At 59.1% G+C, this 51,682-nt stretch carries 48 protein-coding genes, 1 other RNA gene and 1 other annotated feature; of the genes, 16 read left to right on the top strand and 33 right to left on the bottom strand.

The features are described 5' to 3' along the window. The first annotated feature begins 151 nt into the window (after nucleotides 1-151). The 3 genes from HMPREF3138_RS21845 (at nucleotide 152) to HMPREF3138_RS21835 (ending at nucleotide 2,808) form a co-directional block, all read left to right on the top strand. Complete coding sequence (locus tag HMPREF3138_RS21845; protein WP_038870993.1) at nucleotides 152-457, top strand: cupin domain-containing protein; 306 nt, start codon at nucleotides 152-154, stop codon at nucleotides 455-457. A 394-nt stretch (nucleotides 458-851) separates the two neighbouring features. Further along, nucleotides 852-2,264 (top strand): pyruvate kinase PykF, encoded by a 1,413-nt coding sequence (gene pykF / locus HMPREF3138_RS21840; RefSeq protein WP_038870996.1) that lies wholly within the window; start codon nucleotides 852-854, stop codon nucleotides 2,262-2,264. 307 nt (nucleotides 2,265-2,571) lie between these two features. Then, entirely contained in the window at nucleotides 2,572-2,808 is a 237-nt protein-coding gene (locus HMPREF3138_RS21835) for a major outer membrane lipoprotein (protein ID WP_004931354.1), read from the top strand. Between the two features lie 140 nt (nucleotides 2,809-2,948). Here the strand turns inward: HMPREF3138_RS21835 and HMPREF3138_RS21830 are convergent, their stop codons facing one another. The 7 genes from HMPREF3138_RS21830 to sufA form a co-directional block, all read right to left on the bottom strand. Continuing rightward, nucleotides 2,949-3,962 (bottom strand): L,D-transpeptidase family protein, encoded by a 1,014-nt coding sequence (locus tag HMPREF3138_RS21830; RefSeq protein WP_038871000.1) that lies wholly within the window; start codon nucleotides 3,960-3,962, stop codon nucleotides 2,949-2,951. Nucleotides 3,963-4,258: 296 nt separating this feature from the next. Next, nucleotides 4,259-4,675 carry a cysteine desulfuration protein SufE gene (sufE, locus tag HMPREF3138_RS21825; protein WP_038871003.1) on the bottom strand — a complete coding sequence of 139 codons (417 nt, stop codon included), beginning with the start codon at nucleotides 4,673-4,675 and terminating at the stop codon, nucleotides 4,259-4,261. Nucleotides 4,676-4,711: 36 nt separating this feature from the next. Beyond that, complete coding sequence (gene sufS / locus HMPREF3138_RS21820) at nucleotides 4,712-5,938, bottom strand: cysteine desulfurase SufS (RefSeq protein ID WP_038871006.1); 1,227 nt, start codon at nucleotides 5,936-5,938, stop codon at nucleotides 4,712-4,714. Next, entirely contained in the window at nucleotides 5,935-7,221 is a 1,287-nt protein-coding gene (sufD, locus tag HMPREF3138_RS21815; protein ID WP_038871008.1) for a Fe-S cluster assembly protein SufD, read from the bottom strand. The genes sufS and sufD overlap by 4 nt, the downstream gene beginning before the upstream one ends. Further along, nucleotides 7,196-7,942 (bottom strand): Fe-S cluster assembly ATPase SufC, encoded by a 747-nt coding sequence (sufC, locus tag HMPREF3138_RS21810; RefSeq protein WP_004931365.1) that lies wholly within the window; start codon nucleotides 7,940-7,942, stop codon nucleotides 7,196-7,198. The genes sufD and sufC overlap by 26 nt, the downstream gene beginning before the upstream one ends. Before the next feature lie 43 nt (nucleotides 7,943-7,985). Beyond that, complete coding sequence (gene sufB, locus HMPREF3138_RS21805; protein WP_038871010.1) at nucleotides 7,986-9,482, bottom strand: Fe-S cluster assembly protein SufB; 1,497 nt, start codon at nucleotides 9,480-9,482, stop codon at nucleotides 7,986-7,988. 14 nt (nucleotides 9,483-9,496) lie between these two features. Then, on the bottom strand, nucleotides 9,497-9,868 hold the full coding sequence (gene sufA, locus HMPREF3138_RS21800) for a Fe-S cluster assembly scaffold SufA (protein WP_004931368.1): 372 nt from the start codon (nucleotides 9,866-9,868) through the stop codon (nucleotides 9,497-9,499). Between the two features lie 527 nt (nucleotides 9,869-10,395). Between sufA and HMPREF3138_RS21795 the strand changes: the two genes are divergently transcribed. Beyond that, nucleotides 10,396-10,800 (top strand): hypothetical protein, encoded by a 405-nt coding sequence (locus HMPREF3138_RS21795; RefSeq protein ID WP_038871012.1) that lies wholly within the window; start codon nucleotides 10,396-10,398, stop codon nucleotides 10,798-10,800. 45 nt (nucleotides 10,801-10,845) lie between these two features. Here HMPREF3138_RS21795 and menI read toward each other — a convergent pair whose 3' ends face one another. After that, nucleotides 10,846-11,262, bottom strand: a complete 417-nt coding sequence (menI, locus tag HMPREF3138_RS21790; protein ID WP_038871014.1) for a 1,4-dihydroxy-2-naphthoyl-CoA hydrolase — start codon at nucleotides 11,260-11,262, stop codon at nucleotides 10,846-10,848. Continuing rightward, nucleotides 11,259-14,315 (bottom strand): D-2-hydroxyglutarate dehydrogenase YdiJ, encoded by a 3,057-nt coding sequence (locus HMPREF3138_RS21785; RefSeq protein ID WP_038871016.1) that lies wholly within the window; start codon nucleotides 14,313-14,315, stop codon nucleotides 11,259-11,261. Before HMPREF3138_RS21785 ends, menI begins: the two co-directional genes overlap by 4 nt. A 244-nt stretch (nucleotides 14,316-14,559) precedes the next feature. Here HMPREF3138_RS21785 and ydiK point away from each other — a divergent pair, with 244 nt between their 5' ends. Further along, the gene (gene ydiK / locus HMPREF3138_RS21780) at nucleotides 14,560-15,660 is read left to right on the top strand and encodes an AI-2E family transporter YdiK (protein ID WP_038871018.1); all 1,101 of its coding nucleotides are present in this window, start codon (nucleotides 14,560-14,562) and stop codon (nucleotides 15,658-15,660) included. Nucleotides 15,661-15,916: 256 nt separating this feature from the next. Beyond that, nucleotides 15,917-16,026, top strand: an RNA gene (gene rprA, locus HMPREF3138_RS21775) — antisense sRNA RprA. A 109-nt stretch (nucleotides 16,027-16,135) separates the two neighbouring features. On the opposite strand, the gene ppsA is transcribed toward rprA, so the two are convergent. Then, nucleotides 16,136-18,514, bottom strand: coding sequence for a phosphoenolpyruvate synthase (ppsA, locus tag HMPREF3138_RS21770; protein WP_038871020.1), 2,379 nt, complete (start codon nucleotides 18,512-18,514; stop codon nucleotides 16,136-16,138). A 459-nt stretch (nucleotides 18,515-18,973) separates the two neighbouring features. Here ppsA and HMPREF3138_RS21760 point away from each other — a divergent pair, with 459 nt between their 5' ends. From HMPREF3138_RS21760 to HMPREF3138_RS21720, 9 genes are all read left to right on the top strand, one after another. After that, on the top strand, nucleotides 18,974-19,834 hold the full coding sequence (locus HMPREF3138_RS21760) for a posphoenolpyruvate synthetase regulatory kinase/phosphorylase PpsR (protein WP_162215433.1): 861 nt from the start codon (nucleotides 18,974-18,976) through the stop codon (nucleotides 19,832-19,834). A gap of 197 nt (nucleotides 19,835-20,031) precedes the next feature. Beyond that, the gene (locus HMPREF3138_RS21755; RefSeq protein WP_038871025.1) at nucleotides 20,032-21,078 is read left to right on the top strand and encodes a 3-deoxy-7-phosphoheptulonate synthase; all 1,047 of its coding nucleotides are present in this window, start codon (nucleotides 20,032-20,034) and stop codon (nucleotides 21,076-21,078) included. Between the two features lie 105 nt (nucleotides 21,079-21,183). Further along, nucleotides 21,184-21,669 carry a glutathione peroxidase gene (locus HMPREF3138_RS21750; protein ID WP_038871031.1) on the top strand — a complete coding sequence of 162 codons (486 nt, stop codon included), beginning with the start codon at nucleotides 21,184-21,186 and terminating at the stop codon, nucleotides 21,667-21,669. Nucleotides 21,670-21,840: 171 nt separating this feature from the next. Then, complete coding sequence (gene hemP, locus HMPREF3138_RS21745; RefSeq protein ID WP_016927944.1) at nucleotides 21,841-22,023, top strand: hemin uptake protein HemP; 183 nt, start codon at nucleotides 21,841-21,843, stop codon at nucleotides 22,021-22,023. A 94-nt stretch (nucleotides 22,024-22,117) separates the two neighbouring features. Further along, nucleotides 22,118-24,199, top strand: a complete 2,082-nt coding sequence (locus tag HMPREF3138_RS21740; RefSeq protein WP_070559330.1) for a TonB-dependent hemoglobin/transferrin/lactoferrin family receptor — start codon at nucleotides 22,118-22,120, stop codon at nucleotides 24,197-24,199. Nucleotides 24,200-24,265: 66 nt separating this feature from the next. Next, nucleotides 24,266-25,303 carry a hemin-degrading factor gene (locus HMPREF3138_RS21735; RefSeq protein WP_038871037.1) on the top strand — a complete coding sequence of 346 codons (1,038 nt, stop codon included), beginning with the start codon at nucleotides 24,266-24,268 and terminating at the stop codon, nucleotides 25,301-25,303. Then, a complete protein-coding gene (locus tag HMPREF3138_RS21730; RefSeq protein WP_038871039.1) occupies nucleotides 25,300-26,130 on the top strand; it encodes a heme/hemin ABC transporter substrate-binding protein in 831 nt (276 codons plus the stop codon). Before HMPREF3138_RS21735 ends, HMPREF3138_RS21730 begins: the two co-directional genes overlap by 4 nt. Continuing rightward, nucleotides 26,130-27,134, top strand: a complete 1,005-nt coding sequence (locus HMPREF3138_RS21725; RefSeq protein ID WP_016927948.1) for a FecCD family ABC transporter permease — start codon at nucleotides 26,130-26,132, stop codon at nucleotides 27,132-27,134. Before HMPREF3138_RS21730 ends, HMPREF3138_RS21725 begins: the two co-directional genes overlap by 1 nt. After that, nucleotides 27,127-27,912 (top strand): heme ABC transporter ATP-binding protein, encoded by a 786-nt coding sequence (locus HMPREF3138_RS21720; RefSeq protein ID WP_038871042.1) that lies wholly within the window; start codon nucleotides 27,127-27,129, stop codon nucleotides 27,910-27,912. The genes HMPREF3138_RS21725 and HMPREF3138_RS21720 overlap by 8 nt, the downstream gene beginning before the upstream one ends. Nucleotides 27,913-27,945: 33 nt before the next feature. Here the strand turns inward: HMPREF3138_RS21720 and HMPREF3138_RS21715 are convergent, their stop codons facing one another. The 15 genes from HMPREF3138_RS21715 to HMPREF3138_RS21645 form a co-directional block, all read right to left on the bottom strand. Next, nucleotides 27,946-29,388: a protein adenylyltransferase SelO gene (locus tag HMPREF3138_RS21715; RefSeq protein WP_038871043.1), complete on the bottom strand. Its 1,443-nt coding sequence runs from the start codon at nucleotides 29,386-29,388 to the stop codon at nucleotides 27,946-27,948. A gap of 260 nt (nucleotides 29,389-29,648) precedes the next feature. Next, nucleotides 29,649-30,380 (bottom strand): EAL domain-containing protein, encoded by a 732-nt coding sequence (locus HMPREF3138_RS21710; protein WP_038871047.1) that lies wholly within the window; start codon nucleotides 30,378-30,380, stop codon nucleotides 29,649-29,651. Nucleotides 30,381-30,892: 512 nt separating this feature from the next. Further along, nucleotides 30,893-31,906 (bottom strand): lipoate--protein ligase, encoded by a 1,014-nt coding sequence (locus HMPREF3138_RS21705; RefSeq protein ID WP_038871051.1) that lies wholly within the window; start codon nucleotides 31,904-31,906, stop codon nucleotides 30,893-30,895. Nucleotides 31,907-31,965: 59 nt separating this feature from the next. Then, nucleotides 31,966-32,430, bottom strand: coding sequence for an NlpC/P60 family protein (locus tag HMPREF3138_RS21700; RefSeq protein ID WP_016927954.1), 465 nt, complete (start codon nucleotides 32,428-32,430; stop codon nucleotides 31,966-31,968). A gap of 174 nt (nucleotides 32,431-32,604) precedes the next feature. Next, the gene (gene arnF / locus HMPREF3138_RS21695) at nucleotides 32,605-32,997 is read right to left on the bottom strand and encodes a 4-amino-4-deoxy-L-arabinose-phosphoundecaprenol flippase subunit ArnF (RefSeq protein ID WP_038871054.1); all 393 of its coding nucleotides are present in this window, start codon (nucleotides 32,995-32,997) and stop codon (nucleotides 32,605-32,607) included. Further along, nucleotides 32,994-33,338 carry a 4-amino-4-deoxy-L-arabinose-phosphoundecaprenol flippase subunit ArnE gene (gene arnE / locus HMPREF3138_RS21690; RefSeq protein WP_033642887.1) on the bottom strand — a complete coding sequence of 115 codons (345 nt, stop codon included), beginning with the start codon at nucleotides 33,336-33,338 and terminating at the stop codon, nucleotides 32,994-32,996. Before arnE ends, arnF begins: the two co-directional genes overlap by 4 nt. After that, the gene (arnT, locus tag HMPREF3138_RS21685; RefSeq protein ID WP_038871058.1) at nucleotides 33,335-34,999 is read right to left on the bottom strand and encodes a lipid IV(A) 4-amino-4-deoxy-L-arabinosyltransferase; all 1,665 of its coding nucleotides are present in this window, start codon (nucleotides 34,997-34,999) and stop codon (nucleotides 33,335-33,337) included. The genes arnE and arnT overlap by 4 nt, the downstream gene beginning before the upstream one ends. Next, a complete protein-coding gene (gene arnD / locus HMPREF3138_RS21680) occupies nucleotides 34,996-35,901 on the bottom strand; it encodes a 4-deoxy-4-formamido-L-arabinose-phosphoundecaprenol deformylase (RefSeq protein WP_038871060.1) in 906 nt (301 codons plus the stop codon). Before arnD ends, arnT begins: the two co-directional genes overlap by 4 nt. Then, nucleotides 35,898-37,880, bottom strand: a complete 1,983-nt coding sequence (gene arnA / locus HMPREF3138_RS21675; protein ID WP_038871092.1) for a bifunctional UDP-4-amino-4-deoxy-L-arabinose formyltransferase/UDP-glucuronic acid oxidase ArnA — start codon at nucleotides 37,878-37,880, stop codon at nucleotides 35,898-35,900. Before arnA ends, arnD begins: the two co-directional genes overlap by 4 nt. Continuing rightward, entirely contained in the window at nucleotides 37,880-38,860 is a 981-nt protein-coding gene (arnC, locus tag HMPREF3138_RS21670; protein WP_038871063.1) for an undecaprenyl-phosphate 4-deoxy-4-formamido-L-arabinose transferase, read from the bottom strand. The genes arnA and arnC overlap by 1 nt, the downstream gene beginning before the upstream one ends. After that, nucleotides 38,847-40,001: a UDP-4-amino-4-deoxy-L-arabinose aminotransferase gene (arnB, locus tag HMPREF3138_RS21665; protein WP_070559328.1), complete on the bottom strand. Its 1,155-nt coding sequence runs from the start codon at nucleotides 39,999-40,001 to the stop codon at nucleotides 38,847-38,849. The genes arnC and arnB overlap by 14 nt, the downstream gene beginning before the upstream one ends. A gap of 401 nt (nucleotides 40,002-40,402) precedes the next feature. Beyond that, the gene (gene btuD, locus HMPREF3138_RS21660) at nucleotides 40,403-41,158 is read right to left on the bottom strand and encodes a vitamin B12 ABC transporter ATP-binding protein BtuD (protein ID WP_038871070.1); all 756 of its coding nucleotides are present in this window, start codon (nucleotides 41,156-41,158) and stop codon (nucleotides 40,403-40,405) included. A 5-nt stretch (nucleotides 41,159-41,163) separates the two neighbouring features. After that, the gene (locus HMPREF3138_RS21655; RefSeq protein WP_038871073.1) at nucleotides 41,164-41,715 is read right to left on the bottom strand and encodes a glutathione peroxidase; all 552 of its coding nucleotides are present in this window, start codon (nucleotides 41,713-41,715) and stop codon (nucleotides 41,164-41,166) included. Between the two features lie 45 nt (nucleotides 41,716-41,760). Next, complete coding sequence (gene btuC / locus HMPREF3138_RS21650) at nucleotides 41,761-42,768, bottom strand: vitamin B12 ABC transporter permease BtuC (RefSeq protein ID WP_038871076.1); 1,008 nt, start codon at nucleotides 42,766-42,768, stop codon at nucleotides 41,761-41,763. Nucleotides 42,769-42,947: 179 nt separating this feature from the next. Continuing rightward, nucleotides 42,948-43,358, bottom strand: coding sequence for a DUF2502 domain-containing protein (locus tag HMPREF3138_RS21645; RefSeq protein WP_038871079.1), 411 nt, complete (start codon nucleotides 43,356-43,358; stop codon nucleotides 42,948-42,950). 232 nt (nucleotides 43,359-43,590) lie between these two features. On the opposite strand from HMPREF3138_RS21645, the gene HMPREF3138_RS27420 reads away from it, so the two are divergent. Further along, entirely contained in the window at nucleotides 43,591-43,722 is a 132-nt protein-coding gene (locus HMPREF3138_RS27420; RefSeq protein ID WP_038871082.1) for a hypothetical protein, read from the top strand. A 188-nt stretch (nucleotides 43,723-43,910) separates the two neighbouring features. On the opposite strand, the gene ihfA is transcribed toward HMPREF3138_RS27420, so the two are convergent. The 8 genes from ihfA to thrS form a co-directional block, all read right to left on the bottom strand. Next, a complete protein-coding gene (gene ihfA / locus HMPREF3138_RS21640; RefSeq protein WP_004931414.1) occupies nucleotides 43,911-44,207 on the bottom strand; it encodes an integration host factor subunit alpha in 297 nt (98 codons plus the stop codon). 4 nt (nucleotides 44,208-44,211) lie between these two features. Continuing rightward, nucleotides 44,212-46,599 carry a phenylalanine--tRNA ligase subunit beta gene (pheT, locus tag HMPREF3138_RS21635; protein ID WP_038871085.1) on the bottom strand — a complete coding sequence of 796 codons (2,388 nt, stop codon included), beginning with the start codon at nucleotides 46,597-46,599 and terminating at the stop codon, nucleotides 44,212-44,214. A gap of 14 nt (nucleotides 46,600-46,613) precedes the next feature. Further along, the gene (gene pheS / locus HMPREF3138_RS21630; RefSeq protein WP_004931416.1) at nucleotides 46,614-47,597 is read right to left on the bottom strand and encodes a phenylalanine--tRNA ligase subunit alpha; all 984 of its coding nucleotides are present in this window, start codon (nucleotides 47,595-47,597) and stop codon (nucleotides 46,614-46,616) included. A 187-nt stretch (nucleotides 47,598-47,784) separates the two neighbouring features. Continuing rightward, nucleotides 47,785-47,907 (bottom strand) — a sequence feature (Phe leader region). Then, nucleotides 47,859-47,903: a pheST operon leader peptide PheM gene (pheM, locus tag HMPREF3138_RS26515; RefSeq protein WP_121626058.1), complete on the bottom strand. Its 45-nt coding sequence runs from the start codon at nucleotides 47,901-47,903 to the stop codon at nucleotides 47,859-47,861. Its footprint overlaps the feature before it by 45 nt. Nucleotides 47,908-48,020: 113 nt before the next feature. After that, nucleotides 48,021-48,377 carry a 50S ribosomal protein L20 gene (gene rplT / locus HMPREF3138_RS21625; protein ID WP_004931417.1) on the bottom strand — a complete coding sequence of 119 codons (357 nt, stop codon included), beginning with the start codon at nucleotides 48,375-48,377 and terminating at the stop codon, nucleotides 48,021-48,023. Nucleotides 48,378-48,420: 43 nt separating this feature from the next. After that, a complete protein-coding gene (gene rpmI / locus HMPREF3138_RS21620; protein ID WP_004931418.1) occupies nucleotides 48,421-48,618 on the bottom strand; it encodes a 50S ribosomal protein L35 in 198 nt (65 codons plus the stop codon). Nucleotides 48,619-48,716: 98 nt separating this feature from the next. Beyond that, the gene (gene infC / locus HMPREF3138_RS25870) at nucleotides 48,717-49,268 is read right to left on the bottom strand and encodes a translation initiation factor IF-3 (protein ID WP_048233542.1); all 552 of its coding nucleotides are present in this window, start codon (nucleotides 49,266-49,268) and stop codon (nucleotides 48,717-48,719) included. A 3-nt stretch (nucleotides 49,269-49,271) separates the two neighbouring features. Further along, a complete protein-coding gene (gene thrS, locus HMPREF3138_RS21610; RefSeq protein WP_025159696.1) occupies nucleotides 49,272-51,200 on the bottom strand; it encodes a threonine--tRNA ligase in 1,929 nt (642 codons plus the stop codon). Nucleotides 51,201-51,682: the final 482 nt, after the last annotated feature.

The following is a 51,682-nucleotide window of genomic DNA, read 5'->3' as shown; positions in this document are numbered from 1 at the left end:
GGTCGGTGGTTCGAGTCCACTCGGACGCACCATATTGCTGATTCATCTCTTCCCCTATCGCGTTATACTCCCGTTGTTTCGTCTCTGCCCGACCGCCTGACTTTTATGTCGATCGCGCCGTGCTACCGCCATCAGCCACCAGGAACACCACATGACCACCTTTACCGCCAAAACCGCCTTTTTACCGCTCGACAATGGCCTTGCCCGCCGTGAAGGCGTGATGAGCGACGGTTCACCGGCGGCAGAAGTGCGTTTCGAGGCCGGCGCCTTCGGCCAGCTGCAAAAGCCCCCGCACGCGCGGCAAACCCAGGTGATCTCCGGTGAATTCGAATTTACCCTCGGCGGCGACACCCGGGTGGTACGGGCCGGCGAGAGCCTGATATTGCCGGCCAACGTCGCCAGCGGCTGCTTCTGCCTGAGCGCCGGCGTGCTGCTGGAAATTCCCCCAACGCGTTAAACCTGTATTTACAGCATGGTTATTTGCGCAACAAGCGACCCGCAACGCGTTGCATTTGCGCCACATTTGCCCCCGTTTTGACATATCCGCCGCGCCGCCGCGGTTTTTTATTTTGTTTCCCACCGCTTAGCCTTTATAATGCGCAACGTCTATCAGTTGAATGGTTTCAGCCCTTGATCTGCGAAAACGCTATAACAACACGATCTGATCTTACCCCGTTGCGCAGCATCCCCGCGCCCCCGCGCGGGCTGAATTTTTCCGCCCCGCTTCAACTGTCGTCACCTATCCTTAACTATGTTTTTCACCACCAGGCACGGCCCAAATTCCCTACCGGCGTAAACCGCGCCGGTCAAATTCGTTTTTTTATCCATCACAACTTGTAGAAAACTCCGCCATGAAAAAGACCAAAATTGTTTGTACCATCGGTCCAAAAACCGAATCGGAAGAAATGCTGACCAACCTGCTCAATGCGGGCATGAACGTGATGCGTCTCAACTTCTCTCACGGCGACTATGAAGAGCACGGCAACCGCATCAAGAACATGCGCGCCGTGATGGCGAAAACCGGTATCAACGCCGGCATCCTGCTGGATACCAAAGGCCCGGAAATTCGCACCATGAAACTGGAAGGCGGCAAAGACGCCTCGCTGGTCGCCGGCCAAACCTTCACTTTCACCACCGACCAGAGCGTAATCGGCAACAGCGATCGCGTAGCGGTCACCTACGCCGGCTTCGCCGCCGACCTGAAGATCGGCAACACCGTGCTGGTTGACGACGGCCTGATCGGCATGGAAGTCACCAACGTGACCGAAAACGAAGTCATTTGTAAGGTGCTGAACAACGGCGATCTGGGCGAGAACAAGGGCGTCAACCTGCCGGGCGTTTCGATCCAGCTGCCTGCGCTGGCCGAAAAAGACAAGCGCGACCTGATCTTCGGCTGCGAACAAGGCGTCGACTTCGTGGCGGCATCCTTCATCCGCAAGCGCTCCGACGTGCTGGAGATCCGCGAACACCTGAAAGCCCACGGCGGCGAGCAGATCCAGATCATCTCCAAGATCGAAAACCAGGAAGGCCTGAACAACTTCGACGAGATCCTCGAAGCGTCCGACGGCATCATGGTTGCCCGTGGCGACTTGGGCGTCGAGATCCCGGTAGAAGAAGTGATCTTCGCCCAGAAGATGATGATCGAAAAATGCAACCGTGCGCGTAAAGTGGTGATCACCGCCACCCAGATGCTCGACTCCATGATCAAGAATCCGCGCCCTACCCGTGCGGAAGCCGGTGACGTCGCCAACGCCATTCTGGACGGCACCGATGCCGTCATGCTGTCCGGCGAAAGCGCCAAGGGCAAATACCCGCTGGAAGCGGTCAACATCATGGCGACCATCTGCGAACGCACCGATCGCGTGATGCCAAGCCGCATCGATACCCTGAACGATCGCCGCAAGCTGCGCATCACCGAAGCGGTATGCCGCGGTGCGGTTGAAACCGCCGAAAAACTGGACGCGCCGCTGATCGTCGTCGCCACCAGCGGCGGCAAGTCAGCGAAATCCGTGCGTAAATACTTCCCGAACGCCGTGATCCTGGCGCTGACCACCAACCAGACCACCGCGCATCAGCTGGTGCTGAGCAAGGGCGTTATCCCGCAGATGGTCAAAGAAATCGCCTCCACCGACGACTTCTACCGCATCGGTAAAGAAGCCGCGCTGGCCAGCGGCCTGGCGCAAAAAGGCGACGTCGTGGTGATGGTTTCCGGCGCGCTGGTGCCGAGCGGCACCACCAACACCGCCTCGGTACACGTGCTGTAATATAAAACGTGACATAATTATCTTGATCAAAACGCCGCTTTGCGGCGTTTTTTTATCGGCAGTAAACTATTTTTCTCAAAACGCAACCGCGAACTGCTCATTATTTAGCTAATAACAAATCGGAGTAGTCCCATGGAAGCCGGCTGTTTTCCCTCGTTTTTTTAACTAATTTGTAAAACCAGATGCAAGTTTGAGCGAACGATCAAAATAAAGCACCTCAACACTAAAAAATTATTCTCTTTCGAAAAAAGTTTGTGTAATACTTGTAACGCTACATGGAGATTAACTCAATCTAGAGGGTGTTATAATGAATCGTACTAAACTGGTACTGGGCGCGGTAATCCTGGGTTCCACTCTGCTGGCTGGCTGCTCAAGCAACGCTAAAATCGATCAACTGTCTTCTGACGTTCAGACTCTGAACGCTAAAGTTGATCAGCTGAGCAACGACGTGAACGCAATGCGTTCTGACGTTCAAGCGGCTAAAGACGACGCAGCACGCGCTAACCAGCGTCTGGACAACCAAGCTCACGCTTACAAAAAGTAAGATAGCTTTGGTTATTGAAAACGGCGCACATTGTGCGCCGTTTTTTTTTGCCTGTTTGTCGCCTGGGCTTTCCAGCTCGGCAGGCAAAAAAAAGAGGTTCAGCACGCTGAACCCCTCTTCGACCGCTCAGTCCTGCAAACTTAGTTCACTGAACTGATTGGTGCTGCCTTAAATGGGCTCTTATTCGCCGCTGGCGCCGCTACAGGCGTTAAACGCACCTCAGACGGGTTCTCCCCCACGTTGACCAGCACCGGCATGCCAGAGCGGCGTACAACCGCGCTATCGAACACGGCGCGATCGGTTTGCCCATCTGCAGCGAAGGCTTTCTCCGCTTTAGACAACGCAATCGGCATGGTCTGCGGATCGTCGCTTTCTACCCGCGACAGCGGCTGGTGCACTTCCACATAGCGTTTGCCGTCCGGCTCAACCGAAATCTTCACCGGATCGTTGATCACCTGCACCCGTGTACCGCGTGGCACCTGGTTGAACAGCGCTTCGATGTCCGTCGGACGCAGACGAATACAGCCGGAGCTGACGCGCATGCCGATCCCGAAGTTGGCATTGGTGCCGTGAATCAGGTATTCACCGCGCCCCATCGCCAGACGCAGGGCGAACAGCCCCATCGGGTTCTCAGGCCCGGCCGGCACCACCGCAGGCAGCGTCACGCCCTGGGACTGATAGCGTTTGCGGATGTTGGCGGTAGGCGTCCAGGTCGGGTTGGGGATCTTCTGGCTGACGGAGGTCACTTCCAGCGGCGTGTGCATCCCGGTCTGGCCGATACCGATCGGATAGACGATCACTTTGTTCTCGCCTTTCGGATAGTAGTAAAGGCGCAGCTCGGCCAGGTTGACGATGATCCCTTCACGCTTGGTATCAGGCAGCAGCATTTGGGTCGGAATGGTCAGCACCGTACCCGGCTTAGGCAGGAACGGGTCGGTGCCGGGGTTGGCTTCCAGCATGCCCAGCAGGCCAATCTTGTAGTCGGCGGCGATCGCCTCCAGCGGACGGCCGTCGTTTGGCACGGTATAAGTGGTGTTTTCACCGATCAGACGGCTGTCCGGCGGCGGCAGCGGGTACTCGGTCGCACTGGCAGCCTGCGTGCCGGCCAATACGGTGGCGAAGACCATGCCCATTAAACTCAACGCACGTTTCATTATCATCCCTATATTTTTTATGACGGTTCGTCCCCAAGGCTAACGAGCGCCTGGCGGCGGGTAAATCAGACAATACCTGATTAATACTAGCAATGCTGGCATCAAAGGCAATAAGTTCTCTAAAAATCAACACGTTATAACGTAATCACCGCCGCTGATTGTCAACGAAACGTCAACGGATAAGCTGCTGAAATATCACTGAATTGGGGATGTTATCTGGGGGGAAAGCGTGGATTGTAAAGGCTCATTGACAAAGCGAATGTATCAATGAGCCCTCAAGGACGGGGCGTTCAGGCTCAGGCCAGCTGCGTGGCTTTACTGCGAATGGCGCGGATCATCGCCTCCAGCCCCTGTGAACGCGAAGGCGTCAGGTGTTGGCTGAGCGCCAGCTCGGCGAAAAACGGCCGCACGTCAAGCTCGACAATCTGCTGCGGCGTCAATTGGCGATACAGAATAAACACCACCGCCAGCAGGCCTTTGACGATCGCCGCGTCGCTGTCGCCGTAAAATTCGACCTGCCCCTGCTCATCGAGGCGCATCACAATCCACACCTGGCTCTGACAACCGGAGATCAGGTTGCCGGCCTGCCGCTCGGCCTCGTCCAGCGGCGGCAATTTGGCGCCGAGTTCAATCACGTACAGGTATTTCTCCTCCCAGTTCAAACAGCGGGAGAAATTTCGCACCAATTTATCTTTGTCCGGCAAATTCGCCATGGGGATCCTTTTGTACCGCCGGGGACGTGCCCCGGCCTAGCCTAATAGCTGATGAATACGTTGCAGCCCGGCCACCAGCCGGTCCACCTCTTCGCGGGTATTATATAACGCCAGCGAAGCGCGGCACATGCTCGGCACCTGATAAAACGCCATCAGTGGCATTGCGCAGTGATGGCCGGTGCGGATGGCGATGCCGTACTGATCGAGGAAGCTGCCGACGTCATAGGCATGGTGTTCACCCAGATTGAAGGCGATCACCCCGGCGCGATGGGCCGGGCCATAGACTTTCAGCGTCGGCACCTGGCTGAGCGCCTTCAGCGCGTAGTGCATCAGCGACTGTTCATAATCGTGTATCGCATTCAGGCCCAGGGCTTCGACGTAATCGAACGCCGCCCCCAGCCCCATGATGCCGGCGGTGTTCGGCGAACCGGCCTCGAAGCGCCACGGCGGATCGGCGAAGGTGGTGCCCGCCGTCAGGCTGACCTGGCGGATCATCGAGCCGCCCCCTTCCCACGGCGGCATCTGCTGCAGCAGCGCCTGGCGGCCATACAGCATGCCGATGCCGGAAGGACCGTACAGCTTGTGGCCGGAAAACACGTAAAAATCGCAGTCCAGCGCCTGAACATCGACGCACTGGTGCATCACCGCCTGCGCGCCGTCCACCAGCACCGTCAAATTCGGCGCCAGGGCTCTGGCGCCGGCGATGATGTCGCGCACCGGGTTGACGGTGCCCAGCACGTTGGAGACCTCGGTCAGCGCCAGCAGTTTACAGGACGCATCGACCAGCTCCGGCAACCGCGCCAAATCCAGCGTACCGTCCGGCTGTAGCGGCCACACCCGCAGCTGCAGCCCGCGCTCTTGCGCCAGCATCTGCCACGGCACGATGTTGGCGTGGTGCTCCATCTCGGTGATGAGAATCGCATCGCCCGGCTGCAGCAGGTGGCGGCCAAAGCTGTTGGCCACCAGATTGATGCCTTCGGTGGTGCCCTTGACGAACACCATCTCTTCCGCCGAGGCGGCGTTGATAAAGCGTGCCGCCTGCTCCCGCACCGCTTCCATCTGCTGAGTCGCCTCGGCGCTCAGGGTGTGGATGCCGCGATGCACCGCCGCATAACCGTGGCGGTAGAACTCCAGCTCGCGGTCGATCACCGCCTGCGGTTTCTGCGCGCTGGCGGCGCTGTCGAGATAGGCCAGCGGTTGGCCGTTCACCTCACGCGCCAGCAGCGGAAAATCGCCGCGCACGCGTTCAATCGGATAACTCATGCAGCCTCCCCCGGCAGGCGCTGGGCGATGCGCGCCAGCACCCGTTCCCGGATGGTGTCGTTGGCGATGCCTTCGGTCAGCTCGGCGGCGAAGGCAAAGATGATCATCTGCTGCGCCGCGTGTTTGTCGATGCCGCGCGACTGCAGATAGAACAGCTGCTCTTCATCGATACGCCCCACGGTGGCGCCGTGGCTGCATTTGACGTCGTCGGCGTAGATCTCCAACTGCGGCTTGGTATCCACTTCCGCCACCTTACCCAACAGCAGGTTATGGTTGGTCATCTGGCCGTCGGTTTTGATCGCATGCTTGGCCACTTTGATCATGCCGTTGAACACCGCCTTGCCGCGATCGCTGACCACGGTTTTATGCAGCTGGCGGCTTTCGCAATAGCCTTTGTTGTGCTCCAGATAGGTGCGGGTATCGCAGATCTCTTTGCCCACCGGCAGCACCAGGCTGTTGATCACCAGGTTTGCGCCTTCGCCGTTCAGCTGTGCGCTGGTGTTGTGCCGCGTCAGGCCGGCGCCCAGCAGGAAGCTGTCGCTTTTCACCCGCGCGTCGCGGCCGATAACCAGATCGTTATGGGCAAAGTGGTAGCTCGGCTGGCTCTCAAACGCCAGCTTGCAGTGCAACAGCCCGGCGTTGTCCGCCACGTTGGCGGTCAAGCGCGCGCCGGTGAAGTGCGCGGCCTCGCCCAGGCTGACATAGTGTTCAATCACTTCCGCCTCGGCCCCGCGCCCGATCTCCAGATGGTGACGATGATGCACGGTGTTCACTTCCCCGGTGGCGCCGCGTCCGCTGCTGATGTGCAGCAGGTACAGCGGGCGGGCCGGGGCCTTGCCGGCCGGCAAACGAATCAGGCTGGTTTCCTGCGCCAGGCTTTCGGTCAGGTGCAGGAAAATCTCCGGCTGGATCGGCTCCGGCAGCGCCTGCGGCGTGCCGTAGGCGGTCAATTCGAACTGGTAGTCGCCCAGATCGCCATCGCTGAGCTCGGCGCTGTAGCGGCCGTCAATAAACACCAGCCGACAGGCATCGATGCCGAGCGCCAGCGCCTCAAGCTGCTCTGCGCTCACCGGCGCGGGCTGCGGATCGAGGAACTGCTGCTCCAGCAGGCTCTCCAGCGGCGTGTATTTCCAGTTTTCATGTTTGCGCGTCGGCCAGCCGAGGCGCAGCGCCTGCTGCCAGTGCGCCAGCGCATGCGGCGAACGCTCGCCGCCGCGGCCTTCGAACAGGCGATACAGCTGCTGCAGCGCGTTTGAATTACTGTTGGTCGGTAAGCCAGCCATAGCCCTGCTCCTCCAACTGTTTCACCAGCGAGAAATCGCCGGATTTAACGATGCGCCCCTGGGAAAGCACGTGTACGTAATCCGGTTTGATGTAGTCCAGAATGCGCTGATAGTGGGTCACGATGATAAAGGCGCGCTTGCCGTCCCGCAGCGAGTTGACGCCGTTGGCGACGATCTTCAGCGCGTCGATGTCCAGGCCCGAGTCGGTTTCATCGAGAATGCACAGATCCGGCTCCAGCGCCGCCATCTGCAGAATATCGTTGCGTTTTTTCTCACCGCCGGAGAAGCCGACGTTGACCGAACGGGTCAACAGATCGGCCGGCATATCCAGCAGCGCGATTTTCTCTTCGATGAAATCGGCGAAGTCAAAGCGATCCAGCGGCTCCTGCTCGCGGTATTTGCGCACCGCGTTGACCGACGTCTGCAGGAAGAAGTGGTTGCTGACGCCGGGGATCTCCACCGGGTACTGGAAGGCCAGGAACACGCCTTCGCCGGCGCGATCTTCCGGATCCAGCTCCAGCAGATCCTTGCCCTTGAAGGTGACTTCCCCTTCGGTCACTTCGTACTCTTCACGCCCGGCCAGCGTGGCGGACAGCGTGCTCTTGCCCGAGCCGTTCGGCCCCATGATGGCGTGCACTTCGCCCGGTTTGATCTCCAGATCCAATCCCTTGAGGATCTCGTTGCCTTCCACGCTGACTTTCAAATTCTTGATGCTTAACATGCTGTGTCCTCAGATAGCGCCGACGGCGCTAAAAATGCGGCGATTAACCCACGCTGTGTTCCAGGCTGATGGCCAGAAGTTTCTGCGCCTCGACGGCGAACTCCAGCGGCAGCTCGGAGAAAACGTCCTTGCAGAAACCGTTGACGATCATCGAAATGGCGTCATCCTCGCTGATGCCGCGCTGCAGGCAGTAGAACAGCTGGTCGTCGCCGATCTTCGAGGTGGTGGCTTCGTGCTCCAGCTGAGCGCTGTTGTTGCGCGCTTCAACGTAAGGGAACGTGTGGGCACCGCTGTCCGGCCCGATCAGCATCGAGTCGCACTGGGTAAAGTTACGGGCGTTTTCCGCCCCCGGCAGGATTTTCACCAGGCCGCGATAGGTGTTCTCGCTGTGACCTGCAGAGATACCTTTGGCGATGATGGTCGACTTGGTGTTTTTGCCGATGTGGATCATCTTGGTGCCGGTGTCCGCCTGCTGATGGCCGCTGGTCAGCGCCACCGAGAAGAATTCGCCGATCGAATTGTCGCCCTGCAGGATCACGCTCGGGTATTTCCAGGTGATGGCCGAGCCGGTTTCAGACTGGGTCCAGGACATTTTCGAGCCGGCACCTTCGCACAGCGCGCGCTTGGTGACGAAGTTGAGGATGCCGCCCTTGCTCTCGCCGCCGGAGAACCAGTTCTGCACCGTCGAGTATTTCACTTCGGCGTCTTTATGCAGGATCACTTCCACCACCGCCGCGTGCAGCTGGTAGCTGTCGCGCACCGGGGCGGAACAGCCTTCGATGTAGCTGACGTAGCTGCCTTCGTCGGCGATCAGGATGGTGCGCTCGAACTGGCCGGTTTTGGCGGCGTTGATACGGAAATAGGTCGACAGCTCCATCGGGCAGCGCACGCCTTTCGGCACATAGACGAAGGTGCCGTCGGAGGCCACCGCGGCGTTCAGCGCAGCGAAGAAGTTATCGTTGGACGGCACCACGCGGCCCAGGTACTGACGCACCAGGTCCGGGTATTCCTGGATAGCTTCGCCGAACGAGCAGAAGATCACCCCGCTCTCCGCCAGTTTTTCACGGTAAGTGGTAGCGACCGAGACCGAGTCAAAGATGGCGTCCACCGCCACCTCACTGCCCTCGCGCACCGGCACGCCGAGCTGATTGAACGCCAGCTCCACTTCGCTGGTCAGGTAATCTTTTTCCGTCGCCGCGCCCGGTTGCTGCTCGGCGCCGGGTTGCGAACCGCAGGCATCGTCGCAGCTGCCGCAGGACGGCGCCGAATAGTAACTGTAGTCCTGGTAGTTCAGGCGATCGTAATTGGCCTTCAGCCAGTGCGGCTCTTCCATCTGCAGCCAGGCACGGTAGGCCTCGAGGCGGAATTCCAGCATCCACTCGGGTTCGCTGCGCTTGGCCGAGATGGCGCGCACCACCTCTTCGTTGATGCCTTTGGCCAACTCATCGGTTGCCAGCTGGGTGAAGAAACCTTCTTTGTAGCGACCTTCGCTGACCCAAGCCTGCACTTCATTAGGCATTTCTACATTGCTTCGTGTCATGTTGATTGCATCGCTCAAACGCCAAAGCTCTCGCCGCACCCGCAGGCATGCTGAGCTTTAGGGTTGTTGAATTTGAATATCTGATTCAGCCCTTCGCGGACATAATCTACCGTGGTGCCGTCGATGAACGGCATAGCCTTCAGCGGCACATAGAGTTTGGCGCCGTCGCGCTCAAACAGCAGATCGTCATCAGCGGGTTCGCGGGTCAGATCCAGCACATAGGCAAAGCCGGCGCAGCCGGATTGTTTCACCCCTAGCTGCAGCCCTTTCACCTGCGGATCCTGCTGCATCAGTTTCGTTATTTGTCGTACGGCGCTGTCGCTGAGCGAAATGCCTTGCCAGACGTTTTCATCCAGAGAAAAAGTGCCGACATTTTCCGTTTGCATAGGGTCTACCTCACACTCGTGTTTGGCCACAGCCAATCTGGGTTGCTTATATGTTAGTGATAACGATTATCACTTCAACCGTTTGTTTTGCGGGGGTATCCGCCGCGAGCGCGGTTTTTCGCTGCGGCGTGCGGCAAGCCAACGGGACACCCGTGGCGGCTTGCGGCGTCAGGCGGCAAGGTGTGCATGCTATCCCTATGAATTCGTTATCTATCCTGCATCACCGTACCGCGTTCCCCGGTGGCCCGTCAGCGTTACAGCGCTGCGGTGCGTTGCCGTTCTAAACATTCATAGAAAATACCTATTTCTGCATTCTGTCTGTCGTAAATGTGCGTTTATCGGCATTTCGTGGCGCGGCGCAAGCGCGTGGCCCTCAGGTTAAAGTTTAGTCGCTCAGGATTAAGTTGGGTCGGCGGCGGTCTTTTACTCTCCTGAGCAATAAAAAAACGCCGCGCCGGGATTGATCGGCAACGCGGCAGTTTATATGATAATGATTATCATTCAATTTGAATTTGAGCGCGAAGCCAATGACTCTTTCGATCAACGCATGGTTGCTGGGCAAGATTGATGAATACAAATTCAGCGTGCGCGACGCCACGGTGGACTTTTATATGGCCGAAGCGGCGCTGCGGCGCCCGGAATGCAATATCGACCATCTGAAGCGGTACAACAGCATCAGCCTCACCATGGCCAATCTTTGTCTGGAGAACGGCGACGACGACAGCTACCTGCACGCACTCAGCAAGCTGCACAACCGGCTGATCGTCGAGATCAACAACCCACAGCGCTGCCAGCTGTTTCGGGTGCAAAGCTACCACTTCGCCCGCCACACGCTGACGCTGATCTGCCAAAAATATGCAATGGAAGGCACCTGGGAGAAGGCGAACGCGTTTCAGAAGGACTTCGTCAAACGCGTGCCGTTTCAGCTGTAAGGCGAAAGGCTCCGCAGGCCGATCGCCTGCGGAAACCGGCGGGAATCAGTCGATGACCGCCGTGGTCAGACGCGAGGTGCAGCACAGCCGATCGCGCGCGTCGAAGATCTCGATTTGCCACACCTGATGACGACGGCCGACGTGCAGTGCGCGACACATCCCGCGCACCTGGCCATCGAACACCGCGCGCAGGTGGTTGGCGTTGATCTCCAGCCCCACCACTTTCTGCTCGCCTTCGCTGCACAGGTAGCCGGCCATCGATCCCATCGACTCCGCCAACACCACCGATGCCCCGCCGTGCAACAGCCCGAACGGCTGCCGGGTGCGGCCATCGACCGGCATGGTGGCCTCGAGGAAATCTTCGCCCAGCTGGGTAAACTCGATGCCCACATGGCTGACCATGCAGCCGTCGCCGGCGCGGTTCAGCTGCTCCAGCGATGTTTCACGTTTCCACAATTTCACTCAATCATCTCCAGAAGTGCCTGTAATGGGTGGCGCACGCCATTGCCCTCGATGCGTTTCACCTGGCTGCGGCAGGAATAGCCGGTCGCCAGGCAGCGCTGCCGCGGCAAACGTTGCAGCGTCGGATGCCATGATAGCTCATAAATGCCGAGCGAGTTTTGCAGGTTCTTGGCTTCATGGCCGTAAGTGCCCGCCATGCCGCAACAGCCGACGCTGACGTTCTCCAGTTTGGCGCCGAAGCGGGCGAAGATCGCCGCCCACTGTTGGCCGCTGGCCGGCAGCGCGGTAGTTTCGGTGCAGTGGCCGAACAGATACCACGGCTCGCCGGTCGCCGGCTGTTCGGCGCGATCCGCGATCCGCTGCTGCAGCCATTCATGCACCAGCTGCACCTGGAAATCGCCGCGTTCGGCGCCGAGGATCTCGCGGTATTCGTCGCGGTAGCACAGCACCAGCGCCGGATCAACGCCCACCAGCGGCATGCCGAGCTGCGCCACACGGTTGAGGAAATCGGCGGTTTTGCGCGCGGTGCGGGCAAAGCGCGTCAGGAAACCTTTCACATGCTGCGCCTTGCCGTTCGGCGAGAACGGCAGCAGCACCGGTTTATAGCCGAGCTTCTCCACCAGCCGGACAAAGTCCGCCACCACTTTGGCGTCGTAATAGCTGGTGAACGGATCTTGGACGATCAGCACGTGATCTGCGCGCTGCTCGGCGCTCAACCCTTCCAGCTGCTCCAGCGTCAGCGTGGTCGCGCGGTGGCCGGACAGCTGCTGACGCAGCGTCGGGCTGGACAGCAGCGGCAGATCGACCATGCCGATGGCGTTGCGGCTCATCTCCCGCAGCCACGGCTGGCGGAAGAAGAAGTTGAACACCTTCGGCGCGCGGGCCATCAACGGGGTATAGCTCTCCACGCCGGCGACCATGTAGTCGCTTACCGGGCGCAGATAGCGGGTGTGGTAGAGCTGCAGGAAGCGCGAACGGAATCCCGGCACGTCAATCTTGATCGGGCACTGGGTGGAGCAGGCCTTGCAGGCCAGGCAGCCGGACATCGCCTCTTTCACTTCGTGCGAGAAATCATACTCGCCCTTGCCCGCGTGCCAGCTGTTGCGGGTCTTTTCGATCAAACCGCGCAGGCTGACTCTCTGCTGCGGCAACTGTTTTTCCAGCGCCAAAGGATCGACGCCCTGCTCGGCCAACAGACGCAGCCACTCGCGCACCAGCGTCGCCCGCCCTTTCGGTGAATGAATGCGGTTGCCGCTGATCTTCATCGACGGGCACATCGGGCTGCGCACGTCGAAGTTGAAGCACAGGCCGTTGCCGTTACACTCCAGCGCGCCGCGGAATGAGGTGCGCACCTCGACCGGGATCTGGCGATCGAAGGTGCCGCGTTTGACCGCGCCCACCTGCATCATCGGCGCATCCACCGCCAGCGGCGAACAGATCTTGCCCGGGTTCAGGCGGTTATCCGGATCGAATGCCGCCTTGATGCGGCGCAGCTCTTCATACAACGTTTCGCCGAAGAACTCAGGGCTGTATTCCGCGCGGAACCCCTTGCCGTGCTCCCCCCACAGCAGGCCGCCGTATTTGGCGGTCAGCGCCACCACCCGATCGGAGATCTGCTTCATCAGCACCTCCTGCTGCGGATCGCACATGTCCAGCGCCGGGCGCACGTGCAGCACCCCGGCGTCGACGTGGCCGAACATGCCGTAGCTCAGGTTGTGGTCGTCGAGCAGTTGACGGAATTCGACGATATAGTCCGCCAGGTGCTGCGGCGGCACGCAGGTGTCCTCGGCGAACGGAATCGGCTTGGCGCGCCCTTTGGCGTTGCCCAGCAGCCCGACCGCCTTCTTGCGCATGTTGTAAATGCGCTCGATGCCCGCCAGATCGCCGCAGATCTGGTAACCGATCACGCCCCCTTGCCGCTGTGCGATCAATTCGTCCAGCCGTTGACACAGATTTTCCATCTGGCCGTCGATCAGCGCCCGATCGTCGCCGGCGAACTCGACGATGTTTAACCCGAGCATCTCTTTATCCGGCACGTCGGCGATAAGTTCGTTCACCGAGTGCCAAACGATGTCTTCACGCGCCAGGTTCAGCACCTTGGAATCGATGGTTTCCACCGACAGCGCCTTGGCTTCGACCATAAAGGGCGCATTGCGCAGCGCCGAGTCGAAGGAGTCGTATTTTACGTTAACCAAACGGCGCACTTTCGGCAGCGGCGTGATGTCCAGCCGCGCCTCGGTGATAAACGCCAGCGTGCCCTCGGCGCCGGTCAGGATGCGCGTCAGATCGAAGGTTTGCAGATCGTCGCTCAGCACATGGCGCAGATCGTAACCGGTGAGGAAGCGGTTGAGCTTGGGGAATTTCTCCAGGATCAGCGCACGCTGCTCGCGGCAGCGGCTCAGCACCGTGCGGTAGATGCGTCCTTCAGCGGTCTCTTCCAGAGCAATCGTTTCCGCCAGCGCCGTCGGCATGGCGCGGGTATCGATCATCTCACCGCCCAGCAGCACCGCCCGCAGGCCCAATACGTGGTCGGAGGTTTTGCCGTACACCAGCGAGCCCTGGCCGGAGGCGTCGGTGTTGATCATGCCGCCCAGCGTGGCGCGGTTGCTGGTGGACAGTTCCGGCGAGAAGAAGTAGCCGAACGGCCGCAGATATTGATTCAGCTGATCCTTGATCACCCCGGCTTCGACTTTTACCCAGCCTTGTTCGACGTTGATCTCCAGAATGCGGTTCATATGGCGCGACATATCGACCACGATGCCGGTATTGAGCGACTGGCCGTTGGTGCCGGTGCCGCCGCCGCGCGGGCTGAAGGTCAGCGTCTTGAATCGCTCTTCCCCGGCCAGGCGGGCGATCAGCGCCACGTCGGCGGTGGAACGGGGGAACACCACCGCATCGGGCAACAGCTGATAGATGCTGTTGTCGGTGGCCATCGTCAGCCGGTCAGCGTAGCTGGTGGCGGTGTCGCCGTTGAATCCGTTTTGCTTCAGTGCTTCCAAAAAGTCGAGCACCCGTTGAACGAGGCCGGGCGCCTGAGAAATCTGTGGGATCATTCGCTTTTTGACCCTGTCCGTCTATTTTTTATGCGCTGATGTACGCTGAATCGGGCCTTTAATTCAGACCCACCCTATTTTTTAGTGACACTAAAAACTAACATACTCGTTTAGTGAAGGCATTCACATTATTACCGCCCTGCGAGCGCCGCCACAGGCGGCCGCCCGGCGGTGAGAAACCGACCGACAGGCACCCCGATTCGCCGGTGCCAGGGATTTAATTGACCAGGATGAGAAGCCACTGATGCCACTCCCGCAATCGCGTTACGACTTACCGCGAATTATTTTCGGCGTGCTGTTTATCGCCATCATGATCGTCGCCTGTTTTTGGGTGATCCAACCGTTTATTCTCGGCTTCGCCTGGGCGGGCATGGTGGTGATCGCCACCTGGCCGCTGCTGCTCAAACTGCAAAAACTGCTGTGGGGCCGCCGTTCGCTGGCGGTGTTGGTCATGACCCTGCTGCTGATCCTGCTGTTCATTCTGCCAATCTCCCTGCTGATCAGCAGCGTGGTGGATAACAGCGCGCCGCTGATCGCCTGGGCCAGCTCACCGGGCAAGCTGCACATTCCCGACCTCGCCTGGCTGCAGTCCGTGCCGATGATCGGCGACAGGCTCTACACCAGCTACCACACGCTGGTTAACGCCGGCGGCGCCGCGCTGCTGGCGAAGGTGCAGCCGTACTTCGGCCAGACCGCCACCTGGTTCGTGGCACAGGCGGCGCATATCGGCCGTCTGCTGCTGCACTGCGCGCTGATGTTGCTGTTCAGCGCATTGCTGTATGCGCGCGGCGAGCAGGTGGCACTGGGTATCCGCCACTTTGCGGTGCGCCTCGGTTCTGCGCGCGGCGATGCGGCGGTGCTGTTGGGCGGCCAGGCGATCCGCGCCGTTGCGCTGGGCGTGGTGGTGACGGCGCTGGTGCAGTCGGTGCTGGGTGGTATCGGTCTGGCGGTGAGCGGCATTCCGGCCGCCACCCTGTTGACGATGCTGATCTTTATCTGCTGCGTGGCGCAATTGGGGCCGCTGTTGGTGCTGGTGCCGGCCATCATCTGGCTGTACTGGCATGGCGATACCACCTGGGGCACCGTGCTGCTGGTCTGGAGCTGCGTGGTAGCCACGCTGGATAACGTGCTGCGCCCGGTGCTGATCCGCATGGGCGCCGATCTGCCGCTGCTGCTGATCCTGTCCGGCGTTATCGGCGGTTTGCTGGCCTTCGGTATGATTGGCCTGTTCATCGGCCCGGTGGTGTTGGCGGTATCTTATCGCCTGCTGACCGCCTGGATGAATGAAGCGCCGGAGCCGACCACCGCGCCGGGGCAAGTCATCGAAGATCTGGAAAAACGCTAATCCCCCCTTCCGCCCGCATCGTCGGGCGGAATATTTCGCCCCGTCATTATTCCTACCTCATTCGAGTAATATCTACGCCAAATATAATGCCGCCATATATTGATTGGGGCTCGGCGAATGAAAGGTGCAATGTAAATCCCTGTGTATTGCAAGCGGTAAAAAGAGATAACGCCCGCAAATAAAATGTGATGCCGCTATCGATTAGGATGATTCTTAATGACTAGTCGCGTTCAAAAATCTAGTATTATGGCCATCTATTGCTTCAAATCACTGATTTTAAAGCAACCTTTCTGAACTATGTAATGCCATACATGTGAATTGCTGTGTGTAGTCTTTGCCCATCTCCTACGGTGGGCTTTTTTTTATTCTTTTTTCGCCAAATTGATTATTTTACGCGCCGTTATTTACATTCAGAAATAAAAAGGCCGCAGCGTAAACTGCGGCCTGGCGTTAATGCCTTAGCGATGCCGAGACATTATTTCTTTTTCGACAAATTGATCCAGGTCTGCACCACGGTGTCCGGATTGAGCGACAGGCTGTCGATGCCCTGCTCCATCAGCCACTCGGCGAAGTCTTCGTGGTCGGACGGGCCCTGGCCGCAGATGCCGACGTATTTGCCGTGGCGCTTGGCCGCCTGAATCGCCATCGACAGCAGCGCTTTCACCGCCTCGTTGCGTTCGTCGAACAGCTCCGACACCACGCCGGAATCGCGATCCAGCCCCAGCGCCAGCTGGGTCATGTCGTTGGAACCGATAGAGAAGCCGTCGAAGTGCTCGAGGAACTGATCCGCCAACAGCGCATTGGACGGGATCTCGCACATCATGATCACTTTCAGCCCGTTTTCGCCGCGCTTCAGCCCCTGACGCGCCAGCTCGGCCACCACCGCTTCCGCCTGCGCCACGGTGCGCACGAACGGCACCATGATTTCGACGTTGGTCAGCCCCATTTCGTTACGCACGCGTTTCACCGCCTCGCACTCCAGCGCGAAGCAATCGCGGAAGCTGTCGGCCACGTAACGGCCGGCGCCACGGAAGCCCAGCATCGGGTTCTCTTCGTGCGGTTCATACTTGTCACCGCCCACCAGGTTGGCGTACTCGTTGGATTTGAAGTCGGACAGACGCACGATCACGCGCTTCGGCCAGAACGCGGCGCCCAGCGTCGCGATGCCTTCGGTCAGGCGGCCGATGTAGAACTCGACCGGATGATCGTAACCCTGCATCAGCGCGCGAATTTCGTTTTGCAGCGCCGGCGTCTGCTGGTCAAACTCCAGCAGCGCGCGTGGGTGCACGCCGATCATGCGGTTGATGATAAATTCCAGCCGCGCCAGGCCCACGCCTTCATTCGGCAAACGCGCGAAGTCGAAGGCGCGATCCGGGTTGCCGACGTTCATCATGATCTTCAGCGGCAGATCCGGCAGCTCGGTCACTTCGGAGCTCTGCACGCTAAAGTCCAGCATATCGCTGTAAACGAAGCCGGTGTCGCCTTCCGCGCAGGAGACGGTGACTTTCTGGCCGTCTTTCAGCACGTCGGTGGCGTGGCCACAGCCCACCACCGCCGGAATGCCCAGCTCACGGGCGATGATCGCCGCGTGACAGGTGCGCCCGCCGCGGTTGGTGACGATCGCGGCGGCTTTCTTCATGATCGGTTCCCAATCCGGGTCGGTCATGTCGGTGACCAACACGTCGCCCGGCTGGATGCGATCCATTTCGCTGATGTCGTGGATCACTTTCACCGGGCCGGCGCCGATGCGGTGGCCGATGGCGCGGCCTTCCACCAGCACCGGGCTGGAACCGTTCAGCTGGTAGCGCTCCATGGTCTGCTCGTTGGAGCGCACGGTCTCCGGGCGCGCCTGCACGATCAGCAGCTTGCCGGTATGGCCGTCTTTCGCCCACTCGATATCCATCGGGCGGCCGTAATGTTTTTCGATCAGGATCGCCTGCTGCGCCAGCGCCTGCACTTCTTCATCCGTCAGCGAGAAACGGCTGCGCTGCGCCTCCGGCACGTCTTCGATACGCACCTGCTTGCCGTGATCCTGCGACGGTGCGTACACCATGCGGATCTTTTTCGAGCCCAGGTTGCGGCGCACGATCGCCGGCTTGCCGTTTTGCAGCGTCGGTTTGTGCACGTAGAACTCATCCGGGTTCACCGCGCCCTGCACCACCATTTCGCCCAAACCGAAGGCGGAGGTGATGAACACCACCTGATCAAAGCCGGACTCGGTGTCGATGGTGAACATCACGCCCGAGGAGGCCAGATCGGAGCGCACCATGCGCTGTACGCCCGCCGACAGCGCCACGCCGCGGTGGTCATAGCCCTGATGCACGCGATACGAGATGGCGCGGTCGTTGAACAGCGACGCGAACACGTGCTTGATCGCCACCATCACGGCGTCGATGCCCTGCACGTTGAGGAAGGTTTCCTGCTGGCCGGCAAAGGACGCGTCCGGCATGTCTTCCGCCGTGGCGGAGGAGCGCACCGCAAAGGAGGCTTCCGGCTCGCCGTCGGCGAGCTGTTGGTAAGCCTGATGAATTTCACATTCGAACTCAGCGTGGAACGGCGTGTCGATCACCCATTGGCGGATCTGGGCGCCGGCCTTGGCCAGTTGTACAACGTCGTCAACGTCGGTCTGATCCAGTAGCTGATAGATGCGCTGGTTAACACCGCTTTGTTCGAGGAAATCGTTAAACGCCTGTGCGGTGGTGGCAAAACCGTTTGGCACGGCCACGCCCAAATCGGAAAGATTGGTGATCATTTCACCGAGGGAGGCGTTTTTGCCGCCGACACGGTCAACGTCGTGCATGCCAAGCTGGTTGTACCAAAGCACATTACGCAAGTCTGGGCCATTGTTGGACATCGAGACAATCCTTATTGCTATCAGTAGGGTAAAGACGGATTTAATTCGCTTGCTTTACGGCGCCGCTAACACGGAACCGAATCAGACTAGCACACTGATCTGGGGAAAATGGAAAGGTGAATCGATCAACCCACTGAAGAAAGTGGTTTTTAAGAGAATGTCCTAACCGGCTGATTTGCCTGGGAACCGTTCCCAATCGCACGAAAAGCTTAGTTCTCAACAAATTACGTTCTTTTTAAACTTCTGTTTTAATGACCACGCAAACGCTACCGTTTTTGGTGAAAATAGCGGCAAACTTGCGTTTCGGATCGAAAAGCGTCGCTGCGCCACGATTTTTACCGTCGTCAAAGTGCGCTTTTCTTCACGCGCCGCCGCAAGGCGGTTTACCGCCCCGCCGTCACAATTTTTTCCCTCGCCCCTTTACCGGCGAATCGTCTGCGGCTCATGATATTGGCAGTGATGACAGCAGGAACACCGTTCTCAGGTAAGGAGCCTCGGGTGGAAAGAAGCGTTTTTTATATTTCGGATGGTACGGCGATCACCGCCGAAGTGCTGGGGCACGCGGTGCTGTCGCAGTTCCCGGTCACGGCAACCACGTACACCTTGCCGTTTGTCGAAACCGAGGCCCGCGCACGCGCAGTTCGCCAACAAATCGATGATATCTATAATGAAACTGGCGTGCGGCCGCTGGTGTTTTACTCCATCATCTCGCCGGAAGTGCGCGATGTGATCGTCCAGAGCCAGGGCTTCTGCCAGGATATCGTGCAGGCGCTGGTCGGCCCGCTGCAGGGCGAGCTGGACGTGGAACCGACGCCGGTGCCGAACCGCACCCATGGCCTGACCGCCAGCAACCTCGGCAAGTACGATGCCCGCATCGCCGCCATCGACTATACCCTGGCGCACGATGACGGCATTTCGCTGCGCAACCTCGATCAGGCGCAGGTGATCCTGCTCGGCGTGTCTCGCTGCGGCAAAACCCCCACCAGCCTTTATCTGGCGATGCAGTTCGGCATCCGCGCCGCCAACTATCCGTTTATCGCCGACGATATGGACAATTTGCACCTGCCGGCTTCGCTGAAACCGTTTCAGCATAAATTATTCGGCCTGACCATCGATCCGGAGCGCCTGGCGGCGATCCGCGAAGAGCGGCGCGAAAACAGCCGCTACGCCTCATTGCGCCAGTGCCGCATGGAGATCGCCGAGGTCGAGGCGCTGTTCCGCAAAAACCAGATCCGCTATCTCAATACCACCAACTATTCGGTCGAAGAGATCTCCACCAAAATCCTCGATATCCTCGGCATGAGCCGCCGCATGTTCTGATCTTTTCCTCGCGGGGCCGTCGCGCCCCGCCGCCTGCCGTTTATTTCAGCAGCAGCTGATTTTTTTGTGCTTTTTTTCGCGGCTTTGATCAACAGAACGCAATCTCTACGGTTGAATTCAGCGCTTTTTGCGTTATTGTGATCGCCATCACTTCCCGGCACTCCTGCCGCAGAGAAGAACAGTTTCCAGGGAACAACATGTACAAAACAGATGAACTGCGGACCGCGCGCATCGACAGCCTCGTCACGCCGCAAGCGTTGGCAGACAAGCTGCCGATCTCGGCGGCCGTCGCCGATAACGTGACAGCGTCACGAAAACGCATTGAAAAAATCCTCACCGGTGAAGACCGCCGCCTGTTGGTGGTGATCGGCCCCTGCTCCATCCACGATCTCGACGCCGCCGTCGATTATGCCGGCCGGCTGAACGCCCTGCGCGAACGCTACCAGGATCGTCTGGAAATCGTGATGCGCACCTACTTCGAAAAACCGCGTACCGTCGTCGGCTGGAAAGGCCTGATTTCCGATCCGGCGCTGGACGGCACCTTCCAGGTCAACCGCGGCATCGAAATGGCGCGCCGCCTGCTGCTGGAAGTGAACCAGCTCGGCCTGCCGACCGCCACCGAATTCCTGGACATGGTGGTCGGCCAATACATCGCCGATCTGATCAGCTGGGGTGCCATCGGCGCACGCACCACCGAAAGCCAGATCCACCGTGAAATGGCCTCGGCGCTCTCTTGCCCGGTCGGCTTCAAAAACGGCACCGACGGCAACACCCGCATCGCCATCGACGCCATTCGTGCGGCGCGCGCCGGGCACATGTTCCTGTCCCCGGACAAACATGGCCAGATGACCATCTACCAGACCAGCGGCAACCCGTATGGCCACATCATCATGCGCGGCGGTAAAACGCCGAACTACCACGCCAGCGACATCGCCACCGCCTGCGATAGCCTGCGCGAGTTCGATCTGCCGGAGCACCTAGTGATCGACTTCAGCCACGGCAACTGCCAGAAGATGCACCGCCGCCAGCTGGAAGTGGCCGACAACGTCTGCCAACAGATCCGCGCCGGCTCCGCCGCCATCACCGGCGTGATGGCGGAAAGCTTCCTGGTGGAAGGCACGCAGAAAATCGTCGCCGGCCAGCCGCTGACCTATGGCCAGTCGATCACCGATCCTTGCCTGAGCTGGTCCGACAGCGAGCAGCTGCTGGCGATGCTGGCGGATGCGGTCGATAGCCGTTTCTGACGCAACCTAGGCCGGGGCTTCGCCCCGGCTTTATCCCTCCCGCCCCGCTCATCTATACTGATTGCAACCTCTTTGCACCCGCCGAAACGCACCTGGAGCCCCGGCATGATTCACTCTCTGTTATCCATCCCCTGCGTCACGCTGCAGGGCGAGCAAAAAACGCTGGGCGATTTCCCGGCGCGCGCTTACCTGGTGGTCAACACCGCCAGCAAGTGCGGTTTTACCCCGCAATACCGCGGTCTGGAAAATTTGTGGCAATACTATCGCGAACGCGGCCTGGTGGTGCTCGGCTTCCCCTGCAACCAGTTTGGTTCTCAGGAGCCGGGCAGCCCGCTGGAGATCGCCAACTTTTGCAGCCTCAACTACGGCGTCAGTTTCCCGCTGTTCAGCAAGATAGACGTTAACGGCCCCGGCGCGCACCCGCTGTTCAATGAGCTGAAACGCCTGGCGCCCGGCATTTTGGGTAGCCGCCGCATCAAGTGGAATTTCACCAAGTTTCTGCTCACCGCCGACGGCCAGCGCGTCACGCGCTTTGCGCCGATCACCAAGCCCGAACGTCTGTTTGACCGCATCGAAACCCTGCTGAAATAACGCCCCTTTTTTACGGGCCGAGTGCGCTCGGCCCGCCTCCGGATGTCCGTTCGACAAAAAGGTTCCATCGGTAAGAAAATTTTCCTTGATGTAACCTTTCCTTCACATGATAATGATTCTCAGTTTGATATTAATTACCATTTAATGGTCTGTTTTATAAGCACAATGATGATGGATACTGCCAACACGCCTACCCCCGCCGCCGCGGCCCCGACCGAGCACAGCGCAAACGCGCCGCCCAGCTATGACAGCGCACAGCTGCTCGGCGCCGACGGCATCGCGTTCATTACCCATCAGGGCCAGCGCTATCAGCTACGGCAGACCAAAGCCGGGAAATTGATCCTGACCAAATAACCACAGCATCCTCAAACGCCAGCCACCCCGATCTTTTGATCCAGGCAGCCAGCAAATCTATTGATATGTTTTATTACATACGGAGAGTTGCACCATGCCTCTGACATTTTCCACCCGGCTGCGTTTTTCTGCTTTGAGTCTGGCGATTGCCTGCGCTCTGCCTACGGTGGCCTTGGCACAAAACACCAGCACAACATCCCATTCCAACGCGGCACCGGCTAAAAAAGCCAAAGCCGCCGACGAGACCATGACCGTGGTCGCCACCGGTAACCAACGCAGCAGCTTTGAAGCACCGATGATGGTCACTGTCATCGAAGGCAACTCGCCGGAAAGCCAGACCGCCCCCTCGGCCGCCGATATGCTGCGCCGCGTGCCGGGCATCACCGTGAACGGCACCGGGCGCAGCAACGGTCAGGACGTAACGATGCGCGGCTACGGCAAAAACGGCGTGCTGACGCTGGTCGACGGCATCCGCCAGGGTACCGATACCGGCCACATCGGCGGCACCTTCCTCGATCCGGCGCTGGTCAAGCGCATTGAAATCGTGCGCGGCCCCTCTGCGTTGCTGTACGGCAGCGGCGCACTGGGCGGCGTCATCGCCTACGAGACCGTCGATGCCGCCGATCTGCTGCTGCCGGGCCACGATACCGGGTTCCGCGTCTACGGCACCGCCGGCACCGGCGATCACAGCCTGGGCATGGGCGCCAGCGCTTACGGCAAGACCGATAGCCTCGACGGCCTGCTGTCGTTCGGCACCCGCGACGTCGGCAATCTGCGTCAGGGCAACGGCTTCGATGCGCCAAACGACGAAACCATCAGCAACGTGCTGGCCAAAGGCACCTGGAAAATCGACGACAATCAGTCATTGAGCGGCGATCTGCGTTACTACAACAACAGCGCCCAGGAGCCGAAAAACCCGCAGACGCCGGGCATCTCGAGCAGCAACCCGGTGACCAACCGCTCCACCATTCAGCGCGATGCCGCTCTGAGCTATAAGCTCAAGCCGGTCGGCCAGGATTGGCTGGACGCCACCTTGAAACTGTATACCTCGGAAGTCAAAATCAATGCGCACAACGCCGGTACGACCGACGAATTCCGCAAGCAGACCACCAACGGCGGCAAGTTGGAAAACCGCACGCGTCTGTTCGCCGACAGCTTTGCGTCACACCTGCTGACCTACGGCTCCGAGGTCTATGAACAGAAACAGCAGCCGGGCGGCGCCACCACCAGCTTCCCGCAGGCCAAGATCAACTTCGCCTCCGGCTGGCTGCAGGATGAAATTACGCTGCGCGATCTGCCCATCACGCTGCTCGCCGGCACCCGCTATGACAATTACAAAGGTTCAAGCGACGGTTATGCCGATGTCAATGCTGACAAGTGGTCGTCACGCGGCGCAGTCAGCATTACCCCCACCGATTGGTTGATGCTGTTCGGCTCCTACTCTCAGGCGTTCCGCGCGCCGACGATGGGTGAGATGTACAACGACTCCAAACACTTTTCGATACCCATGGGGCCTACCACCCTCACCAACTATTGGGTGCCTAACCCAAATTTGAAACCAGAAACCAACGAAACCCAAGAGTACGGATTTGGTCTGCGTTTCGATGATTTGATGCTGGCCGATGATAGCCTGCAGTTCAAAGCCAGCTACTTCGATACCAAGGCTAAGGATTACATCACTCCCGATTACACCATGGAGATAGGGCGTGGGCCACGCGGGCCTTACTGCATCAGCTGCACCACATTTTCAACCAACGTCGATCGCGCCAAGATCTGGGGATGGGACACGGCACTCAGTTATAAAACACCGTGGTTTGGCTGGGACTTGGCCTATAACCGCACCCGTGGCAAAAATGAAGCGACCGGTGAATGGCTGGCCGACATCAACCCGGATACCGTCACCAGCTCGCTGGACGTGCCACTGGGCGCAACCGGTCTGTCCGTCGGCTGGGTCGCCACCTTCGCCGAGCGCGCCAAGCGAGTGCCCGCCACCTACTCGGAACAAGGCGGATACGGCGTCAACGACTTCTATCTGAGCTATAAGGGCCGCGATCGTCTGCAGGGCGTGACCACCACCGTAGTGCTGGGCAACGCCTTCGACAAAGAATATTACTCGCCGCCGGGCATCCCGCAGGATGGCCGCAACGCCAAACTGCTGGTCAGCTACCAGTGGTAATCATTTGACTATCTGGCGGACAACCCGGTTGTCCGCCGTTCGCATCACAGCGCAGGAGAATCCCGCATGAGCAACACCCTATACGAACGCTACCAACAGGCTAAAATCGATCACCCCGGCAAGTACGCCCGCGATCTGGCGGCGATCCTTGGCGTCAGCGAAGCGGAGCTGACGCACGCCCGCGTCGGCCACGACACTCGCCGCCTGCAGGCCGATGCGCGCACCCTGCTGACCGAGCTTGAGCAGGTCGGCGTCACCAAGTCCATCACCCGCAACAGCTATGCGGTGCATGAGCAGATGGGCCGCTACCGCAACCAGCACCTCAACGGCCACGCCGGGCTGATCCTCAACCCGCGCGAGCTGGATCTGCGCCTGTTCCTCAACCACTGGACCAGCGTTTTCGCCATGAGCGAAACCAACAAGCGCGGCGTGCGCCACAGCATCCAGTTCTTCGACCAACAGGGCGATGCACTGCACAAGGTCTACACCACCGAAGAGACCGATCTGCCGGCCTGGATGGCACTGGTGGAACGCCATCTGAGCGAAGCAAACCCAGCACTGGCGCTGCAGCCCACCGAGGCGAGCACCGCGGATGAAACGACGCAGGATCATGCCAAAATCGACGGTGAATGGCGCGCGATGACCGACGTTCACCAGTTCTTCCAGCTGCTGAGCCGCAACAAACTGACGCGCCAGCAGGCGTTCCGCGCCGTCGGCGACGATCTGGCCTATCAGGTGGACAACAGCGCGCTGTCGCAGCTGCTGGAAGCGGCGCAGCAGCAGCAAAACGAGATCATGATCTTCGTCGGCAACCGCGGCTGCGTGCAGATCTTCACCGGCCAGATCGAACGTTTGATGCCGCAGGAAGGTTGGATCAACGTGTTCAACCGCCGCTTCACGCTGCATCTGATCGAAGACGCCATCGCCGAAAGCTGGATCACCCGCAAACCGACCAAGGACGGCATCGTCACCAGCCTGGAGCTGTTCGCCGCCGACGGCACGCAGATTGCGCAGCTGTATGGCCAGCGTACCGAAGGGCAGCCGGAACAAACCCAGTGGCGCGAGCAGGTTGCCGCGCTCGCCGCCAAGGACATCGCCGCATGAAATCTTCCTTGATCCGCCGCCTGGCGTTGATGATGGCGCTGGCGCTGCCGCTCACCGCTGCGGCGGCGCAGCGCATCGTCTCGATCGGCGGCGACGTGACGGAAATCGCCTTCGCACTGGGCGCCGGCGACGAGGTGATCGCCCGCGACAGCACCAGTCTGCACCCGGAAGCGGTGAAAAAGCTGCCGGACGTCGGCTATATGCGCCAGCTGAATGCCGAAGGCATTTTGGCGCTGAAGCCGACGCTGGTGCTGACGACCGAGCTGGCACAGCCGGCGCTGGTGCTCAAACAGCTGGCGGACAGCGGCGTCAACGTGGTCAGCGTACCGGGTGACACCACCCTGCAGGCGGTGCCGCAGAAAATCGCTACGATTGCCGCCGCGCTGCAGCGCGTTGAGCAAGGCAAACAGCTGAGCGAGCGCTATCAACAACAGCTGGCGGCGGTCGACACCTCTCCGCTGCCGGTCAAGGTGCTGTTCGTGATGAGCCACGGCGGCATCACGCCGATGGCCGCCGGGCAACACACCGCCGCCGACGCGGTGATTGCCGCCGCCGGATTGAAAAACGCCATGCAGGGTTTTGACCGCTACCGTCCGCTGTCGCAGGAAGGCGTCATCGCCAGCGCGCCGGATCTGTTGCTGGTCACCACCGACGGCGTGCGCACCCTCGGCGGCGAACAGCAGCTGTGGACGCTGCCGGGCCTGGCGTTGACGCCGGCAGGCAAGCAGCGCCGCGTACTGATCGTCGATGACATGGCGCTGCTGGGCTTCGGTCTGGAAACGCCGGCGGCGCTGGCCAAACTGCGCCACGCGGCGGAGCAAAAGTAATGCGCTGTCGCACCTCGCCTCAGTTGGCCATCATCGGTCTGCTGGTGTTGCTGACGCTGCTGGCGCTGGTCGCCGCCAACCTGGGCGCGCTGACGCTGTCGTTTCGCACCCTGTGGCGCGAACCTTTCAGCGACGCCGCCTGGCACATCTGGTTGAACATCCGCCTGCCGCGCGTGCTGCTGGCGGTGGTGATCGGCTGCGCGCTGGCGGTATCCGGCGCGGTGATGCAGGGGCTGTTCCGCAACCCGCTGGCGGATCCGAGCCTGCTGGGCATCAGCAGCGGGGGCGCGCTGTTTGTCGCCCTGTTCATCGTGATGCCGCTGGCGTTGCCGGTGACGATCGCGCTGTACGGCCATATGCTGGCGGCGTTCCTCGGCAGCCTGCTGGTGTCGCTATTGATCTACGGCATCAGCCGCAGCGGGCACGGCAATCTGTCGCGGCTGCTGCTGGCGGGCATCGCCATCAACGCCCTGTGCATGGCGGCCATCGGCGTGCTCTCTTACGTCAGCAGCGATCAACAGCTGCGCCAGTTCTCGCTGTGGATGATGGGCAGCCTCAGCCAGTCGCAGTGGCCGACGCTGGCCGTTTCCGCCTCGCTGATCCTGCCAACGGCGCTGTTGACGCTGCTGCAGGCGCGCCGGCTGAACCTGTTGCAGCTGGGGGACGAAGAGGCCCACTACCTCGGGGTGAACGTCCAGCGCGCCAAGCTGCAGCTGCTGTTGCTGAGCGCCTTGTTGATCGGCGCGGCGGTAGCGATGAGCGGCGTGATCGGCTTTGTCGGTTTGGTGGTGCCGCATCTGGTGCGCATGCGCCTCGGCGGCGATCACCGCTGGCTGCTGCCCTGCTCCGCGCTGGGCGGCGCCTGCCTGCTGCTGGTCAGCGATACGCTGGCGCGCACGCTGGTGGCGCCGGCCGAAATGCCGGTAGGGTTGATGACCAGCCTGATCGGCGGTCCTTACTTCTTGTGGCTGGTGATGCGCCAGCGGGAGCGAACCGGTGGATAACGCCGCCTGCCTGACGGCCCGAGAGCTGCGCTACAGCCTCGGTGCGCGCCGCCTGATCAACGACGTATCGCTCAGCCTTGCCGGCGGTGAAATGGTAGCGATTATCGGCCCTAACGGCGCCGGAAAATCGACGCTGCTGCGCTTGCTGACCGGCTATTTGACGCCGGACTGCGGCGAATGTCGCCTGCTTGATCGCCCGCTGGAACAGTGGGCGCCGCAGCAGTTGGCCAAAGTCCGAGCCGTGATGCGCCAGTACAGCGATCTGGCGTTTCCGTTCAGCGTGGAGGAAGTAGTCAGCATGGGGCGGGCGCCGCACGGCAAACGCGACGAGCATCAGGCGATCCAACAGGTGATGGCGCAGACCGATTGCCTGGCGCTGGCGCAGCGCGACTACCGCCAACTGTCCGGTGGCGAACAACAGCGGGTGCAGCTGGCTCGGGTGTTGGCGCAGCTGTGGCAACCGCAGCCGTCTCCCGCCTGGCTATTTCTCGACGAGCCGACCTCGGCGCTGGATCTGTACCACCAGCAGCACAGCCTGCGCCTGCTGCGCTCGCTGACGCGCCAACAGCCGCTGGGCGTCTGCTGTGTGCTGCACGACCTCAACCTGGCCGCGCTGTACGCCGATAGGATCCTGCTGCTGCATCAGGGGCGTCTGGTGGCGAGCGGCACGCCGCAGGAGGTGTTGCAGACGGAGATCCTCACCCGCTGGTATCAGGCCGATCTCGGCGTGGTGCATCATCCCGAAGTGTCGCTGCCGCAGGTCTACCTGCGTCAATAACGTCAAGGGCGCCATTAAGCGCCCTTTTTCATCTCAGCTGGAGCAGGAAATCTCCAGATGTTTGCCCCAGTCCGGTGGCAGCACGGCGAGATCGTCGTATTCCGGCGCATCGTCGAACGGCCGCAGCAGGGCCTGATGCAACCGCTGCAAACGGCCCACGTTGTCTTGCTCCGCGTCTTCAATGGCCTGCTGCGCCAGATAGTTGCGCAGGATCAGGCGCGGGTTCACCGCCTTCATCGCCCGTTGCCGCTCCGCATCGCTCACCTGCTCCTGCTGCAAACGCTGACGATACTGCTGATACCAGGAATCGAACGCCGCGCGGTCGATAAACTCGTCGCGCAGTGGCGACTGCGCCTGTTGCTGTTCAGTGTCGCTCAACAGGCGGAACGTGCGGGTATAGTCCCGCCCTTCCTGCGCCATCAGGCTCAACAAACCGGTGAGCACGTCATTGTCCTGCGCCGTCGGCGTGAAGAAGCCGAGTTTGGCGCGCATCTGTTCGCCGTAGGCGCGCATCAGCGCCGGTTCATACGCCGCCAGCGCCTGCTGCAGCTGTTCAGTGGTCATCAGCTCCGACAGGGTCTGCGCCAGGCGATGCAGGTTCCACAGCGCCACCGCCGGCTGATTGTCGAAGGCGTAACGCCCCTGATGGTCGGAGTGATTGCAGATATAACCGGGCTGATAGTCATCGAGGAAGCCGTAAGGGCCGTAGTCAATGGTGATGCCGAGAATCGACATGTTGTCGGTGTTCATCACGCCGTGAGCGAAACCGACGGTTTGCCAATGGGCGATCAGGCGCGCCGTCCGTTCCACCACGTCGGTAAACCACAGCAGGTAACGCTCAGCCTGATCCTGCAGCTGCGGCCAGTGACGGGCAATGACGAAATCCGCCAGCTGCCGCACCTGCTCCGGCTGTTTGCGGTAGTAAAAGTGCTCGAAGTGGCCAAAGCGCACGTGGCTTTCCGCCACCCGCATCAGCATGGCGCCGCGTTCCGGCTGCTCGCGGAACACCGGCTGCCGGCTGGTCACGATGGTCAACGCCCGGGTGGTCGGGATCCCCAGATGATGCAGCGCCTCGGAGGCCAGAAACTCGCGGATCACCGAGCGCAGCACCGCGCGGCCGTCCCCCATACGCGAATAGGGCGTCAGCCCGGCGCCCTTCAGGTGCCAGTCGCGGTGGCTGCCGTCCGCCAGGACCTGTTCGCCCAGTAAAATGCCGCGGCCATCCCCCAGCTGCCCGGCCCATACGCCAAACTGGTGGCCACTGTATACCTGTGCCAACGGCTGCATGCCGGGCAGCAGCGTTTCTCCCGCCCAAATGGGGGTTTTATCCGGGGTAAACCAGCTTTCATCCAGCCCCAACTCGCGCGCCAGCGGCTCGCTGTGGTACAGCAGGCGCGCATCCTTGAGCGGCGTCGGGTGCAGGGCGGTGTAGAAACCGGGTAACTGTTGGTAGTAAGCGTTATCGAACTGCGGCATAGGCCCTCCGTTTCAGCGTAGTGTAGAGCCTGGACGGGCGGATTAACACCGAAGGAATGCAGGGAGAACGCATCCGCCTGTCGCCAGGACGGATGCGGGGAGTTTGGCGTTTCCACCTGACGGAGGAAACGCGGTTTAACGCGGGCTGACAAAACGGTGTCATCAGCCAAAAAACGATGGCGAATAACGGCGACGGAATCACGGCAAACATCACCCCGCGCATTATTTACCTCATTGTGTGTAGTTTTTTATATCACTTCTTAATTATTGAACTCGCTGGGCTTCGCCAGCAAAGTTTGCAGATTATCCACACCAACGCTGGGCCATAAAAAACCTTGCAGGCCTAAAACACCGGCGTATCTGAGTTTATTAAAGTACTCTTTTTTCTCTATTCCTCCGACGATCACGCCTTTACACAACAGGTTGATATTCTTTAACAACGAGTCGATGACCACGTCATACCCCTGGTGGGTAAACAGCTGCCAGTAAAAACGCTTGTCTATCTTTACATAGTCAAACAAACCATCATACAGCGCGGTCAAGGTGGCTTTACCGGAACCGAAATCATCGAGCCACAGCGTAAACATTTCGCTTAATCGCTGCACGTACGGGTTGTTCTTCCCGGCCGAAAGATTCGAAAAACTCTCACTCATTTCGAATGCAATAAAAGGATATTGCCTGATCCATTGGCACAATGCCGGATCGGAAAGAATAAGTTCGACGATGGTTTCTTCGATATTGATGGTCAACTGCACGCTGTTACCGGTAAACCAGTCCGCGTGCCGCTCCGCAAGTTTCAATTGCTCATTAAATAACTCAATCCTTTGTTCAGGCGCCAATAAATTAATCCCAATTTCGGCCGGCATGGCTAAATCACCGTCGAGACTGTTGAAACGGCTCAACATTTCCACCGCCAACAGCCTGCCCTCCATTGAGTAAACAGGTTGAAAAACATAGCTACTAATAAAGTCAGCTTCGAGTTGGATGTTCATTTTAATGCCACAGGATGAATGGCTAGCGTATCATCGTATATCAATATATTTTATCGATCAATCCTTCTGGGATTAATCGGAAATATCAATGCAAATACCCATGAAATATCATTTAATTGATAGATTAAAGCTATACGACAATCGCGAAAGGCGCAAAAGAAAAGCAGCTGAACTTATGCCACCTTTCTCGCCCAATGCGTGATATGAAAAGGTATTTGGCTTAAGGGGATTGGATGACGGGCTAAATTTGACTTATCTCCGTTGTTTTATTTAAGAAAAATCTTAAATAAAGTAAAATAATCTTTCTGCTGTAACGCCGATTTTTCCTGCCGTTAACGATGACTGATTAAATTTAATAACGCATCAATTCCGCCCGTTATTCTCAGCATTGAAAACGTAAAAAAATGCCCACCTTGATTTTCAGAAAATCTGCGCTACGCCCCTGCGAAGCGTCGATTTCAGCGATAAAAAAAGGGATGAGCACGCTCATCCCCTTCACCATCCCATACCGGCTAACGGATCGTTTCGCTCAGCCATTGCCGCAGTTCGGTCAATTCGGCCGCCTGTTGCGGATAATCCGCCATCAGCCGATCGCAGCAGGCGGCAACGGGCTCGCTGCGATACGCGCAGCCCACCAGCGCTTCCGCCAGCCGCTGCAGCGGGGCGGGATTCAGGCTGTCGGTGAACACCTGCGCGCGAGCAATCGTTCCCTTCTCCACGTCGAAGAACAGATCCACGCCGCCCCAGACGAAGCGCTCATTAAGCAGATGGCTGAACGCCGGCGCCTTGCCGAAATTCCATTCCCAACTGCTCTGTTTGGCGAACTGCGCGGCAAAATCGGGCAAATCGGGGAATACGTCCGGCGAAATGATCTCCGGCTCGGCCGTCTCGCCATAGTGGGCAAAAAAGGCCTGCACGATGGCTTCGCACACCTGCTCATGGCTGATACCCGGCAAAAACTCCGCCAAATTGGCGACGCGCGAACGCACCGAGGTGATGCCCTTGGCCTGCAGCTTTTTGGGATCCGGATTGAGGTAGTCCGCCAACCGCTCCAGATCGGCGTTCAGCAGCAGCGTGCCGTGGTGGAAACCACGGTCCTGGGTTTCTCGATAGGCCGAGCCGGATATTTTGCGCGGCCCGTCGGCGGTTTCCATCACCAGATCGTTGCGCCCCGACGCGCCGGCCGTGACGCCCAGCTGCCGCAGCGCTTGCAGAATGATGTCGGTCGAGACGCTTTTGTCGTAACCCGGTTTGCCGGCCATAAAGGTGAAACAGGTGTTGCCCAGGTCGTGAAATACCGCCCCGCCGCCGCTGCTGCGCCGCGCCAGCCGAATGCCGTCCTGCTCCATGCGCCGGGTGTTGCACTCTTTCCAGGGGTTCTGCGACTGGCCGATCACGACCGTTTCGGCATTGCGCCACAGAAAGAGAATTTTTTGCGTGGTCATCTCGCGGAAGATGCATTCTTCCACCGCCAGGTTAAACCAGGGATCGTAGGAATCGGAGATCAGTAAACGCAGACTGTTCATGGCAGGCACCGTTCAAAACACGTGATGCCGCCATGATACACCAAATCAATAGGTTAAGGCTAAATGCGTCGCGCCTGCCAGTACACCCGCTTCCAGTAGACGTTATCGAGCGAGGAGCGGATCACTCCGCGGCTGGTCGAAGCGTGGATAAATTGGTCGTTGGTATCGTAAATGCCGACGTGCAGGCCGTTCTCACCGCCGCCGGTTTTGAAGAACACCAGGTCGCCCGGCATCAGCTCATCACGCGAAACCTTGGTGCCCAGCGAAGTTTGCTCTTCGGTCGAACGCGGCAGCTGCATGTCGAAACGATCGCGGAACGTGCGGTAAACAAAGCCGGAACAATCTACGCCGCCGCGATCCAGGCCGCCGTAACGGTACGGCGTGCCGTACCACTGACGCAGTTGCTCGTTGAGCTGGGCCACCACCACGATAGAGTCCGCCAGGCGGCCGCTCGGCGGCGGCGCATGGCTGCTGCAGCCGGCGAGGATCAAACTGGCTAATAAAAACCACACACGCATCCGCATAATATTCCTTCATTGAACACGCTGCCGCATTATGCCAATCGGCACACCACCACCGCCTGCGAGGCGAAGCCGGCACCACGTAAGGAGAGCGCTATTTGGCGTTAATTTATCTCCCGCACGGGGAAAAAGGCAAGCGCCATGAGGGAGATAATAGCAGGATCGCCGGTTTTGACCCTATTCTGGCGATTTTGTCTTGGGTTTGCTGTTAATCAGCCCGACGCCGAACAGAATAAACAGCGTGCCCAACGTTTTCAGCAGCGTAGCGGATTCGTTAAACCACGGCAGGATCACCGCCGCCAGATAGACCAGCGCGTAGCTGACGCTCAGCAGAGGATAAGCGCGGTTTAACGGCAGGTGGCGCAGCGCAAAGAACCAACACAGCATCGACAGCGCATAACCGAAGATGCCGCCGCCCACCGCCAGAAGCGGCAGCCAGTAGTCGCCGATCAACGCCAACGAGACGTCGGCGAACGACATCAGCGGGATCTGCACCATGCCCCACTTCATCAGCAACTGCGCCAGCGTCACCAGCAGTACGCTGGCAGCGCCCCAGGCATAGCCCTTCATGAATGCACGCTCATCAGCAGGATCCCCAGCATAATCGACGCCACGCCGCACCAGTGGCGAGCGGTCGTCGGCTCATGAAACAGCCAGCGCGCCGCCAGCGTCACCATCACGAAGTTCAGGCTGAGCATCGGGTAAGCCAGGCTGAGCGGCAGGCGTTGCAGCACATTGAGCCACACCGCCATGCCCAGCCCCAGCAGCAGCACCGCCAGCGCCAGCCAACGCAGCGTCTGCTTCAGCCGCGCTTCGTCCGCCCGCTCCCAACAGTGCGCCGCCTGCTTCTGGCACAGCTGCCCACCGCAGGTGAGCAGGCTGACCACTATCACTAACAGAAAACCGATCATGGTTGCTGTTTATACCACATCAGCACCAGGCGATTCATGCGATCCACCTTGTCTGCGGCAGGCAGTTCCTGCGGCAGCGCTTCGCCACGGGACAGCTGCAGCACCAGCGACACGTTCCCCTGCTTGCGCGCCTGCGCCAGCCACTGCGGGAAGTCGGCGTCGCTGATCAGGTGGCCTTTGGCGTCCGGATACTCCAGACCATAAGCTACCTCGCCTTTCTGGCTGTACATCAGCACGTCGCTACGCTTCAGTTCCCAGGCCAAACCGGCCGCTACCCCGACGCTGTCGGTCAGCACGTAACGGCTGTCGCCCAGCTCGGCCATGGTGGCGCGCGCAAAGTTCTGCGGCAGCTTGGAATCGGTCACCTGTTGCGGGATGGCGTAGCCGATCACCAGGCACAGCAATACCGGGCAGGCCGCCGCCCAGCGCCATTGACGGCCGTTATCGCGTGCGGAAACCAGCGCGAACAGCAGCCAACCGCCGAAGGCGATCAGGCCGAGCACCACCTTCGGCCACTCTTGCGCGGTAAACAGATGGGCTTTCGGCAGCAGGCCGGAACTCAACACTACCAGCGCCACGATGCCGATCAGCCCGAACAGGCCGTTCAGCCAGGCATTGGCCTTGAACAGTCTGGCGCGCAGGGTGGCGGCGTAGTCTTCCGCATAGGCGGTCATCAGCAGCGCCAGCGGCGCCATGCACGGCAGAATGTAGGTCGGCAGCTTGCCTTTGGCGATGCTGAAGAAGATCAGCGGCATCATCGCCCAGCTCAGCAGGAAGAACAGCTCCGGGCGCTGTACGCGTTCGCGCCAGCCCTTGAGCAGCGCACCGGGCAGCAGCGCCAGCCAAGGCAGCACCGCACCCAGCAGGATCGGCAGGTAATACCAGAACGGCGCCTTGTGCTGGGCGTTATCTTCGGCGAAACGCTGAATATGTTCGACCCAGAAGAAGTAATTCCAGAAATCGGGTTCGCGTTGCGCGATCGCCAGCGCCCACGGCAGGCTGAGCAACGTAGCGGTCACGATCGCCACCGGACCGTAGCACAGCAGATCCTTGATGCGGCGTTGCTGGATGACGATCGGGATCACCGCGAGCACTGGCACCGCCAGCGCCAGGAAGCCCTTGGTCATAAAGCCCATGCCGCAGGCCAAGCCCAGCAGCGCATAAGCGCCCAGCTTGCCTTTAACCGAAGTGGCTTTCAGCGTCAGGTAATAGCTGACCATCGCTGCCGCCAGCCACAGCGAGATCATCGGATCGAGCACGCTGTAGGTGCCGATGCTGAACACCAGCACCATCGACAGGAACATCAGCATCGCCAGGCTGGCGCGGCGCGCATTGCGCCACATCAGCATCGCCAGCGCGAACACCAACAGTGCGGTCATGCCGGTGCTGAACACCGAACCGAAGCGCACCGCAAAGTTGTTTTCGCCGAACAGCCACTGGCTGATGTTATTGAACCAGTAACCCGCCACCGGCTTTTCGAAGTAGCGCAGCCCCAACAGGTGCGGCACAACCCAATCGCCGCGCTGCAGCATTTCACGGCTGATCTCGGCATAACGCGTCTCGTCCGGCTGCCACAGCAGGCGGCCGTTAAGTGGGATCAGGTAAACCAGAGCAAAAAAAACGGCCAGCAGAATGGCCCAGGATCCTTTTAGCGCCTTCATGTAACGTCCTTCACATCGGTTTGACAGCCCAGCCAACCTTCGCGGCCGGGGAAAGGAGCACGCTTGATGCGGCCCAACGGCAGTGACGCCAAATCTTGTGGTAACAGCGCGCTAAGCGGACAGAATTCGATGCCCTGCTGCCGTGCGCGTTGCAATAACTGTTCGAACATCGCCGCTTGCGACATGCCTTCCACTTCGGTGTGAATGGTGTACACCGGCACGCCGCGATCGTTCTCGATGGCGCGCAGAATGTAGTCGTTGAAGTCGGCCATGCTGACTTCGCTGCCGATCACTTCGTCGAAGGTCGGCAACGTCACCGGGATCTGCACCGTGCCGTGACGCCCGTCGCTCAGCACCGGACGGAACGGATGGGTGCCGCGGCAATCGCTGTTGTAATGGAAGCCGAAGCGTTGCTTGACCTCCAGCACGCGCGTATCGGCACGCCATCCCGCCACGGCGGAGCATTTCACCGGCTGGCCGGTGCAGGCGCTCAGGGCGTCGACGCCCAGCTGCACCTGCTCGGTCAGCTGCGCCTCGCTCCACTTGCCGACCTTGGCCTGCCACCCCTGGTGATCCCAGGCGTGCAGCCCCACCTCATGGCCGGCTTCGGCGGTACGCTTCATCAGCGGCCCCAACGCGCGTGAAATGTTGCGCCCCGGCCAGGCGGTGCCGGCCAGCAGAATGTCCAGCCCGTACAGCGAAGCGGCGTTCGAACGCAGCATTTTCCACAGAAATTTCGGACGCAAAAGGCGCCAAAGATGGCGCCCCATGTTGTCCGGTCCCACGCTGAAGAAGAAGCTGGCCTGAATATCGTACTTGTCGAACAGGTCCAGCAACTGCGGCACCCCTTCACGGGTGCCGCTGAAGGTATCTACATCAACCCGCAGACCGACTTTCTTCATGCACCGTTCCCTTCCTGAACGGTAGTGCGCAGGAAGTAGTCCAGCGTATCGGCGACGGTTTGCTTCATCTCGATGGTCGGCTGCCAGCCCAGCAGGCGATGAGCGTTCTTGATGCTCGGCGTGCGGTGCTCGACGTCCTGGTAACCTTTACCGTAGTAGCTGCTGCTCTCAACGTCCTTGAAGCCTGCAAACGGCGGGAAGCGGTCGCGCAGTGGGTGGTTGTTGAAGCTTTCCAGCAGCATTTCCGCCAGCTCGCGGATGCTCGCTTCGTTGGTCGGGTTACCGATGTTGACGATCTGGCCGTCGCACAGGCCGTCGCGGTTCTCGATGATGCGGAACAGCGCTTCGATGCCGTCGTTGATGTCGGTGAAGCAACGTTTCTGCGCGCCACCGTCCATCAGTTTGATCGGCGAACCTTCCACCAGGTTGAGGATCAGCTGGGTGATGGCACGGGAAGAGCCGATACGCGCAGCATCCAGGTTATCCAGGCGCGGCCCCATCCAGTTGAATGGACGGAACAGCGTGAACTTCAGGCCTTCTTTAGCGCCGTAAGCCCAGATCACCCGATCCAGCAGCTGTTTGGAGACCGAGTAGATCCAGCGCTGTTTGTTGATTGGCCCGACGATCAGGCGCGAATGGTCTTCGTCGAACTCTTTGTCGTCGCACATGCCGTACACTTCTGAGGTGGACGGGAAGATGATGCGCTTGTTGTATTTCACGCAGTCGCGAACGATCTTCAGGTTCTCTTCGAAGTCCAGCTCGAACACGCGCAGCGGGTTACGGGTGTATTCGATCGGCGTCGCGATCGCCACCAGCGGCAGCACCACGTCGCATTTCTTGATGTGATACTCGATCCACTCGGAGTGGATGCTGATGTCGCCTTCCACGAAGTGGAAACGCGGGTTGTCGAGGAAACGGCTGATGGCGTCAGAACCGATATCCAGGCCGTAGATGTCGTAGCGATCGTCACGCAGCAGGCGCTCGGTCAGGTGGTTACCGATGAAGCCGTTGACGCCGAGGATCAGCACGCGGGTGCGACGCTTCATTACGGCGTTCGGCTTGGCGGCCAGGCGCACGTCGGTGACGATGCCCATTTCCTGCGCCAGGCGGCTGCCCTGCACGTACAGGCCGCTGTCGTTCTGACCGGCAACGATCTCCAGCGCGCCTTCGCCACAGGCGATGACCAGCGGCGAGGTGCTCAGTACGGTGCCCGGTTGCTTGTCGTGTTGGGTATCCAGCACGCGAGAGCGCCAGACGATCAGCTTGCGCTGGCCGAGGTAGCTGAAGGCACCCGGGTACGGTTCCGTGACGGCGCGTACCAGGTTGTTGATCTCTTTGGCGGACTTGTGCCACAGGATCTCGCCGTCCGCCGCGGTGCGACGGCCGAAGTAGCTGGCCTGAGACTCATCCTGCTTGGTGAAGGTGGCCGTACCGTTCTTCAGCTTCGGCAACTGCTCTTTCAATACGGCCTGCGCGGCTTCCAGCACTTTTTTGTGCAGCGTCAGCGCAGTGTCGTTGTCGGCGATGGTCACTTTCTGCTGACCGACGATGTCGCCGGCGTCTGGGCGTTTCACCATCTTGTGCAGCGTGGCGCCGGTTTCGGTTTCGCCGTTCACCAGCGCCCAGTTCACCGGGGCGCGGCCACGGTAATGCGGCAGCAGCGAACCGTGCAGGTTGAAGCCGCCCTGCGGTGCCAGCGAGAGGATCTCGTCGCTCAGCATGTGGCGGTAGTAGAACGAAAAGATCACGTCCGGCTGCAGGTCGCGAATGCGGTCAACCCACAGCGGGTGGTTCACGTCTTCCGGCGCATAGACCGGCAGATCCAATTCGGCGCCCAAACGGGCCACGGAGGAGAAGAAGTTGTTCTCACCAGGGTCGTCGGTGTGCGTGAATACGGCCTGCACGTCATAACCCGCCTCAGTCAGCGCTTTCAGACCTGCGCAGCCAATATCATGGTAAGCAAATACAATAGCTTTCATCATTCTTCTTCCTGAGTATTGTGGTCCTGCTGTACGCCGACCACTTTCTGAACAAAATAGCGAGGACGTGCGCGCACGTCGGTATAGATGCGGCCGATGTATTCACCCAGTAGCCCCATGCCAACAAACTGGGCGCCGATAAAGGTGAACAGCACGGCGAAGAGGGTGAACACGCCGCCGGCGGCCCATTCAGGGCCGAGCAGCAGACGCAGCGCAATCAGCACCAGCGCCAACACAAACCCGGACAGCGCCACGATGCTGCCGACCACGCTGAGCAAACGCAGCGGGGTGGTGGTCAGACAGGTGATCAGGTCGTACATCAGGTTGATCAGCTTCATCAGGCTGTACTTGGAATCGCCAAACTCGCGCTCGGCGTGACGCACGTCGATCTCGGTCGTGCGGCGGGCGAAGGTGTTCGCCAGAATCGGGATAAAGGTGCTGCGCTCGTGGCAGTGCAGCATCGCCTCAACGATATGACGACGGTAGGCGCGCAGCATGCAGCCGTAGTCTCCCATCGACTTGCCGGTGGCGCGTTGAATCATCATGTTGATCAGGCGCGAAGCGCTTTTGCGGAACCAGGAGTCTTGACGGTTGGCGCGCACGGTGCCCACCACGTCATAGCCCTCTTCCGCCACGCTGACCAGACGAGGGATCTCCTCCGGCGGGTTCTGCAGATCGGCATCCAGCGTAATCACCAGATCGCCGGTCACCTGGTTGAAACCGGCCATGATCGCCGAGTGCTGGCCATAGTTGCGGTTCAGCAAAACGGCGATGATGTGGCTGTCCGGCTTTTCCGCCGCCGCGGTCAGCATGTCCGCGGAGCTGTCGCTGCTGCCATCGTCGACGAGGATGATTTCATAAGGTTGAGATAACTGCTTGCAAGCGGCGGTAGTACGCTCCAGCAACGCCGGCAGACTTTCCTGCTCGTTGTATACCGGAATGACTATCGACACTTTTTTAATCGGTTCAACGCGAGACACGTAAAGACTCCACAACAGAAGACAAGGCATTGACCACGCGATCCACGTCTGCGTCGGTCATATCAGGGAATAGCGGTAAAGTGCACAGCCGCGCCGAGCTCCATTCGGTATTCGGCAAGGAAAGCTGCGGATAACGCTCACGGTAGAATTTCTGGGTATGCGCGGCGCGGAAATGCAACCCGGTGCCGACGCCAACCTCTTTCAGACGCTCCATCAACCGATCGCGATCGATGCCGCAACGCTCAGGATCGACACGGACCATAAACAGATGCCAGGCGTGATCATGCGGGTAATCCGGCACGCCCAACGGTTGGAACGGTGAGCCTTCCAGCGCACTCAGGTAGCGCTGTGCCAGCGCCTTACGGCGCGCGTTCAGCTCAGCGAAGCGCGACAGTTGCACCACGGCGATCGCCGCGTGAATGTCGGACAGGTTGTATTTGTAACCCGGCTCCACCACTTCGGCCTGCGGTTTGCGGCCAAGCTGCTGACGATCGAAGGCATCGACGGCCAGACCGTGGAACTTCAGGCAACGCAGGCGATCCGCCAGCGCATCGTCGTCGGTGGCGATCAGGCCGCCTTCGGCGCAGGTCACGTTTTTAATGGCGTGGAACGAGAAAATCGCCGTGCCGCGCGCACCGACCCATTCGCCGTTGTAGCGCGTGCCGACCGCATGGGCGGCGTCTTCGATCAAAGGCAGACCGTGGCGTTCGGCCACAGCGCGCAGCGCGTCCATCTGCAAAGGAGCGCCGGCGTAGTGCACCGGAACAATCGCTTTGGTTTTCGGGGTGATGGCAGCCTCAACATCGGCGGCGCTGACCATCAACGTATCACGGTCAACGTCGATCATGACCGGCATGGCGCCCAGCAGCTCGATCATGTTGAGGGTGGAAACCCAGGTTTGCGAAGGGGTGATGACTTCGTCGCCGGGGCCGATGCCCAGCGCCATCAGCGTGATGTGCATGCCCGCTGTGGCGGAGCTGACGGCGATCGCATGCTTACAGCCGAAGGTGGAACAGAAGTCGCTTTCCAGCTGCTGGTTTTGCGGCCCGGTGGTGATCCAACCGGAACGCAACACTTTCTCTACCGCGGCGATTTCTTCATCGCCGATGGCCGGACGAGAGAAAGGCAAAAATTGATCCATAGTTAACCCCAAACGTATCGAACTGCTTTTGATGACACTGTAAATCCCTTTCGTTTAACGGATATTAAACGCCAGAGAAGAATCGTTTCCGTGGATTAACTGCCAATGTAAGGCCGCAAGCTTAACTAAACCTTAAGACGAGACTTGTCATCAGTGGGTCAACTGATTGGTGGGTGTCGCCATCATCTATTTAAAATTATTATTAAAATCAGTTTCTTATATTTATTAATAATTATTTACGTATTTCATTTTTGCCGAATCAAGCGTAGCACGTCATCGACGTTTTTCAAGAAAATCGATAAGAAAATGAGAGGCAGCCCAATATTAACCGATGATTACCCGGCTATTTATATTCACTGCGTTTAGTTTTCGTTTACGTTACGCCCCGCCGCCGCCGCGACTCAAGCCGTGCGGGTCATGATCCAACGCTGGTCCCCCACCCATTGCAGGTGGAAGTCCACTTCATAGATCTGCGACAGCAGCGTTGGCGCCATCACCTCACGCGTGGCCCCCTGTGCCACCAGCCGCCCGGCGTGCAGCAACCAAACCCGATCGGCCTGCTGTAAGGTATGATTCAGATCGTGCGCGCACACCAGCGCGCTGCGCCCGCTCTGGCAAAATTCCCGCAGCAGGCGATCCAGCGCGACTTTCTGCGCCACGTCCAGGCTGTTGGTCGGCTCATCCAGCAACAACAGCCGGCTGTGCGGATTGACGCTGGGCCACACCTGCAGCAACACCGCCGCCAGCCGCACCCGCTGCCATTCGCCACCGGAGAGCTGCGTCAGCATGCGTGACAGCTTATCCACCAGCCTCAGCCGCTGGCACAAATAGAGAATGGCGTGTTCCACATCGGTTTGCGCCGCTGCCGCTGGCCGGTGCAAGGCCAAATACTGGAACATCGGCATCAGCGACACCGGCGGCTGTTGCTGGCTAAGATAGCCGCGCCGGCATGCCAGCGCGTTACCCGGATAATCGGCCAGCGCGCGCCCGTCCAGGCGAACCTCGCCCAGCCCCGGCAGCATGCCGGCCACCCGTGCCAGCAGGGTGCTCTTCCCGGCGCCGTTTGGGCCGATCAGATGAACCTGCAACCCGCCTTCAATCTGTGCCGAAAAAGGCGCCAGGCGCCCCGCCACCCCAACCTCGACGAGTTGCAGCATCCGTCTTATCCTGCCAGCGCTTGTTTTACCGCCGCCACCAGCGCCGGATCTTCCGGCGTGGTGTCAGGCGAGAAGCGTTGGATCACCGTGCCGTCGCGCGCGACGAGGAATTTCTCGAAGTTCCACAGAATATCGCCGGCGTGCTTCGGCGCCCGCCCTTTGCTGGTCATCCGCGCCAGGAACTCGCTGCCCTCCGGTGCGACAGCATCCGGCTGCGCGGCAATCAGCGCCTGGTATAGCGGATGCCGATGTTCGCCGTTCACCTCAATCTTGGCGAACATCGGGAATTGCACACCGAAGGTGCCGCGGCAAAACGCCAGGATCTCTTCGTTGCTGCCCGGCTCCTGGCCCAGGAATTCATTGGACGGGAACCCCAAAACTTCCAGCCCCCGATCGCGATAGGTTTCGTACAGCGCTTCCAGCCCTTCATATTGCTTGGTCAGGCCGCACTCCGAAGCCACGTTGACCACCAGCAGCACCTTGCCCTGGTAGGCGCCCAGCGTGGTCGCCTGATTTTCGATGGTGTGTAACGGCAGGTTGTAGATTGGCTTGCTCATCGGTTGTCATCCTTTGGTTTTTTAATGGCAGGTGAATGAAGAAAACTACCTTACGCCCTTTGTCCGGGTCAGTAACCAGATAAATAGCGGCGCCCCCAGCGTGGCGGTCACCACGCCGATCGGCAGCTCGGCCGCCAGCAGCGCAACGCGGGCGATCACATCGGCCACCAGCAACACCCCGGCTCCCGCCAGCGCGCAGGCCGGCAGCAGATAGCGCTGGTCGGTCAGGCCGGTGAGCCGCAAAATATGCGGGATCACCAACCCAACAAAACCAATCACTCCGGCGAGCGCCACGCTGACGCCGACCAGCCAGCCGATCGCCAGCACCAGCAAATTACGCCACAGATGCAGCGACAGCCCAAGTTGCCGCGCCTGTACCTCGCCCAGCGCCATCAGGTTGAGCGCTCTGCCCTGGCCGCAAAGCCACAGCAGCACCGGCAGCAGCGCCAGCACCAGCCACTTTTGCCGCCAGTCTACGCCGCCAAAACCGCCCATCATCCAGTACATCAGCTGCCGCAGATCGAGGCTGGTGCTGAAATAGACCGCCCAGGTCATCAGCGCGCTGCACACGATGCCCAGCGCCACGCCAACCAGCAACAGCCGCGCATTGGTCAGGCGCCGACGCCGAGCGAAGCCCAGCAGCAAAAAGGTCATCGCCAGCGCACCGGCTATCGCGGCGGCGCTCATCAGCGCCACCGGCAACAAACCGTGCCCTAACAGCACCGTCAACACCAGCGCGACGCCGGCGCCGTTAGCCACCCCCAGCAGACCGGGCTCCGCCAGCGGGTTTTCAAACAGCGCCTGCATCACCGCGCCCGCCACCGCCAGGGCGGCGCCGACCAGCATCACCGCCAGCGCGCGCGGTAAACGCAGTTGCCAAACGAACAGCTGCGCCCGATCGCTGAACCACTCTGACGGCCATATCCATTGATCACCGGCGCAAAGGCTGAACAGCAACGCCACCGTCACGCCCAGCGCCAGCAGAGTGACCTGGCGTTTATCGCGGTAGCGCTGATGTTGCAACAGTAAGGTGAAAGTACGGCTGGTTGGCATGGCGCGGCGGTTCCCTGCCGGCCGCTGTCGTGGCCGGATAATTGACGTCTGAGTCGAATATTAGGGGGTTAACGCCGCAAGGGGAAGCCTTGCGTAGGCGATGGCGCAGGAAAGCAGCGGCTGGCCCTGCCCGTCATCACCATGATGATGGCAAAACCAGCCGCCGGTAAACTCAGGGATTAACGATGTGGGCCGGCGTTGCCCGGCGGATAAGGCTGACCGCGGCCGTCATCGCGGCGATCATGGTCACCCCGATCGTCATGACGGCGGTCGCGATTATCGCGATCGCCGTGGAACGGATTGCCGCTGCGTTCCGGCTCGCGATGCTCATAGCCACGCGGCGGCGAAGGTTGCCAGCGTCCGCCGTCCCAATACAAACCGCGCGCATTGCGCTCACCCAGACCGCGGCCCTGGTGCGCATGCCACCACTGCGGTGGACGCCAGTCGTAGCCATCCCAGTAGTAGCCGCGACGGTCCTGATCCCCCAGATGCAGGGAAACGCCCGGCACGTTGATATCGACGGACACATCGGCCTGCGCCGCCAGCGGCAGCAACAGTGGGAAACACACCAGCAACAGGATCTTTTTCATTTTACCTTCTCACTCTATTTTTCTTGCTGCAGTGGTTATATCAGCGTGCTTATTTAACGACTATCTCATCGATGCCTATTTTCAGATCGTTTTCGACGGCCTTACACAATCTCTACACTGTTTGCCGCCGCCTTTAATTATCATAACCACTGACAAGGTTTAACGAATAACTGACGTCTCTCAAGCCGCAAGACAATTATAATTAAATGGATTCCCACCGGAGGATAATAAGATGATTAAACGTATAGGTATGTTGCTGGCCGTTGTGGCCCTGGCCCCAAGCCTCAGCGCCTGCTGCTGGGGCCCGCACTGGGGCGGCGGCCACCGCGGCGACGGCCCAGGCCATTATTATGGCCGTTATTGAAATGAAAAATAAGACCACCCATCACACAAAATAAGATATAAGAATATTCCGCAAATAAAATTAAATAAATTTTTGCCGTAGTGCTTTAATGAATAATTTTAATTCTTACGTTGCCCATTAGGAATAAACTGAATTTTCCCAAAAAAAGAAAAAGGCCGCGCAAGCGGCCTTTTTTGATGTCACGTCACTCACCCTTTCGGGCTGGCGTTTTCTACCCGGCTTTTCAGCTTCTGCCCCGGACGGAAGGTCACCACGCGGCGCGCCGTAATCGGAATGTCTTCGCCGGTCTTCGGGTTACGCCCCGGACGTTGGTTCTTGTCACGCAGATCAAAGTTGCCAAAACCCGACAGTTTTACCTGTTCGCCATTCTCAAGGGCCCGACGGACCTCTTCAAAGAACAGTTCCACCAGGTCTTTGGCGTCCCGTTTGCTAAGCCCAAGCTTCTCAAACAGGTGTTCTGACATTTCAGCTTTAGTAAGCGCCATAGGTTCAATCCCTCAAGGATGCTTGGAATCGCTGTTTTAGAGCCTCTACGCATTTTGCAACGGTAGCGGCTATCTCCTCTTCTTCCAGTGTACGAGCGGTATCCTGCAATACCAGACTGATAGCCAGGCTCTTGTCACCTTCTGCCACGCCCTTGCCACGGTACACGTCAAACAAGTTTACGCCAACTACCTGATTTGCGCCAACTTTCTTACACTCGGCCAAAATATCTTCTGCAGGGACGTTTTCAGCCACCACAACGGCGATATCACGGCGGTTTGCCGGGAAGCGCGAAATCTCCCGCGCCTGAGGCACGGCGCGGCTCGCAAGCTTGTTCCACTCCAGTTCAAACACCACGGTGCGGCCGTTAAGATCCAGTTTACGTTCAAGTTCCGGGTGAACCACACCGATGAAACCTACGCGTTCGCCGTGCAAATAAATCGCCGCACTTTGCCCTGGATGCAGGGCCGGATTGGCTTCCGCCCGGAACTGAATTTCGGATAATTTACCGGTCAGCTCGAGAACAGACTCCAGATCCCCTTTTAAATCATAGAAGTCGACGGGCTTGCGCGCCAGATCCCAATGCTCATCGTGCGTATGGCCGGCGATCACGCCTGCCAGCATGACGTCCTGACGGATACCCAGATCTGCCGCACTATCAGGCACAAAGCGCAGGCCGCTTTCAAACAGGCGCAGGCGCGTCTGCTGGCGGTTCTGGTTATACACCACCGCAGACAGCAGGCCGGTCCACAGCGACAGACGCATCGCCGACATCTCGACCGAAATCGGGCTCGGCAGGATCAGCGCTTCTTCATTCGGATGCAGCAATGCCTGCACTTTCGGATCGACGAAGCTGTAGGTGATCGCTTCCTGGTAGCCGTTATCCACCAGCATGGTCTTCACGCGCTTGAGCGTCAGATCGGCTTCGCGATGCTGGGTCATCACCAGATCGGCACGAACCGGCACATCCGGGATGTTGTCGTAGCCGTAAACGCGCGCCACTTCTTCCACCAAATCCTCTTCGATCTCCATATCGAAACGCCAGCTCGGCGCGAGCGCTTGCCAGCTGTCGCCCTGTTCGGTTACCTGGCAACCCAGGCGGCGCAGAATGTCGCTAACCTGCTCGCTCGGCACCACGTGGCCGATCAGACGATCCAGCTTCTCGCGGCGCAGCGTGATGGTAGCGCGCTTCGGCAGTTCGTTTTCATCGGTCACGTCGATAACCGGGCCGGCCTGGCCGCCGCAGATGTCGAGCAGCAGGCGCGTGGCGCGCTCCATCGCTTTGTACTGCAGCGCCGGATCGACGCCACGCTCATAGCGGTGAGAAGCATCGGTGTGCAGGCCGTGACGGCGCGCGCGGCCGGTGATCGACAGCGGGCTGAAGAAGGCGCACTCCAGCAGCACGTCCTGAGTTTCTCCGTTGACGCCGGAATGCTCGCCGCCGAAGATGCCGCCCATCGCCAGCGCTTTTTGATGATCGGCGATCACTAAGGTGTCGGCGTTCAGTTTGGCTTCGTTGCCGTCCAGCAGCGTCAAGGTTTCCCCTTCTTCCGCCATGCGCACCACGATGCCGCCGTCGATGCGGCTCAGATCGAAGGCGTGCATCGGCTGGCCAAGCTCCAGCAGCACATAGTTGGTGACGTCAACCACGGCATCGATAGAACGGATACCGCAGCGACGCAGTTTTTCACGCATCCACAGCGGGGTTGGCGCCTTGACGTCGATGCCTTTCACTACGCGGCCCAGATAGCGTGGGCACGCCTGCGGCGCGTCAACGCGGATCGGCAGCGTGGCGTCGATGGCGGCGGCTACCGGGCTCATGTCCGGCTCGGTCAGCGCAACCTGGTTGAGTACGCCCACGTCGCGCGCAACGCCGATGATGCCCAGGCAGTCGGCGCGGTTCGGCGTGACGCTGATCTCGATGGTGTTGTCGTTCAGTTTCAGATAGTCGCGGATGTCGGTGCCGATCGGCGCATCCAGCGGCAGCTCAATGATACCGTCATGATCGTCGGAAATGCCCAGCTCGGAGAACGAGCACAGCATGCCTTCCGAAGGTTCACCACGCAGCTTGGCGGCCTTGATTTTGAAATCGCCCGGCAGCACCGCGCCCACTGTGGCGACCGCCACTTTCAGGCCGGTACGGCAGTTTGGCGCGCCGCAGACGATGTCGAGCAGGCGATCGCCGCCTACGTTAACCTTGGTGACACGCAGTTTGTCGGCGTTCGGGTGCTGGCCGCACTCGACCACCTCGCCCACGACGACGCCGTTAAACGCGCCGGCAACCGGATCCACGCCGTCCACTTCCAGGCCGGCCATGGTGATTTGATCGGATAATGCTTCGCTGCTGATGGCCGGGTTTACCCACTCGCGCAACCAGAGTTCACTGAATTTCATGTGATATTCCCGCCTTACTTAAACTGTTTGAGGAAACGCAGATCGTTTTCGAAGAATGCGCGCAGGTCGGTGACGCCGTAACGCAGCATCGTCAGGCGCTCCATGCCCATGCCGAAGGCGAAGCCGGAGTAAACTTCCGGATCGATGCCCACGTTGCGCAGCACGTTCGGATGCACCATGCCGCAGCCCAGCACTTCCAACCACTTGCCGTTCTTGCCCATCACGTCCACTTCAGCGGACGGCTCGGTGAACGGGAAGTAGGACGGACGGAAACGAACCTGCAGGTCTTCTTCAAAGAAGTTGTTCAGGAAATCGTGCAGCGTGCCCTTCAGGTTGGTGAAGCTGATGTCTTTATCGACGATCAGCCCTTCCATCTGGTGGAACATTGGGGTGTGCGTCTGATCGTAGTCGTTACGATAAACGCGGCCCGGCGCAATGATGCGGATCGGCGGCTGCTGGTTCTTCATGGTGCGGATCTGCACGCCGGACGTCTGGGTGCGCAGCAGACGCGTGGCGTCGAACCAGAAGGTGTCGTGGTCGGCGCGCGCCGGGTGATGCCCTGGAATGTTCAGCGCGTCGAAGTTATGGTAATCGTCTTCAATCTCCGGGCCGGTGGCAACGGAGAAGCCCAGCTCGCCAAAGAAGGTTTCGATACGGTCGATGGTGCGGGTCACCGGATGCAGGCCACCGTTCTCCATGCGACGGCCCGGCAGGGACACGTCGATGGTTTCAGCCGCCAGGCGCGCGTTCAGCGCGGCGCTTTCCAGCGCGTTCTTACGCGCGTTCAGCGCGTCTTGCACCTCTTGCTTGGCCTGGTTGATCACCGCGCCGGCCGCCGGACGGTCTTCCGCCGGTACGTCGCGCAGAGACTGCATCTGCAAGGTGAAATGACCTTTCTTGCCAAAATATTCGACGCGTACCAAATCTAACGCGGCAACATCCTGGGCATCTTCTACGGCTGCCTTGGCATTGGCAACCAGCTCTGCGAGATGTGGCATTGCTTTCCTCTTCCTCTGGCCGGGATGGCCCTAAGTAATTGTTATCTATTATTCGAACACGCCTTTGAGCAATCTTCAAAGACTTTTCAATACGTTGCCGGCCAGGCGACTCACCAGCGAGGCACAAGGCTCGCTCAACGCCTGCCGCTCTCACCGCAACGCTTTGCAAGGCGGGACGATGGCCAAAAACAAAAAAGCCTCCACGAGGGAGGCTTAGGCGCTACTTTTCGTTTCTTTTCTTACGCGCAAAGCCTCCTGAAGTCAGGCGCTAAAGTAAAAAAAGAAACGAAAAATAGCTGCGTGCATGATTGCGGTACCTTATCGATGATTGCCCACCAGTGATATAGCGGCGGCCAATAAAAGTCAATATTTGTCGCTGAAAACAAAGATTAAAAGAGGGAGCAAGCTCCCTCTTCTACTGACTTACGCCAGAGCTGCTTTCGCTTTCTCAACCAGTGCGCCGAAGGCCACTTTGTCGAAGACTGCGATGTCAGCCAGGATCTTACGGTCAATTTCGATCGACGCTTTTTTCAAGCCGTTGATGAACTTGCTGTAAGACAGACCGTTCTGACGAGCAGCTGCGTTGATACGTGCAATCCACAGCTGACGGAACTGACGCTTACGTTGACGACGGTCACGGTAAGCATACTGGCCTGCTTTGATTACTGCCTGGAAGGCAACACGATATACGCGCGAACGGGCACCGTAGTAACCTTTCGCCTGCTTCATAATTTTCTTGTGACGTGCGCGTGCAATTACACCACGTTTTACGCGAGCCATATGCTCTCTCCTAAAGTCTTATTCTAAATTCAAAAAAAATGGCTTATGCGTACGGCAGGCACGCGGTAACCAGGACCAGATCGTTTTTAGACACCATGCCTTTCGGACGCAGGTGACGTTTACGCTTGGTTGCTTTTTTGGTCAGAATATGACGCAGGTTGGCATGTTTACGCTTAAAACCACCGCTGCCGGTTTTTTTGAAGCGCTTGGCTGCACCACGTACAGTTTTAATCTTTGGCATTTTAATTAAATCCACTTCGCATTGTTAAACAACGAATCAGTTGGGCGAATAAAACCCACACGGCGCAAGCGTCGCGCGGGTTCCATTACTTGTAAGCCTTACTGTTTCTTCTTAGGAGCGAGCACCATAATCATCTGGCGGCCTTCGATCTTCGTAGGGAAGGATTCGACCACTGCCAGATCCATATCTTCACACAGATCTTTACGGACGCGGTTAAGCACTTCCATACCGATCTGCTGGTGCGCCATCTCACGCCCACGGAAACGCAGGGTGATTTTGGCTTTATCGCCATCTTCCAGAAAGCGAATCAGGTTGCGTAGTTTGACCTGATAGTCGCCATCATCGGTACCAGGACGGAATTTGATTTCCTTCACCTGGATAACTTTTTGCTTCTTCTTCTGTTCTTTCGTCGACTTGCTCTTCTCGTAGAGGAATTTGCCGTAATCCATGATTCGGCAAACTGGCGGTTCGGCATTTGGGCTGATTTCTACTAAATCAACGCCCGCTTCCTCAGCTTTTTCAAGAGCTTCATTCAGACTGACAATACCAATCTGCTCGCCATCGACGCCGGTTAGGCGAACTTCTTGCGCGCGAATTTCTCTGTTAATGCGATTAGGACGCGCCGGTTGAACTCGTTTTCCGCCTTTAATACTTTATTCCTCCAGTTGATGAAGACTACGGCTGCGAATCTCTTTCAGCAGCTTGTCTACGACTTCGTTTACGTCCAGGCTTCCCAAGTCTTTGCCACGGCGGGTACGAACGGCAACTTTGCCTGCTTCGACCTCTTTGTCGCCGCACACCAACATGTAAGGGACTCGACGTAAAGTATGTTCGCGAATTTTAAAGCCAATCTTCTCATTTCTCAAGTCCGCTTTCACGCGAATACCTGCATCCTGCAGTTTTTTGGTCAATTGCTGGACGTAATCAGACTGGCTGTCGGTGATATTCATCACCACCACCTGCACCGGGGCGATCCAGGTCGGGTAGAACCCGGCGTATTCTTCGGTCAGGATACCGATGAAGCGTTCCATGGAGCCCAAAATGGCGCGGTGAATCATTACCGGCACGACGCGATCGTTGTTTTCGCCAACGTACGAGGCGCCCAAACGGCCCGGCAAGAAGAAATCGAGCTGCACGGTACCACATTGCCATGCGCGATCCAAACAATCATGCAGGGTAAATTCAATTTTCGGTCCGTAGAAGGCCCCCTCACCCGGCTGATATTCAAACGGAATGCCGTTCTCGGTCAGCGCGGCGGCCAGGTCTTCTTCCGCACGGGTCCACATGTCGTCGGTGCCGATGCGTTTTTCCGGACGCGTAGACAGCTTGACGGCGATCTTGTCGAAGCCAAAAGTACCGTACACGTCATAGACCATGCGAATGCATTCGTTCACTTCGGCACGCACCTGCTCTTCGGTACAGAAGATGTGGGCGTCATCCTGCGTGAAGCCACGCACGCGCATCAGGCCGTGCAGGGAGCCCGATGGCTCGTTGCGGTGGCAGCTGCCGAACTCGCCCATGCGCAGCGGCAAATCGCGGTACGACTTCAGGCCCTGGTTGAAGATCTGCACGTGCCCCGGGCAGTTCATCGGCTTGATGCAGTATTCGCGGTTTTCCGACGCGGTGGTGAACATGGCGTCTTTGTAGTTTTCCCAGTGGCCGGTTTTTTCCCACAGCACGCGGTCCATCATGAACGGACCTTTCACTTCCTGGTACTGGTACTCTTTGAGCTTCATGCGCACGAAGGCTTCCAGCTCGCGGAAGATAGTCCAACCGTCGTTGTGCCAGAACACCATGCCCGGCGCTTCTTCCTGCATGTGATACAGGTCGAGCTGTTTGCCGATCTTGCGGTGATCGCGCTTGGCCGCTTCTTCCAGACGCTGCAGGTAGGCATTCAGCTGCTTCTTGTCTGCCCAGGCGGTGCCGTAGATACGCTGCAGCATTTTGTTTTTGCTGTCGCCGCGCCAGTAAGCGCCGGAGGTTTTCTGCAGCTTGAAATGGTGGCAGAAACGCATGTTCGGCACGTGCGGGCCACGGCACATGTCGACGTATTCTTCGTGGTGATACAGGCCAGGACGATCGTCATGGCTGATGTTCTCATCCAGGATCGCCACTTTGTAGATTTCGCCGCGCTCAGCGAAGGTGTCGCGGGCTTCTTGCCAGCTGACCTTCTTCTTGATGACGTCGTAATCCTTATCGGCCAACTCGTGCATCCGCTTTTCCAGCAGATCCAGGTCTTCCTGCGTCAGGGTGCGGTCGATATCCACGTCATAATAGAAACCGTTGTCGATCACTGGACCGATCGCCATTTTGGTATCCGGCCACAGCTGCTTGATCGCATGACCCAGCAGGTGCGCGCAGGAGTGGCGCATGATTTCCAGACCGTCTTCATCTTTGATGGTGATGATGGCCAGCTGCGCATCTGATTCGATCAGATCGCCGGCATCAACCAGCTCGCCGTTGACGCGGCCGGCGATACAGGCTTTCGCCAGGCCAGGGCCGATATCGCGCGCGACATCCATCGGGGAAACGGGGTGGTCGAAATGACGCTGACTACCGTCAGGAAGAGTAATAACAGGCATTAATAATTCCTTATCTACAGTGGTGACCCACACGACAGATCACATGAAGAAATACAATATTGTTTAACTACATGATGTTATCGACGCTATCCAGCTTTACCCTGCCAGATATGTACACTCATATGTACACAATTTGAAATGTACTATGTTGTTACGCCATAACGGAAAGGTGATTGTATCACCATGATAAGTGAAACGGCTAGGAACGATGTAGGCTACCATCACTGCAACCCCACCAGCGGAGCAGTCAACACTCGCCGGCCGGCAGATCTTCATTCTCAACGAAAACGACAGATACCCCGAGTGTAGTGGCACAGTAAATTGGCCATCTGAACAGAGGTGATATGCTCACCTCAGAACATTACAGGTGCCTCAATGAAAAAAAGAAATTTCAGCGCAGAGTTTAAACGCGAATCCGCTCAACTGGTTCTTGATCAGAACTACACCGTTGCAGCTGCGGGATGAACGACAGGGCAAAATAC

Source organism: Serratia sp. HMSC15F11, from assembly GCF_001808215.1.
Classification (GTDB): Bacteria; Pseudomonadota; Gammaproteobacteria; order Enterobacterales; family Enterobacteriaceae; genus Serratia; species Serratia nevei.
This window is presented reverse-complemented; position numbering and strand designations above follow the sequence as displayed.

What these genes read in the sequence shown, in the direction of transcription:
- HMPREF3138_RS21700 (WP_016927954.1), bottom strand. Translation starts at nt 32,430, where the DNA reads ATGCGGATGCGTGTGTGGTTTTTATTAGCCAGTTTGATCCTCGCCGGC.
- arnT (WP_038871058.1), bottom strand. Translation starts at nt 34,999, where the DNA reads ATGAAGGCGCTAAAAGGATCCTGGGCCATTCTGCTGGCCGTTTTTTTT.
- sufS (WP_038871006.1), bottom strand. Translation starts at nt 5,938, where the DNA reads ATGAGTTATCCGATTGAACGCGTGCGCGGCGATTTTCCGCTGCTGGCG.
- HMPREF3138_RS21710 (WP_038871047.1), bottom strand. Translation starts at nt 30,380, where the DNA reads ATGAACATCCAACTCGAAGCTGACTTTATTAGTAGCTATGTTTTTCAA.
- sufE (WP_038871003.1), bottom strand. Translation starts at nt 4,675, where the DNA reads ATGGCGAATTTGCCGGACAAAGATAAATTGGTGCGAAATTTCTCCCGC.
- sufB (WP_038871010.1), bottom strand. Translation starts at nt 9,482, where the DNA reads ATGACACGAAGCAATGTAGAAATGCCTAATGAAGTGCAGGCTTGGGTC.
- ihfA (WP_004931414.1), bottom strand. Translation starts at nt 44,207, where the DNA reads ATGGCGCTTACTAAAGCTGAAATGTCAGAACACCTGTTTGAGAAGCTT.
- hemP (WP_016927944.1), top strand. Translation starts at nt 21,841, where the DNA reads ATGGATACTGCCAACACGCCTACCCCCGCCGCCGCGGCCCCGACCGAG.
- rplT (WP_004931417.1), bottom strand. Translation starts at nt 48,377, where the DNA reads ATGGCTCGCGTAAAACGTGGTGTAATTGCACGCGCACGTCACAAGAAA.
- HMPREF3138_RS21750 (WP_038871031.1), top strand. Translation starts at nt 21,184, where the DNA reads ATGATTCACTCTCTGTTATCCATCCCCTGCGTCACGCTGCAGGGCGAG.
- rpmI (WP_004931418.1), bottom strand. Translation starts at nt 48,618, where the DNA reads ATGCCAAAGATTAAAACTGTACGTGGTGCAGCCAAGCGCTTCAAAAAA.
- arnD (WP_038871060.1), bottom strand. Translation starts at nt 35,901, where the DNA reads ATGAAGAAAGTCGGTCTGCGGGTTGATGTAGATACCTTCAGCGGCACC.
- HMPREF3138_RS21795 (WP_038871012.1), top strand. Translation starts at nt 10,396, where the DNA reads ATGACTCTTTCGATCAACGCATGGTTGCTGGGCAAGATTGATGAATAC.
- btuD (WP_038871070.1), bottom strand. Translation starts at nt 41,158, where the DNA reads ATGCTGCAACTCGTCGAGGTTGGGGTGGCGGGGCGCCTGGCGCCTTTT.
- HMPREF3138_RS21705 (WP_038871051.1), bottom strand. Translation starts at nt 31,906, where the DNA reads ATGAACAGTCTGCGTTTACTGATCTCCGATTCCTACGATCCCTGGTTT.
- HMPREF3138_RS27420 (WP_038871082.1), top strand. Translation starts at nt 43,591, where the DNA reads ATGATTAAACGTATAGGTATGTTGCTGGCCGTTGTGGCCCTGGCCCCA.
- arnB (WP_070559328.1), bottom strand. Translation starts at nt 40,001, where the DNA reads ATGGATCAATTTTTGCCTTTCTCTCGTCCGGCCATCGGCGATGAAGAA.
- pykF (WP_038870996.1), top strand. Translation starts at nt 852, where the DNA reads ATGAAAAAGACCAAAATTGTTTGTACCATCGGTCCAAAAACCGAATCG.
- arnF (WP_038871054.1), bottom strand. Translation starts at nt 32,997, where the DNA reads ATGAAGGGCTATGCCTGGGGCGCTGCCAGCGTACTGCTGGTGACGCTG.
- arnA (WP_038871092.1), bottom strand. Translation starts at nt 37,880, where the DNA reads ATGAAAGCTATTGTATTTGCTTACCATGATATTGGCTGCGCAGGTCTG.
- pheT (WP_038871085.1), bottom strand. Translation starts at nt 46,599, where the DNA reads ATGAAATTCAGTGAACTCTGGTTGCGCGAGTGGGTAAACCCGGCCATC.
- HMPREF3138_RS21735 (WP_038871037.1), top strand. Translation starts at nt 24,266, where the DNA reads ATGAGCAACACCCTATACGAACGCTACCAACAGGCTAAAATCGATCAC.
- HMPREF3138_RS21655 (WP_038871073.1), bottom strand. Translation starts at nt 41,715, where the DNA reads ATGAGCAAGCCAATCTACAACCTGCCGTTACACACCATCGAAAATCAG.
- HMPREF3138_RS21715 (WP_038871043.1), bottom strand. Translation starts at nt 29,388, where the DNA reads ATGCCGCAGTTCGATAACGCTTACTACCAACAGTTACCCGGTTTCTAC.
- HMPREF3138_RS21830 (WP_038871000.1), bottom strand. Translation starts at nt 3,962, where the DNA reads ATGAAACGTGCGTTGAGTTTAATGGGCATGGTCTTCGCCACCGTATTG.
- HMPREF3138_RS21785 (WP_038871016.1), bottom strand. Translation starts at nt 14,315, where the DNA reads ATGATCCCACAGATTTCTCAGGCGCCCGGCCTCGTTCAACGGGTGCTC.
- pheS (WP_004931416.1), bottom strand. Translation starts at nt 47,597, where the DNA reads ATGCCACATCTCGCAGAGCTGGTTGCCAATGCCAAGGCAGCCGTAGAA.
- HMPREF3138_RS21845 (WP_038870993.1), top strand. Translation starts at nt 152, where the DNA reads ATGACCACCTTTACCGCCAAAACCGCCTTTTTACCGCTCGACAATGGC.
- ydiK (WP_038871018.1), top strand. Translation starts at nt 14,560, where the DNA reads ATGCCACTCCCGCAATCGCGTTACGACTTACCGCGAATTATTTTCGGC.
- HMPREF3138_RS21725 (WP_016927948.1), top strand. Translation starts at nt 26,130, where the DNA reads ATGCGCTGTCGCACCTCGCCTCAGTTGGCCATCATCGGTCTGCTGGTG.
- sufC (WP_004931365.1), bottom strand. Translation starts at nt 7,942, where the DNA reads ATGTTAAGCATCAAGAATTTGAAAGTCAGCGTGGAAGGCAACGAGATC.
- HMPREF3138_RS21755 (WP_038871025.1), top strand. Translation starts at nt 20,032, where the DNA reads ATGTACAAAACAGATGAACTGCGGACCGCGCGCATCGACAGCCTCGTC.
- thrS (WP_025159696.1), bottom strand. Translation starts at nt 51,200, where the DNA reads ATGCCTGTTATTACTCTTCCTGACGGTAGTCAGCGTCATTTCGACCAC.
- arnE (WP_033642887.1), bottom strand. Translation starts at nt 33,338, where the DNA reads ATGATCGGTTTTCTGTTAGTGATAGTGGTCAGCCTGCTCACCTGCGGT.
- btuC (WP_038871076.1), bottom strand. Translation starts at nt 42,768, where the DNA reads ATGCCAACCAGCCGTACTTTCACCTTACTGTTGCAACATCAGCGCTAC.
- HMPREF3138_RS21760 (WP_162215433.1), top strand. Translation starts at nt 18,974, where the DNA reads ATGACAGCAGGAACACCGTTCTCAGGTAAGGAGCCTCGGGTGGAAAGA.
- HMPREF3138_RS21835 (WP_004931354.1), top strand. Translation starts at nt 2,572, where the DNA reads ATGAATCGTACTAAACTGGTACTGGGCGCGGTAATCCTGGGTTCCACT.
- HMPREF3138_RS21740 (WP_070559330.1), top strand. Translation starts at nt 22,118, where the DNA reads ATGCCTCTGACATTTTCCACCCGGCTGCGTTTTTCTGCTTTGAGTCTG.
- HMPREF3138_RS21730 (WP_038871039.1), top strand. Translation starts at nt 25,300, where the DNA reads ATGAAATCTTCCTTGATCCGCCGCCTGGCGTTGATGATGGCGCTGGCG.
- HMPREF3138_RS21645 (WP_038871079.1), bottom strand. Translation starts at nt 43,358, where the DNA reads ATGAAAAAGATCCTGTTGCTGGTGTGTTTCCCACTGTTGCTGCCGCTG.
- sufA (WP_004931368.1), bottom strand. Translation starts at nt 9,868, where the DNA reads ATGCAAACGGAAAATGTCGGCACTTTTTCTCTGGATGAAAACGTCTGG.
- sufD (WP_038871008.1), bottom strand. Translation starts at nt 7,221, where the DNA reads ATGGCTGGCTTACCGACCAACAGTAATTCAAACGCGCTGCAGCAGCTG.
- ppsA (WP_038871020.1), bottom strand. Translation starts at nt 18,514, where the DNA reads ATGTCCAACAATGGCCCAGACTTGCGTAATGTGCTTTGGTACAACCAG.